General features: G+C 69.3%; 48 protein-coding genes (1 of these 48 running past the window's edge). 29 read left to right on the top strand and 19 right to left on the bottom strand.

Annotated features, from left to right (window positions below):
• From EJO66_RS10770 to EJO66_RS10760, 3 genes are all read left to right on the top strand, one after another.
• Window positions 1-345: the 3' portion of a YraN family protein gene (locus EJO66_RS10770; protein WP_125965259.1), read on the top strand. 27 nt of this gene lie to the left of the window's left edge; the window shows 345 of its 372 coding nt (coding positions 28-372); the start codon falls outside the window, past its left edge; it ends in the stop codon at window positions 343-345.
• A gap of 87 nt (window positions 346-432) precedes the next feature.
• Window positions 433-1,077 carry an SIS domain-containing protein gene (locus EJO66_RS10765; protein WP_124958860.1) on the top strand — a complete coding sequence of 215 codons (645 nt, stop codon included), beginning with the start codon at window positions 433-435 and terminating at the stop codon, window positions 1,075-1,077.
• Window positions 1,074-1,838, top strand: a complete 765-nt coding sequence (locus tag EJO66_RS10760) for a BON domain-containing protein (RefSeq protein ID WP_125965258.1) — start codon at window positions 1,074-1,076, stop codon at window positions 1,836-1,838. Before EJO66_RS10765 ends, EJO66_RS10760 begins: the two co-directional genes overlap by 4 nt.
• Before the next feature lie 39 nt (window positions 1,839-1,877).
• Here the strand turns inward: EJO66_RS10760 and EJO66_RS10755 are convergent, their stop codons facing one another.
• From EJO66_RS10755 to EJO66_RS10745, 3 genes are all read right to left on the bottom strand, one after another.
• Window positions 1,878-2,786 carry an NAD(P)-dependent oxidoreductase gene (locus tag EJO66_RS10755; protein WP_124958858.1) on the bottom strand — a complete coding sequence of 303 codons (909 nt, stop codon included), beginning with the start codon at window positions 2,784-2,786 and terminating at the stop codon, window positions 1,878-1,880.
• Window positions 2,787-2,829: 43 nt separating this feature from the next.
• Window positions 2,830-3,966: a PilT/PilU family type 4a pilus ATPase gene (locus tag EJO66_RS10750; protein ID WP_124958857.1), complete on the bottom strand. Its 1,137-nt coding sequence runs from the start codon at window positions 3,964-3,966 to the stop codon at window positions 2,830-2,832.
• 171 nt (window positions 3,967-4,137) lie between these two features.
• The gene (locus EJO66_RS10745) at window positions 4,138-5,181 is read right to left on the bottom strand and encodes a type IV pilus twitching motility protein PilT (protein ID WP_021012685.1); all 1,044 of its coding nucleotides are present in this window, start codon (window positions 5,179-5,181) and stop codon (window positions 4,138-4,140) included.
• 51 nt (window positions 5,182-5,232) lie between these two features.
• On the opposite strand from EJO66_RS10745, the gene EJO66_RS10740 reads away from it, so the two are divergent.
• Window positions 5,233-5,919, top strand: a complete 687-nt coding sequence (locus EJO66_RS10740; protein WP_124958856.1) for a YggS family pyridoxal phosphate-dependent enzyme — start codon at window positions 5,233-5,235, stop codon at window positions 5,917-5,919.
• On the opposite strand, the gene EJO66_RS10735 is transcribed toward EJO66_RS10740, so the two are convergent.
• On the bottom strand, window positions 5,916-6,389 hold the full coding sequence (locus EJO66_RS10735; RefSeq protein WP_124958855.1) for an Lrp/AsnC ligand binding domain-containing protein: 474 nt from the start codon (window positions 6,387-6,389) through the stop codon (window positions 5,916-5,918). The genes EJO66_RS10740 and EJO66_RS10735 overlap by 4 nt on opposite strands.
• Window positions 6,390-6,477: 88 nt before the next feature.
• On the opposite strand from EJO66_RS10735, the gene EJO66_RS10730 reads away from it, so the two are divergent.
• The gene (locus EJO66_RS10730) at window positions 6,478-9,453 is read left to right on the top strand and encodes an L-glutamate gamma-semialdehyde dehydrogenase (RefSeq protein ID WP_125965257.1); all 2,976 of its coding nucleotides are present in this window, start codon (window positions 6,478-6,480) and stop codon (window positions 9,451-9,453) included.
• A 15-nt stretch (window positions 9,454-9,468) separates the two neighbouring features.
• Here the strand turns inward: EJO66_RS10730 and EJO66_RS10725 are convergent, their stop codons facing one another.
• Window positions 9,469-9,930, bottom strand: coding sequence for a hypothetical protein (locus EJO66_RS10725; protein ID WP_125965256.1), 462 nt, complete (start codon window positions 9,928-9,930; stop codon window positions 9,469-9,471).
• A 200-nt stretch (window positions 9,931-10,130) separates the two neighbouring features.
• Between EJO66_RS10725 and EJO66_RS10720 the strand changes: the two genes are divergently transcribed.
• The 5 genes from EJO66_RS10720 (at window position 10,131) to EJO66_RS10700 (ending at window position 14,536) form a co-directional block, all read left to right on the top strand.
• The gene (locus tag EJO66_RS10720; RefSeq protein WP_125965255.1) at window positions 10,131-11,402 is read left to right on the top strand and encodes a Glu/Leu/Phe/Val family dehydrogenase; all 1,272 of its coding nucleotides are present in this window, start codon (window positions 10,131-10,133) and stop codon (window positions 11,400-11,402) included.
• A 119-nt stretch (window positions 11,403-11,521) separates the two neighbouring features.
• Window positions 11,522-12,178, top strand: a complete 657-nt coding sequence (locus EJO66_RS10715) for a nucleoside/nucleotide kinase family protein (protein ID WP_125965254.1) — start codon at window positions 11,522-11,524, stop codon at window positions 12,176-12,178.
• Window positions 12,179-12,261: 83 nt separating this feature from the next.
• Window positions 12,262-12,951 carry a DUF2242 domain-containing protein gene (locus tag EJO66_RS10710; RefSeq protein WP_125965253.1) on the top strand — a complete coding sequence of 230 codons (690 nt, stop codon included), beginning with the start codon at window positions 12,262-12,264 and terminating at the stop codon, window positions 12,949-12,951.
• A 50-nt stretch (window positions 12,952-13,001) separates the two neighbouring features.
• On the top strand, window positions 13,002-13,493 hold the full coding sequence (locus EJO66_RS10705) for a MarR family winged helix-turn-helix transcriptional regulator (protein WP_124958849.1): 492 nt from the start codon (window positions 13,002-13,004) through the stop codon (window positions 13,491-13,493).
• A 5-nt stretch (window positions 13,494-13,498) separates the two neighbouring features.
• Window positions 13,499-14,536, top strand: coding sequence for an FUSC family protein (locus EJO66_RS10700; protein ID WP_240648566.1), 1,038 nt, complete (start codon window positions 13,499-13,501; stop codon window positions 14,534-14,536).
• Between the two features lie 5 nt (window positions 14,537-14,541).
• Here EJO66_RS10700 and rocF read toward each other — a convergent pair whose 3' ends face one another.
• Both rocF and EJO66_RS10690 read right to left on the bottom strand, forming a co-directional pair.
• Window positions 14,542-15,465, bottom strand: coding sequence for an arginase (rocF, locus tag EJO66_RS10695; protein ID WP_047785728.1), 924 nt, complete (start codon window positions 15,463-15,465; stop codon window positions 14,542-14,544).
• Window positions 15,462-17,555, bottom strand: coding sequence for a prolyl oligopeptidase family serine peptidase (locus tag EJO66_RS10690; RefSeq protein ID WP_125965252.1), 2,094 nt, complete (start codon window positions 17,553-17,555; stop codon window positions 15,462-15,464). Before EJO66_RS10690 ends, rocF begins: the two co-directional genes overlap by 4 nt.
• 155 nt (window positions 17,556-17,710) lie before the next feature.
• On the opposite strand from EJO66_RS10690, the gene EJO66_RS10685 reads away from it, so the two are divergent.
• From EJO66_RS10685 to EJO66_RS10665, 5 genes are all read left to right on the top strand, one after another.
• Window positions 17,711-19,381: a WS/DGAT/MGAT family O-acyltransferase gene (locus tag EJO66_RS10685; protein WP_125965251.1), complete on the top strand. Its 1,671-nt coding sequence runs from the start codon at window positions 17,711-17,713 to the stop codon at window positions 19,379-19,381.
• Window positions 19,382-19,527: 146 nt separating this feature from the next.
• The gene (locus EJO66_RS10680; RefSeq protein WP_015867561.1) at window positions 19,528-20,085 is read left to right on the top strand and encodes a hypothetical protein; all 558 of its coding nucleotides are present in this window, start codon (window positions 19,528-19,530) and stop codon (window positions 20,083-20,085) included.
• Window positions 20,086-20,102: 17 nt separating this feature from the next.
• Window positions 20,103-20,630, top strand: coding sequence for a phasin family protein (locus EJO66_RS10675; protein WP_125965250.1), 528 nt, complete (start codon window positions 20,103-20,105; stop codon window positions 20,628-20,630).
• A gap of 50 nt (window positions 20,631-20,680) precedes the next feature.
• Window positions 20,681-21,316 (top strand): TetR/AcrR family transcriptional regulator, encoded by a 636-nt coding sequence (locus EJO66_RS10670; RefSeq protein WP_124958843.1) that lies wholly within the window; start codon window positions 20,681-20,683, stop codon window positions 21,314-21,316.
• A gap of 89 nt (window positions 21,317-21,405) precedes the next feature.
• Complete coding sequence (locus EJO66_RS10665; RefSeq protein ID WP_124958842.1) at window positions 21,406-22,179, top strand: esterase/lipase family protein; 774 nt, start codon at window positions 21,406-21,408, stop codon at window positions 22,177-22,179.
• Window positions 22,180-22,340: 161 nt separating this feature from the next.
• On the opposite strand, the gene EJO66_RS10660 is transcribed toward EJO66_RS10665, so the two are convergent.
• From EJO66_RS10660 to EJO66_RS10650, 3 genes are all read right to left on the bottom strand, one after another.
• Window positions 22,341-25,565, bottom strand: coding sequence for a bifunctional cytochrome P450/NADPH--P450 reductase (locus tag EJO66_RS10660; RefSeq protein ID WP_125965249.1), 3,225 nt, complete (start codon window positions 25,563-25,565; stop codon window positions 22,341-22,343).
• A 325-nt stretch (window positions 25,566-25,890) separates the two neighbouring features.
• Window positions 25,891-27,150 (bottom strand): branched-chain amino acid ABC transporter substrate-binding protein, encoded by a 1,260-nt coding sequence (locus tag EJO66_RS10655; RefSeq protein ID WP_125965248.1) that lies wholly within the window; start codon window positions 27,148-27,150, stop codon window positions 25,891-25,893.
• A gap of 28 nt (window positions 27,151-27,178) precedes the next feature.
• Window positions 27,179-27,865 (bottom strand): TetR/AcrR family transcriptional regulator, encoded by a 687-nt coding sequence (locus tag EJO66_RS10650; RefSeq protein ID WP_124958839.1) that lies wholly within the window; start codon window positions 27,863-27,865, stop codon window positions 27,179-27,181.
• Between the two features lie 86 nt (window positions 27,866-27,951).
• Here EJO66_RS10650 and EJO66_RS10645 point away from each other — a divergent pair, with 86 nt between their 5' ends.
• The 4 genes from EJO66_RS10645 to EJO66_RS10630 all read left to right on the top strand — a co-directional run bounded on the left by EJO66_RS10645 (window position 27,952) and on the right by EJO66_RS10630 (window position 34,783).
• A complete protein-coding gene (locus EJO66_RS10645) occupies window positions 27,952-29,565 on the top strand; it encodes an AMP-binding protein (protein WP_124958838.1) in 1,614 nt (537 codons plus the stop codon).
• An 11-nt stretch (window positions 29,566-29,576) separates the two neighbouring features.
• Entirely contained in the window at window positions 29,577-32,870 is a 3,294-nt protein-coding gene (locus tag EJO66_RS10640; protein ID WP_125965247.1) for a carboxyl transferase domain-containing protein, read from the top strand.
• Window positions 32,871-32,935: 65 nt separating this feature from the next.
• Window positions 32,936-34,273 (top strand): GDSL-type esterase/lipase family protein, encoded by a 1,338-nt coding sequence (locus EJO66_RS10635; RefSeq protein ID WP_240648564.1) that lies wholly within the window; start codon window positions 32,936-32,938, stop codon window positions 34,271-34,273.
• Window positions 34,274-34,405: 132 nt separating this feature from the next.
• Window positions 34,406-34,783 (top strand): YXWGXW repeat-containing protein, encoded by a 378-nt coding sequence (locus tag EJO66_RS10630; protein WP_124958835.1) that lies wholly within the window; start codon window positions 34,406-34,408, stop codon window positions 34,781-34,783.
• A 27-nt stretch (window positions 34,784-34,810) separates the two neighbouring features.
• Here EJO66_RS10630 and purU read toward each other — a convergent pair whose 3' ends face one another.
• Complete coding sequence (gene purU / locus EJO66_RS10625; protein ID WP_124958834.1) at window positions 34,811-35,668, bottom strand: formyltetrahydrofolate deformylase; 858 nt, start codon at window positions 35,666-35,668, stop codon at window positions 34,811-34,813.
• A 67-nt stretch (window positions 35,669-35,735) separates the two neighbouring features.
• On the opposite strand from purU, the gene aptA reads away from it, so the two are divergent.
• A complete protein-coding gene (gene aptA, locus EJO66_RS10620) occupies window positions 35,736-37,070 on the top strand; it encodes an omega-aminotransferase AptA (RefSeq protein WP_124958833.1) in 1,335 nt (444 codons plus the stop codon).
• A 48-nt stretch (window positions 37,071-37,118) separates the two neighbouring features.
• Here the strand turns inward: aptA and EJO66_RS10615 are convergent, their stop codons facing one another.
• Window positions 37,119-37,889 carry a ChaN family lipoprotein gene (locus EJO66_RS10615; protein WP_125965246.1) on the bottom strand — a complete coding sequence of 257 codons (771 nt, stop codon included), beginning with the start codon at window positions 37,887-37,889 and terminating at the stop codon, window positions 37,119-37,121.
• A 126-nt stretch (window positions 37,890-38,015) separates the two neighbouring features.
• Between EJO66_RS10615 and EJO66_RS10610 the strand changes: the two genes are divergently transcribed.
• The gene (locus tag EJO66_RS10610; protein WP_124958831.1) at window positions 38,016-39,077 is read left to right on the top strand and encodes an AbrB family transcriptional regulator; all 1,062 of its coding nucleotides are present in this window, start codon (window positions 38,016-38,018) and stop codon (window positions 39,075-39,077) included.
• Between the two features lie 78 nt (window positions 39,078-39,155).
• On the opposite strand, the gene EJO66_RS10605 is transcribed toward EJO66_RS10610, so the two are convergent.
• Window positions 39,156-39,467: a BTH_I0359 family protein gene (locus EJO66_RS10605; RefSeq protein WP_124958830.1), complete on the bottom strand. Its 312-nt coding sequence runs from the start codon at window positions 39,465-39,467 to the stop codon at window positions 39,156-39,158.
• A gap of 87 nt (window positions 39,468-39,554) precedes the next feature.
• Window positions 39,555-40,766, bottom strand: a complete 1,212-nt coding sequence (locus EJO66_RS10600; RefSeq protein WP_124958829.1) for a DUF3108 domain-containing protein — start codon at window positions 40,764-40,766, stop codon at window positions 39,555-39,557.
• 134 nt (window positions 40,767-40,900) lie between these two features.
• On the opposite strand from EJO66_RS10600, the gene EJO66_RS10595 reads away from it, so the two are divergent.
• Window positions 40,901-41,974, top strand: a complete 1,074-nt coding sequence (locus EJO66_RS10595; RefSeq protein WP_124958828.1) for a fumarylacetoacetate hydrolase family protein — start codon at window positions 40,901-40,903, stop codon at window positions 41,972-41,974.
• On the opposite strand, the gene EJO66_RS10590 is transcribed toward EJO66_RS10595, so the two are convergent.
• Window positions 41,975-42,754 carry a LuxR C-terminal-related transcriptional regulator gene (locus EJO66_RS10590; RefSeq protein ID WP_124958827.1) on the bottom strand — a complete coding sequence of 260 codons (780 nt, stop codon included), beginning with the start codon at window positions 42,752-42,754 and terminating at the stop codon, window positions 41,975-41,977.
• An 81-nt stretch (window positions 42,755-42,835) separates the two neighbouring features.
• On the opposite strand from EJO66_RS10590, the gene EJO66_RS10585 reads away from it, so the two are divergent.
• Genes EJO66_RS10585 through EJO66_RS10575 form a run of 3 tightly spaced genes read left to right on the top strand, consistent with a single transcriptional unit; the run spans window position 42,836 to window position 45,840 of the window.
• A complete protein-coding gene (locus EJO66_RS10585) occupies window positions 42,836-44,635 on the top strand; it encodes an FAD-dependent monooxygenase (RefSeq protein WP_125965245.1) in 1,800 nt (599 codons plus the stop codon).
• The gene (locus EJO66_RS10580) at window positions 44,632-44,862 is read left to right on the top strand and encodes a hypothetical protein (protein ID WP_124958825.1); all 231 of its coding nucleotides are present in this window, start codon (window positions 44,632-44,634) and stop codon (window positions 44,860-44,862) included. The genes EJO66_RS10585 and EJO66_RS10580 overlap by 4 nt, the downstream gene beginning before the upstream one ends.
• A gap of 3 nt (window positions 44,863-44,865) precedes the next feature.
• Window positions 44,866-45,840 (top strand): Bug family tripartite tricarboxylate transporter substrate binding protein, encoded by a 975-nt coding sequence (locus EJO66_RS10575; RefSeq protein ID WP_125965244.1) that lies wholly within the window; start codon window positions 44,866-44,868, stop codon window positions 45,838-45,840.
• Between the two features lie 30 nt (window positions 45,841-45,870).
• Here the strand turns inward: EJO66_RS10575 and EJO66_RS10570 are convergent, their stop codons facing one another.
• Both EJO66_RS10570 and EJO66_RS10565 read right to left on the bottom strand, forming a co-directional pair.
• Complete coding sequence (locus EJO66_RS10570) at window positions 45,871-47,082, bottom strand: toxin-antitoxin system YwqK family antitoxin (RefSeq protein WP_125965243.1); 1,212 nt, start codon at window positions 47,080-47,082, stop codon at window positions 45,871-45,873.
• Entirely contained in the window at window positions 47,079-47,492 is a 414-nt protein-coding gene (locus EJO66_RS10565) for a VOC family protein (protein ID WP_124958822.1), read from the bottom strand. Before EJO66_RS10565 ends, EJO66_RS10570 begins: the two co-directional genes overlap by 4 nt.
• A gap of 108 nt (window positions 47,493-47,600) precedes the next feature.
• On the opposite strand from EJO66_RS10565, the gene EJO66_RS10560 reads away from it, so the two are divergent.
• The 4 genes from EJO66_RS10560 to EJO66_RS33285 all read left to right on the top strand — a co-directional run bounded on the left by EJO66_RS10560 (window position 47,601) and on the right by EJO66_RS33285 (window position 52,482).
• A complete protein-coding gene (locus tag EJO66_RS10560) occupies window positions 47,601-48,755 on the top strand; it encodes a TraB/GumN family protein (RefSeq protein WP_223262260.1) in 1,155 nt (384 codons plus the stop codon).
• An 11-nt stretch (window positions 48,756-48,766) separates the two neighbouring features.
• On the top strand, window positions 48,767-49,138 hold the full coding sequence (locus EJO66_RS10555) for a DUF2946 family protein (RefSeq protein WP_124958820.1): 372 nt from the start codon (window positions 48,767-48,769) through the stop codon (window positions 49,136-49,138).
• 116 nt (window positions 49,139-49,254) lie between these two features.
• A complete protein-coding gene (locus tag EJO66_RS10550) occupies window positions 49,255-51,537 on the top strand; it encodes a TonB-dependent receptor (protein WP_125965242.1) in 2,283 nt (760 codons plus the stop codon).
• Between the two features lie 36 nt (window positions 51,538-51,573).
• A complete protein-coding gene (locus EJO66_RS33285; RefSeq protein WP_124958818.1) occupies window positions 51,574-52,482 on the top strand; it encodes a copper chaperone PCu(A)C domain-containing protein in 909 nt (302 codons plus the stop codon).
• Window positions 52,483-52,492: 10 nt separating this feature from the next.
• Here EJO66_RS33285 and EJO66_RS10540 read toward each other — a convergent pair whose 3' ends face one another.
• Both EJO66_RS10540 and EJO66_RS10535 read right to left on the bottom strand, forming a co-directional pair.
• The gene (locus EJO66_RS10540) at window positions 52,493-54,247 is read right to left on the bottom strand and encodes a phospholipase D family protein (RefSeq protein ID WP_125965241.1); all 1,755 of its coding nucleotides are present in this window, start codon (window positions 54,245-54,247) and stop codon (window positions 52,493-52,495) included.
• 93 nt (window positions 54,248-54,340) lie between these two features.
• The gene (locus EJO66_RS10535) at window positions 54,341-56,248 is read right to left on the bottom strand and encodes an ATP-binding cassette domain-containing protein (RefSeq protein ID WP_124958816.1); all 1,908 of its coding nucleotides are present in this window, start codon (window positions 56,246-56,248) and stop codon (window positions 54,341-54,343) included.
• Window positions 56,249-56,337 lie beyond the last annotated feature (89 nt).

Raw genomic sequence — 56,337 nt, 5'->3', positions numbered from 1 at the left:
GGCGATGCGGCGGAAGACGCCGCGCTCGACCACCTTCAATGCGCCGGCCTGGCGCTGGTAGCGCGCAATTATCGAACGCCCGGGCGCGGCGGCGGCGAGATCGACCTGATCATGCGCGATCCGCGCGACGCCACGCTGGTGTTCGTGGAGGTGCGCCAGCGCAGCAGCGGCACGCACGGCGGCGCCGGCGGCAGCATCACGGGGCTCAAGCAGCGGCGCATCGTGTTCGCGGCGCGCCACTACCTGAACGGGCTGCGAACGCTGCCGCCGTGCCGTTTCGACGTGGTGCTGGTCGAGGAGCGCATCACCTGGCTGCAGGGCGCGTTCGACGCGGGCGGGAACTGAAAGCGCGCCGCGGGCTCCACCCACACATTCATCCTCCCATCCATCGCAAACGTCTTGTTTCACCGCCCCCCGGTATCATCGCGCCCCATGCTCGAGCAACGGATTCAGCAACACTTCATCGACAGCGCCGACCTCAAGTACCAGGCCGGCCCCATCCTCAGCAAACCCATTTCGCAGGCCATGCAGGCCATCCTGGCGTGCGTGACCAGCGGCGGCAAGGTGCTGGCCTGCGGTGCGGGCGTCTCGGGCCTGCTGGCGGCGCAGTTCGCGGCGCAGTTCGTCGGCCGCTTCGAGCGCGAGCGCCCCGAGCTGGGCGCCATCGCGCTGCCCGGCGACACCACCGACCCGGCGGCCGACAGCGCCAACGCCATCGACGCCGACCGCTTCGCCCGCCAGGTGCGCGCGCTGGGCCAGGCCGGCGACGTGCTGCTGGTGCTCAGCGCCAGCGGGCAGTCGGCGGCCGTGCTGGCCGCGGTGCTGGCGGCGCACGAGCGCGACATGACGGTGGTGGCACTGCTGGGCAATGCCAGCGCCGGCCAGCCGGCATCGCCCGGCGCGGGCAGCAGCGGAACCGGCGGCGCCATCGGGCGCGCGCTGCGCGAAACGGACGTCCAGATCGGCGTGTCGCACGAACGCGCGGCACGTATCCACGAAGTCCACCTGCTCGCACTGCATTGCCTGTGCGACGGCGTGGATGCCCAGCTACTCGGAGAACAGGAAGCTTCCACATGACAACGACACCGTTCCAGCGCTTCGCCATTGCACTTGCCTCGGGAACCGTTCTGGTTGCCGGGCTTTCGGCCTGCGTGCCGCTCGTGGTCGGAGGGGCCGCGGCGGTGGGCGTGGGCATGGTGGCGACCGATCGCCGCAGTTCCGGCGCCCAGCTCGACGACCAGGGCATCGAGCTGCGCGCGGCCGCCCGCGTGCGCGAAATCGCCAACGACAACATGTACGTGAGCGTCACCAGCTACAACCGCCAGGTGCTGCTGACCGGCGCCGTGGGCAGCGAGGCCGACCGCCGCCGCGTCGAGGACGTGGTGCAGCGCGTGGACAACGTGCGCTCGGTGGTCAACGAGCTCACCATCGGCCAGCCCAGCACCTTCCAGGAACGCTCGAACGACCTGTTCATCAGCGGCAAGGTCAAGGCCTCGCTGCTCGATGCCAAGGACATCTTCGCCAATTCGTTCAAGGTGGTGACCGAACGCGGCGTGGTCTACCTGATGGGCATTGCGACGCGCCGCGAAACCGACCGCGCGACGGAAATCACGCGCGGCATCTCGGGCGTGCAGAAGGTGGTGCGCGTGGTCGAGGTGGTGAGCGAGGCCGAGCTGGCCAGCCAGGCGCAGCGCGGCGGCACGGGGGCGCCTGCCCCGGCGCCTGCGCCGTCGTCGGCGCCCGGGACTTCTTCATCGTCGTCGCGCGTGCCGCTGCCGCCGATGGAGCCGCTGCCGCCGGCCCAGCCCGGCGGCGCGACGGCCACGCCGGTGCGCTGACCCCTAAAAAAAGCCCGCTTCGCGCGGGCTTTTTTGTTTTTACTTGAGCCGGATGATCAGGCTCGACGTGTCCCAGCGCCGGCCGCCGGCTTGCTGCACGTCGGCATAGAACTGGTCGACCAGCGCCGTCACGGGCAGGCGCGCGCCGTTGCGCTTGGCCTCGTCGAGCACCAGGCCCAGGTCCTTGCGCATCCAGTCGACGGCAAAGCCGTAGTCGAACTTGCCGTCGATCATGGTCTTGCCGCGGTTGTCCATCTGCCAGCTCTGGGCGGCGCCCTTGCCGATCACCTCGAGCACCAGCTTCATGTCGAGGCCGGCGCGCTGGCCGAAGGCAATGGCTTCGGACAGGCCCTGCACCAGGCCCGCGATGGCGATCTGGTTCACCATTTTTGCCAGCTGTCCGGCGCCGCTCGCGCCCAGCAGCGTGACGGCGCGCGCGAAGGCGTCCATCACCGGCTTGACGCGCTCGAAGCTTGCCTTGTCGCCGCCGCACATCACGGTGAGTGCGCCGTTCTGCGCGCCGGCCTGGCCGCCGGACACCGGCGCGTCGATGAACTGCAGTCCGGCCGATGCCGCCGCATTCGACAGCTCGCGCGCCACGTCGGCCGAAGCGGTGGTGTGGTCGACCAGCACGCTGCCTTTCTTCATGCCGGCGAAGGCGCCGTTCGGGCCCAGCACCACCGCGCGCAGGTCGTCGTCGTTGCCCACGCAGCTGAAGACGATGTCGGCGCCCGCGGCCGCTTCGCGCGGGGTGGCGGCATGGCGGCCGGGCGCGCCGAATTCGGCGACCCAGGCCTCGGCCTTGGCCGGCGTGCGGTTGTAGACCGTGACCTTGTGGCCGGCCTTGGCCAGGTGCCCGGCCATCGGGCCGCCCATGACGCCAAGGCCCAGGAAGGCCACCGTCTGGGAGGGGGTGGATTCGTAGGTTCGGGGATTGATGCTGCTCATGGGCGAGAGCTTAAAGCCAACGCGGCGCCCGCGTCACCCGCGTCTACACAATCGCGAAATGCTCGGTGCCGGCGGAGAGGTCGGTGCTGCGCGCGCGCTGGCTGTTGAGCTTGATCTGCAGGCGCAGGTCATTGGCCGAATCGGCGTTGCGGATGGCGTCCTCGAAGGTGATCGAGTGGCTCTCGAACAGGTCGAACAGCGCCTGGTCGAAGGTCTGCATGCCCAGGTTGCGGCTCTTCTTCATGATCTCCTTGATCTCGCCCACCTCGCCCTTGAAGATCAGGTCGGAAATGAGCGGCGTGTTCAGCAGCACTTCCACCGCCGCCACGCGGCCCTGGCCGTCCTCGGTGGGGACCAGGCGCTGCGAGATCAGCGAGCGCAGGTTCAGCGACAGGTCCATCAGCAGCTGGGCGCGGCGCTCTTCGGGGAAGAAGTTGATGATCCGGTCCAGCGCCTGGTTGGCGCTGTTGGCGTGCAGCGTGGCCATGCACAGGTGGCCGGTTTCGGCAAAGGCCACCGCGTGCTCCATGGTCTCGCGGTCGCGGATTTCGCCCATCAGGATCACGTCGGGCGCCTGGCGCAGCGTGTTCTTGAGCGCGGCTTCCCAGCTGTCGGTGTCGATGCCCACTTCGCGCTGCGTGACCACGCAGTTCTTGTGCGGATGCACGAATTCGACCGGGTCTTCCACCGTCACGATGTGGCCGTAGGAGTTTTCGTTGCGCCAGTCGATCATCGCCGCCAGCGTGGTCGACTTGCCCGAGCCCGTGGCGCCCACCAGGATGGTGAGGCCGCGCTTGGTCATCGACACGTCCTTCAGCACCTGCGGCATGCCCAGGCCGTCGATGGTCGGCAGCTTGGCCGGGATCGTCCGCAGCACCATGCCGACCTTGCCCTGTTGCACGAATGCGTTCACGCGGAAGCGGCCGATGCCGGTGGGCGAGATCGCGAAGTTGCATTCCTTGGTGCGCTCGAACTCCGCCGTCTGGCGGTCGTTCATGACCGAGCGCGTGAGCGCCAGCGTGTGCTGCGCCCCCAGTGCCTGCTGCGACACCTTGGTGACCTTGCCGTCGACCTTGATCGCGGGCGGGAAGTCGGCGGTGATGAACAAGTCGCTGCCGTTGCGGCTCACCATGAGCTTGAGCAGGTCGTTGATGAACTGGCTGGCTTGATCGCGTTCCATGTTGCGACTCCTGATTCAGTGTGCCGTCATCGTTCGACGAACGCGGCGTTCAAAAGGGTATTCCTTTTCGGGGAACACCGCGGAACCGGCTTTGCCGGGCCGCAGGTGTTGCCCCCGGTAGGGGGTTGGCGTAGCGGCACGAAGTGCGCGCAGACTGGGGGCGAGCCGCATTCAGCCGGGGAAATTCTCGGGGATCTTGGCCTTGCCGCGCGCCTCGGCCGCCGAGATGGCATTGCGGCGCACGAGGTCGGTCAGGTTCTGGTCCAGCGTCTGCATGCCCGAGCCCTGGCCGGTCTGGATGGCCGAATACATCTGCGCCACCTTGGCTTCGCGGATCAGGTTGCGGATGGCCGGCGTGCCCAGCATGATCTCGTGCGCCGCCACGCGGCCCTGGCCGTCCTTGGTCTTGCACAGCGTCTGCGAGATCACGGCCTGCAGCGACTCCGACAGCATGGCGCGGATCATTTCCTTTTCCTCGCCCGGGAACACGTCGATGATCCGGTCGATGGTCTTGGCGGCCGACGAGGTGTGCAGCGTGCCGAACACCAGGTGGCCCGTTTCGGCCGCGGTCATGGCCAGGCGAATGGTTTCCAGGTCGCGCAGCTCGCCCACCAGGATGGCGTCCGGGTCTTCGCGCAGCGCCGAGCGCAGCGCGTTGGAGAACGACAGCGTCATCGGCCCGACCTCGCGCTGGTTGATCAGGCACTTCTTGGATTCGTGCACGAACTCGATCGGGTCTTCCACCGTGAGGATGTGGCCGTACTCGTTTTCGTTCAGGTAGTTGACCATCGCGGCCAGGGTGGTGGACTTGCCCGAGCCGGTGGGCCCGGTCACCAGCACCAGCCCGCGCGGCTTGAGCGCCAGTTCCGCGAAAATCTTGGGCGCGTTGAGCTGCTCCAGCGTGAGGATCTTCGAAGGAATGGTCCGGAACACCGCCGCCGCGCCGCGCGCCTGGTTGAAGGCATTCACGCGGAAGCGCGCGAGGCCGTCGATCTCGAACGAGAAGTCGACCTCCAGGAACTCTTCATAGTGCTTGCGGTGCGTGTCGCTCATGATGTCGTACACCATGGCGTGCACCGACTTGTGGTCGAGCGCATCGACGTTGATGCGCCGCACGTCGCCGTGGACGCGGATCATCGGCGGCAGGCCGGCCGACAGATGCAGGTCGGAGGCTTTGTTCTTGACGCTGAATGCCAGCAGCTGGGTAATGTCCACGGGGGTCCTCGGCTCGAGTTCGGTGACGTTTTGATACGATTTTGGAAGATTATGACGATGATTGGCGACGACCTCCAGCAAGTAAAGAGCCGGATCGCAAAGGCCTGCGCCGAACATGGGCGCAACCCGGCCGAGGTCCGGCTGCTGGCGGTGTCCAAGACCTTCGGGCCCGAGGCCGTGCGCGAGGCCCATGCGGCGGGCCAGCGGGCCTTCGGCGAGAACTACGTGCAGGAGGGGCTGGACAAGATCGCCGCGCTTTCAGACCTGCGCGCGGAACTCGAATGGCACTGCATCGGCCCTCTGCAGAGCAACAAGACGCGGCCCGTGGCCGAGCATTTCGACTGGGTGCACGGCATCGACCGGATCAAGATCGCCGAGCGTCTTTCGGCGCAGCGGCCGGCGCATCTGCCGCCGCTGCAGGTGTGCCTGCAGGTCAACGTGGACGGCGGCGCCAACAAGTCCGGCGTGCCGCCCGAAGAGGCGCTGCCGCTCGCGCGCGCTGTGGCGGCTTTGCCACATCTGCGGCTGCGCGGGCTCATGGCCATTCCCGAACCGGCGCCCGATTTCGCTGCGCAGCGCGAACTGTGCCTGCGCGCCCGCGCCGTGTACGACGCCATCCGCGCCGCCGGCATCGCGCTCGACACGCTCTCGCTGGGCATGAGCGCCGACCTCGAGGCGGCCGTCAGCGCCGGCAGCACGATGGTGCGCGTCGGCACCGCGATCTTCGGCCGCCGCTAGCTGCCCAGCGGGAGCCGCGCGCTGCTCTTGATTTCTTCCATCACCGCGTAGGTCCGCGTCTCCCGCACGCCCGGCAGTTGCCACAGCACCGTGCCCGCGAATTCGCGGTAGGCCGCCATGTCGGCCATGCGGGTCTTGAGCAGGTAGTCGAAGCCGCCCGCGACCATGTGGCATTCCATGATCTCGTCGCGCACCTGCACGGCCGCCTTGAACTGCTCGAACACGTTGGGCGTGGTGCGGTCGAGCAGTATTTCGACGAACACCGTGAGCCCGCGGCCGAGCTTGTGCGGATCGAGCCGCGCCTCGTAGCCCTGGATGAAACCGTCGCGCGTGAGCCGCTGCACCCGGGCCAGCACGGCGGTGGGCGAGAGCGCCACCGTTTCGGCCAGCTTGAGGTTGGTGATGCGGCCGTCTTCCTGAAGAATCTTCAGCAGCCGGAGATCGATGCGATCCAGATCCAGGTCGAGCATTGGTGAATTATCCGGCTGGCCCCATATTTTTTGGCAAAAGATTCGGCCTATATCCAAAGACCATAGGGGATGGAACCAAGGAACTGCCATGCACCTGCCCATCCCTTACCGCCCTGAAGCCGATGTCGTCTCGCACCGGCTCGCCTCGCTCGAAGGCGCGCTCGACTGGCGCGCCGCGGCCGCCGCCGCCACGCCCTGGGTGGAGGCGGTGCGCCGCCATCCGCCGCCGTTCTGGGCCATGGAAAGCCTGCTGCGCGAGTACCCGATCTCCAGCGCCGAGGGCCTTGCGCTGATGCGCCTGGCCGAGGCGCTGCTTCGCGTGCCCGATGCCGCCACGGCCATCGCGCTGACGGCCGACCAGCTGGGCCGGGCCGATTTCGAGGGCACGGCCGATTCCACGCTGTCGCGGCTGTCGTCCGCCGCCATCGCGATGTCGAAGAAATTCCTGCCCGAAGGCGACCATCCGCCCGGCCTCATGGCCAAGCTCGGCGCGCGCACGGTGGTGGCCGCCACGCTGCGCGCGGTGCAGCTGCTGGGGCGCCAGTTCGTGCTGGGCCAGACCATCGCCGAAGCCATGGACGAGGCCCGCTCGGCGCACCGCCGGCAGGGCGCGCTGCGCTTCAGCTACGACATGCTCGGCGAGGGCGCGCGCACCGACGCCGATGCGCTGCGCTACCTGGCCAGCTACACGCAGGCCATCGGCGCCATCGCGGCCGGTGCCGATGCGGCGCGCGGGCCCGAGCACAACGACGGCATCTCCATCAAGCTCAGCGCACTGCATCCACGCTACGAGGATGCGCAGCGCGAGCGCGTGATGCGCGAGCTGGTGCCGCGCGTGTGGCAGCTGTGCGAACTCGCGGCCGATGCCGGCCTCAACCTCACCATCGATGCGGAAGAGGTCGACCGGCTCGAGCTTTCGCTCGACGTGTTCGAGGCGCTGGCCGCGCGCGTGGCCGCCGAACGGCCGCAATGGCGCGGCTTCGGCCTGGCGCTGCAGGCCTACCAGACGCGCGCACTCGAACTGGTGGCGCACGTCACGGCGGTGGCGCGCCGGCACAAGCTGCGGCTGATGTGCCGCCTCGTGAAGGGCGCCTACTGGGACGCCGAGATCAAGCGGGCCCAGGAACTCGGCCTGCCGCACTACCCGGTCTTCACGCACAAGCACCACAGCGATGTCAGCTACCTGGCCTGCGCGCGTGCGCTGCTGTCGGCGCCCGATGCGGTCTATCCGCAGTTCGCCACCCACAACGCGGGCACCATCGCCGCCATCCTGCAGATGGCCGAGGCGGCCCAGGCGCCCTTCGAGCTGCAGCGACTGCACGGCATGGGCGAGGGCGTCTACCGCGAAGTGATGAAGAGCACCGCCGCGCCGGTGCGCGTGTACGCCCCGGTGGGCCAGCACAAGGACCTGCTCGCCTACCTCGTGCGGCGCCTGCTCGAAAACGGCGCCAACTCGTCCTTCGTGAACCAGCTCGGCGACGAGGACGTGGACATCGGCGAGCTGCTGATGTCGCCGCTCTGGCTCGAGGAGGCGAACCCCGCCTTGCCGCTGCCACCCGCGCTCTTCGGCCCGGCGCCGGCGCGGCGCAACAGCGAAGGCATCGACCTTGCCGTCGAGCCGATGCGCGCGCCGCTGCTCGCGGCGCTGGAGACCACCGCGGTGCCCGTTGTCGAACTGTTCGATGCTGCAAGCGCGGCCAAGGCCGTTGCCGCCAGCGCCGCCGCCTTCCGCAGCTGGCGCAAGACGCCGGTCGAGGCGCGCGCCGCCATGCTGCGCCAGGCCGCCGACGCGCTCCAGCGCGAGCTGCCGCGCTTCTGCGCGCTGCTGGTCAAGGAGGCCTTCAAGACCTGGGGCGACGCGGTGGCCGAAGTGCGCGAGGCCGTCGATTTCCTGCGCTACTACGCCGACGAGGCCGAGCGCATCATGCAGCCGGTGGCGCTGCCCGGCCCCACGGGCGAGAGCAACGAACTGCGGCTCACGGCGCGCGGCCCCTGGGTGTGCATCAGCCCGTGGAATTTTCCGCTCGCGATCTTCGCGGGCCAGGTGGCGGCCGCGCTTGCCACCGGCAACACGGTGCTGGCCAAGCCGGCCGAGCAGACCCCGGCCGTCGCGCTCGAAGCCGTGAAGCTGCTGCACGCCGCGGGCGTGCCGGCCGATGCGCTGCAGCTGCTGCACGGCCCCGGCGAAACGGTGGGCGCCGCGCTGGTGGCGGCGCCGGGCGTGGCGGGCGTGGTGTTCACCGGCTCGACCCAGGTGGCGCGCATCATCCACCGCGCGCTCGCTGCCAAGGACGGCCCGATCGTGCCGCTGATCGCCGAGACCGGCGGCATCAACGCGATGCTGGTCGATTCGAGCGCGCTGCCCGAGCAGGTGGTCGACGCCGTGGTGCAGAGCGCATTCCGTTCGGCCGGCCAGCGCTGCTCGGCCCTGCGGCTGCTGGTGCTGCACGACGGCATCGCCGATGCGGTGATCGAGATGATCCGCGGCGCGGCCGGGGAGCTGGCCGCCGGCGACCCGGCGCTGCTCGCGACCGACGTGGGGCCGGTCATCGATGGCGAGGCGGCCGGCAACATCCGGCGCCATCTGGAGCGCCTGGATTCGGAAGCGAAGCGCCTGCTCGCGCCGGCTTCTTATTCTTCAACCGAGGGCAACCTGATCGCCCCGCAGGCCTACGAGGTGCCCTCCATCGACAGCGTGACCAGCGAGATCTTCGGACCGGTGCTGCAGATCGCGCGCTGGGGCCAGGGCGACCTGCGCGACCCCGCGGAGGTGATCGATCGCATCAACGCGCTCGGCTACGGCCTCACGCTCGGCATCCAGACCCGCATCGATTCGCGTGCGCAGGCTCTCGCGGCGCGGGCGCACGTGGGCAACATCTACGTGAACCGCAACATCATCGGCGCGGTGGTCGGCGTGCAGCCCTTCGGCGGCGAGGGCCTGAGCGGCACCGGGCCCAAGGCCGGCGGGCCGCACTACCTGTACCGTTTCTGTGCCGAGCAGACGGTCACGGTCAACACCACGGCGGCCGGCGGCAATGCGGCGCTGCTGAGCGCGGTGGCCTGAAGCCGCCGTTCGTCTTCAGCGCAGGGAATTGCCGTCTTCTTCCGCGCGTGCGGACGATGACCGGCTGTCGAGCTCGTCGATCAGCGCGCCGTAGGCCGGGCTGGTGCGCAGCCGCGCATATTCGGCGGCGGCCTGCCGGTAGGCGGGGCTCGACGGATCGGCGCCCGCTTCGCCGTTTTGCTGCGCGGCCAGGCCGGAGCGGATCCACAGTCGCGTGTCCGCGGCCACGGCCGCGCGGCTGTTCGCCGACACCCGCGGCCCGGGCTGCGGCGAGCCCTCGGCATAGCCTTGCGTGGGAGCGCTCGCGAGCCACTGCCGGGCCTCGGCCGAGACGGCGGCCCGCGTGGTGGAGGAGGCGAACGGCACGGGCCGCGGATCGCCCTCCGCATAGTTGCCGGCAAGGCTCGGCGCGGCGGCCAGGCCCAGCAGCGACGAGACGGCGGCCGTGGCCAGGAGGCGGGTGCAAGAGCGGGTCATGGGATGGTTCCTTTCGATCGGTGGTTGGCCAGCCCACTCTAGAAACCGCAGTTCCCCGATCGATGACCCGGCGATGACCGTTTTGTCATGTTCGGCCAAACCTCTCTTGCATAACCGCCATCGCGGCGCGCATAAGACATGGCGCGGCGGGCGCGAGAGGTCTATCGTTGCGGCCATCCATTCAAACCAAGGGATCTCCCATGAGTGAAAAGCTCTCCTTCGTCAATCCGACCGCCAACAGCCCCTGGGGCACCTACCTTTCGCAGGTCGACCGCGTGGTGCCGTACCTCGGCCCGCTGGCCCGCTGGGTGGAGACGCTCAAGCGGCCCAAGCGCGCGCTGATCGTGGACGTGCCGATCGAGATGGACGACGGCACCATCGCCCACTTCGAGGGCTACCGCGTGCAGCACAACATGAGCCGCGGCCCGGGCAAGGGCGGCGTGCGCTTCCACCCCGACGTCACGCTGGAAGAAGTGATGGCGCTGTCGGCCTGGATGACCATCAAGACGGCCGCCGTCAACCTGCCGTACGGCGGCGCCAAGGGCGGCATCCGCGTCGATCCGAAGAAGCTGTCGCTGCAGGAACTGGAGAAGGTCACGCGCCGCTACACCAGCGAAATCGGCATCATCATCGGCCCGCACACCGACATTCCCGCGCCCGACGTCAACACCAACGCGCAGATCATGGCGTGGATGATGGACACCTACTCGATGAACGTCGGCGGCACCGCCACCGGCGTGGTCACCGGCAAGCCGCTGCACCTGGGCGGCTCGCTGGGCCGCGTCAAGGCCACCGGCCGCGGCGTGTTCGTCACGGGCCGCGAAGCGGCGCGCCGCCTCGGCATGGACCTGCGCGGCGCGCGCATCGCGGTGCAGGGTTTCGGCAACGTGGGCTCGGTCGCGGCCGAGCTCTTTGCCGAAGCGGGCGCCAAGATCGTCGCGGTACAGGACCACACCGGCACCATCGTCAACACCAACGGCCTGGACCTCGCGACGCTGATCCCGGTGGCCAACAAGGAAGGCGTCGTCGCCTTCAAGGGCGGCGAGGTGGTGCCCAACGAAGCCTTCTGGGAAGTGGCCTGCGACATCCTGATTCCCGCGGCGCTCGAAGGCCAGATCACCGCCGAGCGCGCACAGAAGACGAGCGCCAAGCTGGTGCTCGAAGGCGCCAACGGTCCCACGGTGCCCACGGCCGACGACATCCTGGCCGAGCGCGGCGTGCTGGTGGTGCCCGACGTGATCTGCAACGCCGGCGGCGTGACGGTCTCGTACTTCGAATGGGTGCAGGACTTCTCGTCCTTCTTCTGGGACGAGGACGAGATCAACGTGCGCCTGGACCGCATCATGATGAAGGCGCTCAACCAGATCTGGGACACGGCCGACAGGCACAAGATCACGCTGCGCACGGCGACCTATGCCGTCGCCTGCGAGCGCATCCTGATGGCCCGCCAGGAACGCGGCCTGTATCCCTGACCCACCCCCGAAGCGGCTCACTTCGTGTAGCCGCCTCCCCCTCAAGGGGGCAACACCAGCGGCCCGGCAAAGCCGGTTCCGCGGTGTTCCTGGAGCCGGCCTTTGATACCCTTGGCGGCATGACAGCTGCTCTTTCGCCAAGCGACCTTCCCGCTCTTCCCGCGGACGCTCTCGCCCGCCTGCAGGCGCTGATGGCCGACGGGCGGCGCAAGCTGCTGGGTCTCGTTGGCGCACCCGGCGCGGGCAAGTCCACGCTGGCGCTGGCGCTGCTGCGGGCCGTCGGCGCCGGGCGCGCGCAGGTCGTGCCGATGGACGGCTTTCACCTGGCCAACGTCGAGCTGCAACGGCTCGGCCGCGCCGGCCGCAAGGGCGCCCCGGACACCTTCGACAGCGCCGGCTATGTGGCGCTGCTGCAGCGGCTTCGCACGCAGGGGCCGGACGACCCCATCGTCTACGCGCCCGAATTCCGCCGCGAGATCGAGGAGCCGATCGCCGGCGCCATCGCGGTGCTGCCCTCGACGCAATTGGTCATCACCGAGGGCAACTACCTGCTGCACGACGCCGGCCCCTGGGCCGGCGCGGCGGCCATGCTCGACGAAGCCTGGTACGTCGACATCGACGACGCCGTGCGCGAGGAGCGCCTGCTGAAGCGCCACCAGCAGTTCGGCCGCAGCGCCGAGGCCGCGCGCGACTGGGTGGCCGGCACCGATGCGCCCAACGCGCGCCTGATTGCCGCCACGCGCAGGCGTGCGCACCACGTGCTGCACTGGTCCTGAAAATTCTCTGCGGCGGGGAACACCGGCGCCAGGCCATGCTCGAAGCTTCGCCGGCGGACACGCCGGTTAGGATTCGCCGCTCCATGACCCTGCCTTCCCTCTCTTCTTCCGCCTTTTCCGTCCTTCGCACACCGGTCCTGGTCCTCGGCCTCGCGTCCATCCTGGTGCTCGCCGGCTGCGGCAGCAGCGGCACGCGCCGCGTGTCGTACGAGACCGAGGAGTTCGATTCCACCACCACCCACACGCGCAGCTACGCCGCCACGGAAGCCCAGACCTGCGAAGCCGCGCGCCGCGCGCTGCTGAGCCAGGGCTACATGATCAGCGCGGCCAACGCCGACCTGGTGACCGGGCGCAAGAGCTTCCAGCCGGCGTCCGAGGTGCACGTGGAGGTCGAGTTCCGCGTGGTGTGCGCGCGCGAGGGCGGCAAGGCCGGCAAGCGCAGCACCGTGGCCTTCGCGACCGCGCTGCAGGACCGCTACGGCATCAAGAAGGTCAACAACTCGGCCAGCGTGGGCGTGGGTGCCTTCGGCTCGCTCTCGCTGCCCTTTGCCGGCAGCGACGACGCGATGGTCAAGGTGGCCAGCGAAACGCTCACCGACGAGCTGTTCTACGACCGCTTCTTCGCGCTGCTGGACCGCTTCCTCGAAGGCCAGGGCGGCGAAGAGCCCGAGGCACCCAGCGTGGCGCCCGAGGCGCCGCGGCCCGCCGCGCCGCTGAACCCTGCGGCGCCGGCCACCACCTTTCCCGTGAAGCCGGTGCCGAATCCGGGCTGAACGGCCCGCCGCCGTCTCGCCAGATAGCAAGATGCGTCTTACAATCTGGCATGGCTTCCAATCTCGACTCCGCCGACGCGCTGCAGTGTGCCGTGCGCCTGCGCACCGCGGTGTCGCAGTTCTCGCGCCAGCTGCGCAGCGGCGCGGCCGCGCCCGACGGCCCGAGCGTGGCCAAGCTCAGCGTGCTGGGCCAGCTGCACCGGCATGGGCCGTGCACGCCCACCGCGCTCGCGGGGCATGAACGCGTCAAGCTCCAGTCGCTGACGCGGCTGCTGGCCGAACTGGAAGCCGAAGGCTGGATCGGCCGTGCGCCGCATGCCACCGACGGGCGCCAGTGGCTGCTGTCGCTCACGCCCGAGGGCCTGCGCCGGCTCAAGGCGCTGATGCGCTCGCGCGAGGCCGCCTTGGCCCGCGCCATCGGCGCCACGCTGAGCGGCGAACAGCGTGCGCTGCTGTTGCAGGCCTGCGGGCTGCTCGACCGCATTGCCGGCGCACTCGAAGACGGTGGCGAGCCCTCGCCGGGCGCGGCGCGGCCGCGATGATGCGGATGGCGCCGGCCCTGCAGCGCATCGGCGGCTTCTGGCGCGAGGGCCGCTGGCGCGCGGGCGCACAGCTGGCGGCCGCGGTCGCGCTGGCATGGGTGGTGGCCGTGGCGATGCGGCTGCCCGAAAGCTTCTGGGCCGTGATGAGCGTGCTGATCGTCATGCGGCCGAGCGCCGGCGGCACCCTCGGCGCCGGCTGGGAGCGCTTGCGCGGCACGGCCGCCGGTGCGCTCTGCGGACTCGCGGGGGTCTACCTGCAGCACCTGGGCGCGCCTGTGCACGCGACCACGCTGGCCACCGTGATCCTGCTGGCCTTTGCCGGCGACGCGCTGCCGGGTTTTCGCAGCGCGCCGGTGGCCGCGCTGCTCATCCTTTCGGCCAGCGCAATCCCCGGCCACTCGGCGCTCGATGTGGCGCTGCTGCGCATGCTGCAGATCGGCATCGGGGTGGGCGTGGCGCTGGCGGTGGCGCTCGTCGCGTCGGAGTACCGCGCGGGTCCGCGTTTCGATGCGGGTTGCGCCGCATTGCTGCGCGGCATGGCCAGGCGCCTGACCGCGCTAGACAGTGGCGGCGCTGCCGGGCTGCCTGCCGAGTCCGAGGCCGAGCGCGTCAATGCCGCCGCGCGCGCGGCGCTCGCCCGGCTGGCGGTGCTCGCGGGCAGTGCAGACCTGGAAGCCCGCTGGCGGCGCCGCGGCGCTGCGGTGCCAGCGGCGCAGTCCTGCCGCAGCAAGGCGCGGCTCGCGGCGCGGATCTTCCAGGACGCCGCCATGCTCGAACGCATGCTGCGCCGCACGCCGGCTGGCGACGCCGCGTGGCAGGACACTGCCCGGGCCGCGGCCGCCGCGCTCGCCGCCATGGCCGATGCGCTCGATGGCCAGGGCACGCCCGATCTCGCCAAGCTTGCGCAGCTCGCACGGCGGCATGAGGCGCCGGGCGCCTCGCCCGCCTTGCTGCTGGCGGCGCCGGTGTGCCTGCTGTTCGAGGACCTGCAGCGCATGCAGCGCTGCGTGGCGGCAGCGGCATCCGCGGCGTCCGCAGCCTGAGGCCCTCAGCGCACCAGCGTCGACTTTCCGAACAGGCTCTCGATCAGCTCCACCGCCACCTCGGCGGTCTGGTTGCGCACGTCGAGCGCGGGGTTGAGCTCCACCACGTCGACCGAGCCGAGGCGGCGGGTGTCGGCCACCATTTCCATGCACAGCTGCATCTCGCGGTAGGTCGGGCCGCCGCGCACGCCGGTGCCCACGCCGGGCGCGATGTTGGGGTCGAGGCAGTCGAGGTCGAAGCTCACGTGCAGGTGGGTGTCCTCGTCCACGTCCTGCAGCGCCTCGGTCATGGTGGTGCGCATGCCGTGCTCGTCGATGTGGCGCATGTCGAACACATGCAGGCCGAGCGTGCGGATGGCGTCCTTCTCGTCGGTGTCGACGCTGCGGATGCCGATGAAGCGGATGGCGTCGTGCTCCAGCGCGGCGCGCTCGCCGCTCCAGCCGGTGAGCGCCGCCGGCCCGTGGCCCAGCAGGCAGGACACGGGCATGCCGTGCAGGTTGCCGCTCGGGCTGGTGGTTTCGGTGTTGACGTCGGAGTGCGCGTCCAGCCACAGCACGCGCAGCTTCTTGCCCCGCTTGCGTGCATGCCAGGCCACGGCGCTGATCGAGCCGATGGCCAGGCAGTGGTCGCCGCCCATCATGAGCGGCACGTGGCCGGTGCCCAGGGCCGTGTCGACGGCGGCGTAGACGGAGCGGTTCCAGGCAATCACCTCGTCGAGGTGGCGCAGGCCGTTGGCCGGCGCGGTCCATGGGGTGGCGGGGCCCGCGAGGTTGCCGCGGTCGATCACGGTGAAGCCCTGCCGCGCGAGCGCCTCCGGCAGCCCGGCCACGCGCAGCGCATCGGGGCCCATGCCGGCGCCGCGCACGCTGGCGCCGATGTCGGTGGGCGCGCCGATCAGTTCGAGGGTGGTGCCGTTGTCGTTGCTCATGCCGATGTTCGTCCGATGTGCTTCCACAGGTAGGCGTAGCCCAGCGCGTCCATGAAGGCCGCCTCCTTGTTGTCGGTGGCCGCGCTGTGGCCGCCTTCCATGTTCTCGTAGAAGCTGCTGTCGTAGCCCATGGCGGCCAGCTTCGCATGCATCTTGCGCGCATGCACCGGGCCCACGCGGTCGTCGCGGGTCGAGGTGGTGAAGAGCGCCGGCGGATAGGGCTGGCCGGGCCTCGCGTTCTCGTAGGGCGAGAAGGCCCGGATCCAGGCCCATTCTTCCGGATCGTCCGGGTCGCCGTATTCGGCAATCCACGAGGCGCCGGCCGACAGGTGGGTGTAGCGCTTCATGTCGAGCAGCGCCACCTCGCTCACGATGGCGCCGTAGAGCTCGGGGTAGAGCGTGAGCATGTTGCCCATCAGCAGGCCGCCGTTGCTGCCGCCCATGGCGCCCAGGTGCCGCGGCGAGGTGATGTTGCGCGCGATGAGGTGCTCGGAAACCGCGGCGAAGTCTTCGCAGGTGCGCAGGCGGTCGCGCTGCAGCGCGGCCTGGTGCCAGCGCGGGCCGTACTCGCCGCCGCCGCGGATGTTGGCGACCACGTAGACGCCGCCCCGCTCGAGCCATGCGCGGCCGATGGCGCCGCTGTAGCTGGGCTGCAGCGAGATCTCGAAGCCGCCGTAGGCGTACTGCAGCGTGGGGTTCTTGCCGTCGGCCTGCAGGTTCCTGGGCGCGATCTCGAAGTAGGGCACGCGCGTGCCGTCCTTCGAGGTGGCGAAATGCTGGCTCACGCGCAAGCCGGAGGCATCGAAGAAGGCGGGGCTGTCCTTCAGCGGCTCGGGCTCGCCCCGGCCGATGGTGCCGATGTAGAGCGTGGTCGGCTGCAGGAAGCCGCTCACGGTCAGGAAATAGTCGTCGTTCTCGTCCTCGTCGATGCCGCCGGCCGCGATGGTCGAGAGCTCGGGCGCGCCGCCCAGGCTCTCGCGCTTCCATGGCTGCGAGCCGGCCTGCGGCGTGAGCACTTCGAGCCGGTTCACCACGTCGTGCATCACGTTGAGGATCAGGTGGCGGCGGGTCCACGAATAGTCGTCGAGCGCGGTGGTGTCGTCGGGCTCGAACAGCACGGTGATCTCGCGCTTGCCGGCCATGTAGTCGTCGAATCTCGCAGCCAGCAGCGAGCCCGGCGGGTAGGTGGTGCCGCCCACGGTCCAGGGGCTGCGCGGCTCGACCAGCATCCACTCGCGCGTGACCTCGGCGCTGGCGTCGTCGGGCACGTCGATCTTCACCAGCCGGCCGTCGCCCGCGCGCAGCCAGGTCTCGCTGTCGTAGAAGTCCATCTGGCGCGAGACGAAGTCGCGCTCGAAGCCCGGCGTGTTGTCGCGCCAGGCGCTGACCGTCATGTCGTCCTCGCCGCCTTCGTAGACCGTGGCCGCGCTCTCAAGCGGCGTGCCGCGCTTCCACTCCTTCACGATGCGCGGGTAGCTCGAACTGGTCATCGAGCCGGGGCCGAAGTCGGTGGCCACGTAGAGGTGGTCGATGTCCTTCCAGGCCACGTTGCTCTTGGCCTCGGGCAGCGCGAAGCCGCTGGCGACGAACTCCTTGAGCTCGAGGTCGAACTCGCGCACCACGTTCGCGTCGGCGCCGCCGCGCGAGAGCGAGACCAGGCAGCGCTTGTAGCCGGGCTGCAGGCAGTCGGCGCCATGCCAGACCCAGTTCTCCTTGTCGGCCTCGGCCAGCGCGTCGAGGTCGAGCACGGTTTCCCAGTCGGGCTGGGGCTTGCGGTATTCGGCCAGCGTGGTGCGCCGCCACAGGCCCTTGGGGTTCTTCCTGTCGCGCCAGAAGTTGTAGAAGAGGGGGCCGATCTTGCGCACCATCGGAATGCGGGCCTCCGAGTCGAGCACTTCGAGGATGCCCTGCTTCATCCGCTCGAAGCCGGGCGACTGCGCATAGCGCTGCACGGTCTTCGCGTTGTGCTGCCGGGCCCATTCGAGCTGTTCGGCGCCGTCGATGTCTTCGAGCCACTGGTGCTCGTCGGTCTGCGTGGAAGCGGTGGATGTCATGGGCCCAGTGTACGAATCCGCCATGAAGAAAGGCATGCCTGCCGACAGGGTCGGCCGAAGCTATTGAATTCATAGCGTACTGCGCAGCGCTCTAGTGAAAAACCCGCGTTCCACCGTTTGGCCGCGATGCGCGGGGCTGCCCACGGGTATCCTGCCGGACGGCGCCTGGCGAACACAAGGAGACACGACACATGAAACACCTGAGCGGTCTTGATGCCACCTTCCTGCACCTGGAAACCCCCGAGATGCCGATGCACGTGGGCTCGCTCAACGTGCTCGACCTGCCCAAGGGCTACAAGGGCGATTTCTACGAGGACGCCAAGCAGTTCATGGCCAGCCGCATCCACCTGGCCGACGTGTTCACGCGCAAGCTCGCGCTGATGCCCTTCGACATGACCAACCCGGTGTGGGTGGCCGACGACGACATCGACCTTGACTACCACGTGCGCCACATCACGCTGCCCAGGCCCGGCACCAACCGGCAGCTGCAGCAGTACGTGGCCCGGCTGCATTCCACCTTGCTCGACCGCAGCCGGCCGATGTGGGAGTTCTTCATCATCGACGGCCTGAAGAGCGGCCAGGTGGCGCTCTACACCAAGGTGCACCATGCGGGCATCGACGGGCAGGCCGGCGTGGCGCTCGGCAAGGCCATCTTCGACCTCGAGCCCACGGGCCGCGTGGTCAAGCCGCCGCGCGCGCGTCCGCGCAGCAGCGGCTACCAGCTGGGCATGGCCGAACTCGCGACCGCGGCGCTGCGCAACACGGCGCAGCAGTACGTCAAGCTGTTCAAGATGGCGCCGGCCATCGCGCGCGCGCTCGGCGGCCTCGCCAAGCCCGACGAAAAAGCGGCCGAGAAGGACGCCGCCACCGCGCCGAAGAAGTTCAACCTGTTTGCGCCGCGCACCTCGCTGAACGTGTCGATCACCAACCAGCGCACCTTCGCGGGCCGCACCATCTCGCTGGCCGAGACCAAGCACATCGCCAAGCATTTCGGCGTGTCGCTCAACGACGTGGTGATGGCCACCGTGGCCGGCGCGCTGCGCCACTACCTGGCCGACAACAACGAGCTGCCGGCCAAGCCGCTGGTGGCCGGCGTGCCCGTGAGCCTGCGCGAAGCGGGCGACGACACGGCCAACAACCAGGCCAGCATGATCCTCGTGAGCCTGGCCACCGACATCACCGACCCGGTGCAGCGGCTGAAGGCGATCAATGCGTCGTCGACCAGCTCGAAGTCGGCCATGAACCGCTTCAAGGCGGTGATCCTGGACGACTTTCCCACCTTTGCCGCGCCCTGGCTGGTGTCGGGCATCGCCTCGATGGTGGGCCGCTCGGGCCTCGTGAACCTGCTGCCGCCGGCCGCCAACGTGGCCATTTCCAATGTGGCGGGCGCGCCGTTCCCGATGTACTTTGCGGGCGCGCTGGTCACCAGCTACTACCCGGTATCGATCGCGAGCCACGGCACCGCCCTCAACGTCACGGTGCAGAGCTACAACGGGCGCATGGACTACGGCCTCATCGCCTGCCGCCGCGCGGTGCCCGACATCACCGAGATCGGCGACTACATGCTGGCCGAGCACCAGCTGCTGCTGGGGCTGACGCAGACGCACCCCGCAGCGGCGGGTGCGGCGCCCGCGAAGGCAGCGGCCGCTCCCGAGCCGGCGCCCGCCGTGAAGGCGGCGCCCAGGCCGGTTGCAAAAAAGGCGGCAGCGAAGAAGCCGCCGGCAGCCAAAGCCCCCGCGGCCAAGGCACCGGCTGCCAAGACCGCCGCCAGGAAAGCACCGGCCAGGGCGGCCGCTCCCAAGCCCGCGCCGCGCAAGCCCGCGGCGCCCGCCAAGCGCGCCAGGGTGGCCGCTGCGGCATGATCGCCAAATGCGGGGGCCGGAAAATTGGGGCAGTTGGACTAGTTTTCCAACCGTTCTAGTTTTCCAGGCCTAGGCACTCTGGAAGAAGATCACTCCATCGCGATTCCCGTGAATCCCGCTATTCGATCAACTTCCAGGAAATCCACATGACCACCACGCAAGCTTCCTTCTCTTCCGCTGCCATCCACGTCATCGGCCAGTACAACGACGCAGGCAAGACCCTGGTGGGTGCCTACCGCGCCGGCGTTCATCGCCTGCTCGGCGGCGCTGCTTCGCGCTACAGCGAATTCCTCGGCAGCCGCCAGATTCCGCTGGTGAGCGAGCAGGTCAAGGCCAACCTGATCGGCGCGCAGGAAAAGATCAACGGCTTCCTGGCCAACCGCCTAGACATCGACACCGGCCGCATCGTCTCGGTGATGGACCGCGTGGCCGCAGGCACCACGAGCGGCATCGAAACCGTGGCCGGCCGCGTGGCGCGCGTCGAATCGCCCGTCGTCAGCTCGGTGGTCAAGACGCTGAATGCGCTGAACCAGCCGATCGCCAATGTGTCGGTGCAGATCGCCGACAAGGTGGCTGCCGGTGCCAAGCAGATCGAAGTGCGCGTGAGCGGCACCGAAGAAGCCAAGCCCGTGCGCAGCGTGAAGGCCAAGGCCGCCGCTGCCAAGAAGCCGGTTCGCCGCACCGCCGCCCGCAAGGCGGCCTGACCCTGGAGCAACAACGCATGGCGACCCGCCCCGATCCGACGGACGATTCCAGGAAGAAGAGGGCGGCGCCTGCGAAGCCTGCAAGGAAAACTCCTGCGGCCAGGAAGGCGCCCGCAGCCGGGAAGAGGGCTGCGGCATCGAAGAAAAGAACGGCTGCTGCCGCACCGGACACCGCGCCGGGCAAGAAGGCCGTCGGCGCCGAGGGCCTGCTGCGCGCCGGCCTCAAGGTGCTCGGCAATGTGCGCGACGACGTCGCCAAGCGCCAGGCCAACGTGATCGAGGGGCTGCTGGGCATCGGCCAGGCCAGGTTCGATCCGGCGGGTGCCAAGCCCGCGGTTCCGCGCGGCTTTCCGAGCCTCGACAGCTTCGGCCTGCGCAAGTTCGAGGACGTGTTCGACCAGCGCGTGGCCACCGCGCTGCAGCGCCTGGGCATGCCCAGCGCGGAAGAGGTGCAGGCACTGCGCGAAGAAGTCATTCGGCTGCGCGAACGCCTGGCGCAACTCGAGTCCAGGAACGCCGGCCCGCGCGGCAGCGGCAAGCGCTGAGCGCCAGCAGCCCGGCGAAGCACCGACGCACGCAGCAGCACCAGCCGGTTGTGGCCAGTTCCAACACCACGCGCGACCGGATCCTGCAGGCCAGCCTCGCGCTGTTCAATGCGCAGGGCCTGGCGGCGGTGTCCACGCACAAGATCGCGGCCGAGCTTGGCATCAGCCCGGGCAACCTGCACTACCACTTCAAGGCCAAGCAGCTGATCGTCGAGTGGCTGTTCCGGCGCTTCGAGCAGCGGCTCGAAGTGCTCGACGGGTCTTCCGGCTCGATCACCGCCATCGACGACCTCTGGCTCGCGCTGCACCTTCGCTTCGAAGCCATCGACCAGTACCGCTTCATCTACCGCGACATGGCCTTTCTGGCCAGCGAATATCCTGCGCTCGGGCAGCGCGCGCAGGCGCTCACCGCGCAGAACCTGCTGGCGGCCCAGGCGCTGTGCGAAGGGCTGGTGGCCTCGGGCGTGATCGAGACCAGCGCCGAGCAGGCGCGCATCCTTGCCCTGCAGATGGTCTTCACCACCACCTGCTGGCTCTCGTTCGAACGCCTGGTGCCGGGGCGCGACGCGCTCGCGCAGGCCGACCCGGGATTGGCGGCTTTCTACACGCTCACCTTGATTTCCCCGTATGTTTCGAGCGAATCGAGGGCTTACCTTGATTACCTGCGGGGCAAATACCTCGGATAAAGATCGTTGTTGTCCGACGGGGCGGTGAAACTTTGGTTCGCCATGCTCGTCCCACCCAGCAACCAGGCACAGAAAGGAAAGCCGCCCTCATGACCACCGCCACCCGAGACCCCATCGCGCCGCCGTCAGGCCTGCTTATGCTGGCCGAAGCGCGCGCGCTCTGGGAAACGGGCGCCGGCATCGCCATGTGGCCGCTGCTGCAACTCGCGCCGCGCGGCGACGGGCATCCGGTGCTCGTGCTGCCCGGCCTCGTGGCGGGCGACGGTTCCACGCTGGTGCTGCGCCGCTACCTGTGCAGCCGCGGCTACGACGCGCACGGCTGGGGCCTGGGCCGCAACTTCGGCCCGCGCGAAGGCGTGGAAGACGGCATGCTGGCGCTGCTGAAATCCCTCGCCGAAAAGAGCGGCCAGAAGGTCAGCGTGATCGGCTGGAGCCTGGGCGGCGTCTATGCGCGGCTGCTGGCATCGGCGCAGCCGGCGCTGGTGCGCAACGTCATCACCCTGGGCAGCCCGTTCTCCGGCAGCCCGCGCGCCACCAACGCATGGCGCGTGTACGAGGGCGTGAGCGGCCAGAGCTCGCACGACCCGCGTCGCATGAAGTTCGTGCAGCCCACGCCGCCGGTGCCCACGACCTCGATCTTCAGCCGCACCGACGGCGTGGTCGCCTGGCGCTGCAGCCTCGAGAAGCCGGGGCCGCAGGCGGAAAACATCGAGGTGGTGGCGAGCCACCTGGGGCTGGGCGCGCATCCGGCGGTGCTCTATGCGGTGGCCGACCGGCTTTCGCAGCCACAGGGCGAGTGGAAGCCCTTCAACCGCGGCCTGCTGGGGCCGCTGGTCTACCCCGATCCAGGCCGCAAGGCCTGAGCCGCCGAGTCAGCAGACTCACAAAGAAGCCGGGGATCCCGGCTTTTGCATTCCGCGGGTTCCTTCCAGAAATACCGCGGAACCGGCTTTGCCGGGCCGCTGGTATTGCCCCCGGCGAGGGGGTGGGCGGCCACACGAAGTGGGCAAGCCTGGGGGAGAGCCTATCCCCCTGCCCAGACGTCGAGCACATAGCGCTGGTCGGCAATCATCCCGTCCATCCACGCCGCGCCGTCATGGCCATGCTCGCGCGCCAGGTCGGCCAGCGTGCGCCGCACGTCGGGTTCCATGCGCGAACCGTCGCCGCACACGTAGATCACCGCGCCCGCTTCCAGCAGCTTCCACACGGCCGCGCCCTGCTCGCGGATCAGGTCCTGCACATAGACCTTGCGCTCGCCCGCGCGCGAGAAGGCCGTGTGCAGCTTCATCAGGCCGCGGTGCGACCAGGCCTCGAGCTCCTCGGCATAGATGAAATCCTGCTCGGGATGGCGGCAGCCGAAGAACAGCATCGCATCGCCCAGCGCCTGGCCGCGCTCGGCCTGCGCCGCGCGCTCCTGCAGGAAGCCGCGGAATGGCGCGAGGCCGGTGCCGGGGCCGATCATGACGAGCGGGCGCTGCGCATCCTCGGGCAGGCGGAAGCCCTCGGCCGTGGTCTCGCGGATCACGCCGTGCACCGTGTCGCCCGCCTCGGCGCGCGCCAGGTAGTTGGAGCACACGCCCTCGAAGCTGCCGTTGCCCGACAGCGCCGGCGCGCTCACCACGCCCACGGTGACGCTGCAGCGCCCCGGCGTCATCGTCGGCGACGACGAGATCGAGTAGTAGCGCGGCGAGAGCGGCGACAGCATTTCGAGGAACACCGCGAACGGCAGCTGGCAGGCGCGGTGCTCCTCGAGCAGGTCGAGCAGCGACCTGCGCCTGTGCAGCACCTGGGCCTTGTAGGCGGCCTGCGAGGCGTCGTCGCTGCCCGAGAGCGCGGCGAGCTTCGGCCTGGTGGCCGGGCACTCGGTGTATGCCGCGAGCGTGGCGATCTGCTTGCGCGTGGCCACGTCCTGCAGCTCGACATAGTCGCCGAGCAGGCGGTCGACCGCGATCACCTGGTCGACCGGCAGGGCTGTCTTGCGGCCCGGATCGGCATGCAGCCGCACATGCGCGGAGCGGTCGAATCCGAAGCGCGCCATCGCGCGCTCCACCTGGGCCGGGCTGTTGCGCGGCACCACGCTCAGGTGGTCGCCGGCGCGGTAGTTCACGCCTTCGGGCAGCGTCAGCTCGACGTGGCGCGTGGAGCGGCCCGCCTCGCCGGCGCTGCCGGGGTTCTTCTGCAGCTCGCGGTTCTCGATCACGCGCAGGGCCACCGCGCCCAGCGCGTCGACGAGCGCGTTCTTCTGCGGTGGCGGCAGTTCCTCGAGCGTGTAGAGCGGCTCGGCCTCGGCGGGCGTGTCGGCGCCGGACTGGATGCCGAAGGCTTTCACCAGTTCGGGCCAGAGCGCGTCGCTCCAGTCCTGGAAGGCGCCGTCCATGTCTTCGCGCGCATCGCCCTCGCCGCGCGGATGCACGCGCGTGGCGCCGAGCGCGCCGAGCCGCTCGTCGATGCGCCGCGGCACCGCCTGGTAGGTGGCGGCCCAGTCGGTGTTGCCGCAGCCGAAGACGCTGAAGCGCACGCCATTGAGCGAATCGTCGGCCTTGTCGAGCCAGCGGTGGAACTCGGCGGCGTTGTCGGGCGCCACGCCGTTGTACGAGGCGCAGACGATGGCGACGGCGCCATTGGCGGGCAGCCGCTCGGCGTAGTCGTCGAGCGAAGCCACCTGCGTGGAGAAGCCGCGCAGCTCGCCGGCCTCGGCCAGCTGGCGCGCCAGGTCTTCGGCCGTGCCGAGGTTGGAGCCCTGCAGCACCAGCAGCGAGGTGCCGTGCCGCGCGGCCTGTGGCTTGCGCACGGCTGCCTGCCTGGGCTGCACCGGCGCGGCGGCCGCATCGGCGGCGTGGCCGCGCGGCCGCGTGGCCGGATCGCGCAGCAGCGCCTTGATCTTCAGGCCTTCCGGCTTGATCGTGAGCGCCTCCTTGATCCGGAGCTTGTAGCCCGTGTGGTCGACGAGGTCGAAGCGCTGCAGGATCATGCCCAGCGTGAGCACCGCTTCCTGCAGCGCGAACTGGCGCCCGATGCAGGCGCGCTGCCCGTTGCCGAAGGGCTTGAAGGCATTCACCGGCCGCTCGCGCTCGGCCTCGCGGCTGAAGTGGTCGGGGTTGAACTCGTCGGCGTCCTCGCCCCAGATGCCCTTGTCGCGATGCAGCGCCAGCGCGTGCATGATGACCATGTTCTTCTTCTTGATCGTGTACTGGCCGCCGATGGTGGTGTCTTCCTTCGCGCGCATCGCGATGGCGGGGGCGGTCGGGTACAGGCGCAGCGCCTCCTTCAGCACCTGCATCACGTACTGCAGGCGGTTGACCTGCGCATAGGTCGGCTTCTGCGAGGTGTCGGGCCCGAACACGTTGTCGACCTCGGCCTGCGCCTTGGCCAGCGCCTCGGGGTTCTTCAGCAGGAAGTAGATCGCGAACGAGAGCAGGCCGCTGGTGGTCTCGTGTCCCGCGATGAGGAATTCGATGCACTCGTCGCGGATCATCTTGTCGGTGAGTTTTTCGCCGCTCTTCTTGTCGACGCCCGCGATCATGTAGCTCAGCAGGTCGGGCTTGGTGGCAATGTCGGTCCCGCCCGCGCGGCGCTCCTCGATGATGTCTTCCACCATCTTGTGCATGAAGCGGATGTCCTTGCGCTGCTGCGCAAGCTCCTTCTTGAGCATGAACTCTTCGAGCGGCAGCCCGCGGCGGTTCTGCACCGTCTCCAGCGTGCGCACCATCGCATCGACGAAGGGATGGAAGCCTTCGCGGTAGAACGAATTGAAGCGGTAGCCGAAGCCGCACAGGCCGATGGTGTCGAGCGTGAGCGCCGTCATGTCGCGCACCACGTCCACCTCTTCGTCGAAGTTCAGCCGCTCCCACTTGGTGACCAGCTGGCCCGCGATGTCCAGCATCATCGGGTGGTAGGCCTGCATCGCGCGCTGGCTGAAGTTGGCCAGCAGGATGTTGTGTGGCTTCGACCAGGTTTCCTCGTGCGTGTCCGAGGTGAAGAGCCCGTGCGACGCCGCGCGAAGCCGCCGCAGCGCGCCGCGCGTGCTCTTGTCGAAGCGCGCCTCTTCGCACAGCTCGTCGACCAGCGCGGGCGACGACACCACGATCACCGGCATGCCCGGCATGTCGAGCCAGTAGATGCCGCCGAGCTCCTGCGCGATCTTCCACATGTCGAGCACGGGAGAGTCGGAGCCGATCGACAGCAGGTTGCCGACGAAGGGCTTCTTGGCGGGATGCGGGATCGGATGGAGCGAGTTTTTGCCTGCCATGGGTGTCGTGCCTTTGGAGTGGACCCGCTTCGGAGATTCCGGCGTGTGACTCCGGAGTATCCCGAGGGCACCGGTGGGGGGCAGGACGGGGTTTCCCTTAGGCTGGTTCGGTGCCGTTGCCTTTGTTCAGTGGCGCGGCTGTTCGGGGCGCGCTCCCGCCGACGGGGTGCCTTGCTCCGCGAATGTCCCCCGGCCTGCGGCCTCCTCCTTTATTTCGCTGCGCAAGGCACCCCATCAGCGGGAGCGTGATCGGAGCAGTCGTTGATCAGCGATGCTCTGTGCACGCGCCCCGAAGGACTTCAGCCGCAACAGCAGGCAGAAGCCCTCAAGGCCGAACCATCTTGCATTCAGACCCTTGTGCCAGCTCATTGCCCGTATAGACAGCATCCGTGCGGAAGCCGTAGTTCGTCCCTTCCCAACCCACCTTCACGCTCTTGCCATCGACCGGCGCAATGGTGTTGACCACCTGCGGCAGCAGCAGCTGATGGTCCTCGGCACGCATGCGGATCGGCCCCACCACCGAGTCGTAGCTCATGTCCTCGAGCGCACGCGCCACCTTCACCGTCTCGGTGCTGCCGGCCTTGTTGATCGCGGCGGCCAAAAGGCGCGGCGTGAAGTCGATGCGCGGGGCCAGGAAGTCCCTGCCCGTCTTCGCCTTGTAGGCCTTCGCGAGCGCATCGGCGCGCGGCGTGTCGGCCTGCCCCGGATGCCATTCGGCCACCCAGGTCAGCTGCCCGAGCCTGGCCTGCGACACCGCCAGCACCGTGCCCGGCACCGAGCCCGCGCTGTGGTTGAAGTAGCGCAGGTTGTAGCCGGCATCGCCCGCGGCCTTGAGCAGCAGCGTCATGTCCTGGCCCCAGTTGCCGGTGATGACCGAGTCGGCGCCGCTTTGCTTGATGTTCGCGACGTAGGGCGAGAAGTCCTTCACGCGGCCGATCGGATGCAGCGTTTCGCCGGCGAACTGGACGTCGGGCCGTGCCAGGCCCACCAGCTGGCGCCCGTAGCTCGCCCACTGCTTGCCGTGGGCATAGTCCTGGTTCAGCAGGTAGACCTTCTTCACGTCCGGCGTCTTCTTGATGTAGTTGGCCAGCGCCTTCATCTTCATCGCCGTGTTGGCCTCGGTCTGGAAGTGCCAGAAGCTGCAGTTCTTGCCGGTCATTTCGGGGTCGATCGACGAATGGTTCAGAACGATCAGCTCCTTGCCCGGATTGCGCTGGTTCCAGCGCGCCACCGACTGCACCAGCGCTGTCACCACCGAGGAGCCCGACCCACCCGTGACGATGGTCCTGGCGCCCTGGTCGATGGCCGCCTGCAGCGCGCTCTGGCTCTCCTGCGCCGAGAGCTTGCTGTCGAACTGCAGCAGCTGCAGCTTCGTGCCGCCGAGCACGCCGCCCTTGGCGTTGATCTCCTCGATGGCGTACTGCGTGTGCGTGAGCATCAGCTCGCCCACGTTCGCGAACGGCCCCGAGAGCGGGTCGATGTAGGCGATCTTGTAGGTGGGCTGCTGTTGCGCCTGGGCGCCGCCGGCAACGGCCAGCAGGCAGGCGAGGGCGATCGGCGCCAGTGGCGCGTGCTTGGGCTTCATGGTTTGTCTCTCTCGGTTTTTTGGGGGGTCAGTCCGGGCTGCGAAGGCCGATCATGCGGCTTGCGAGCTTCGTGAGCTCGGCCACCACCTCGTCGGGCGAGAGGCGTCCGCCCGGCCGGTACCAGCTGTAGAGAAAGCCCGGCAGGCTGCAGGCCGCCAGCGCGGTGATCTTGGTTTCGGTGAAGTCCAGGTCGCCGTCGCGGCGCGCTTCTTCGAGCAGCGGACACAGCAGGTCGTAGAAGTGGTGCGCGAGCTTCTTTTGCGCCGCGATGTATTCGGGCCGGTACACCTGCGGCTCGCGGTACGGAAAAAAGGCGCAGGGATGGTGTGCAATGGTCGCGCGGATCAGCCGCTCGATGCCTTCGAGCACCTTCTCGCTCGCGCGGCGCGGATCGCCGGCCGCGAAATCGAGCGCGGTGAAGCAGTCGACCGCGGGACGCCACGACAGCGTTTCGAAGATCTCCTGCTTGTCGCGGAAGTAGTAGTACACGAAGGGCTTGGTCACGCCCAGCGCGCGCACGATCTGCGCCATGGTGGTGTTGGCATAGCCCTGCGCCGCGAAGAGCTGCGCCGCCGCCTGCAGGATGCGCTCGCGCTGCAGGTCGGTGCCCTGCGTGGCCGCGCGCTGGCGCCCGGTGCCCTGGGGCAGGTGCGGCTGTGCCGTGGCGGCGGCCTTGCCAGAGGGTTTGTGCCGTGTCGCGGAAGTTATACCCATGGGTAGGATTGTTGGTGCACCATGCACCCATTGGCAAGCGCTTGCCCCGTGCAGGCGGCTATCGATAACCCTGAGAAAGTGACGCCATGGAGACATTGCCCGACCGTCCGCAACTGCCCCTGCACGAGTACCTGCGCGCCCATGCGCGCGAGCGCGGCGAGCGCCCGGCCTGCCTCTGGTACGGCCACGCCATGAGCTGGGCGCAGCTCGACCGCGCGAGCGACGCCTTCGCGGCCCGGCTGCAGGCCATCGGCGTGAAGAAGGGCGAGCCGGTGGTGCTGTTCCTCAACAACTGCCCGCAGTACCTGGTCGCGCATTTCGGCATCCAGAAGATCGGCGCCATCGTCTGCCCCGGCAGCCCGCTCAACAAGGAGCACGAGCTGGCCTACCAGGTCAACGACCTGCAGGCGCGCGTGATCGTCGCCGCCGCGCCGCTGCTGCCGGTGGTGCGCAAGGTGCAGCCGCAGAGCGCGCTCGCGCATGTGTTCGTGGTGCACTATGCCGACCTGCTGCCTGAACGGCCCGTGCCCGAGCTGCCGGCCGAACTGCTCGCCGAGCGCAGCGCCCCGCGCAGCGTGCCCGAGGAATGCGAGGACTTCCTGGCCGTGATGCAGGGCGGCGCGGTGCCGCAGCCGGTGGCCATCGAGCTCGACGACGTGGCGCTCATGACCTACACCTCCGGCACCACAGGGCTGCCCAAGGGCGCGATGCTGAGCTACGGCAATGCGCTCTTCAAGACCCGCGCGGCGGCCGACTGCAACGGCGTGGCCGGCGACGACGTGCTGCTTTCCATTGCGCCGCTCTATCACATCGCCGGCATGCTGATGGGCGTGAACGTGCCGGTGCTCAGCGGCGCGGCCTCGGTGCTGCTGCACCGCTTCGATCCGCGCGCGGTGCTGCAGGCCATTGCGCGCTACAAGGTGAGCTGGTGGTACAGCATCGCGCCGATGAACGTGGCCTGCATGCAGGTGCCGGACATCGCCGGCTTCGACCTCTCGAGCCTGCGGCGCAATCCCGTCACGAGCTTCGGCATTGCCTTCACCGAGCCGCTTGCCGCGCAGTGGCGCGCGCATGCGCCCAACTGCACGTCGTTCGAAGCCGCCTACGGGCTCAGCGAAACCCACACCTGCGACACCTACACGCCGCACCACGCGCCGCGCTGGGGCACGCAGGGCGTCGCGGTGCCGGGCGTGAGCATCCGCATCGTCGACCCCGACACGCAGGCCGACCGGCCCGCGGGCGAGGTCGGCGAAATCGTGCTCGCGAGCCCCGGCTGCTTCAAGGGCTACTGGAACAAGCCCGAGGCCACGGCGGCCACGCTGCGCAATGGATGGGTGCACACCGGCGACATGGGCAAGCTCGATGCCGATGGCTATCTCACCTTCATCGGCCGCTTCAAGGAAATGATCAAGGTCTCGGGCTACAGCGTGTTCCCCGAGGAGGTCGAGACCATCCTCATCAAGCATCCCGCGGTGGCCCAGGCCGCGGTCATTGCGCAGCCCGATGCCGAAAAGGGCGAGGTGGTCAAGGCCTTCATCGTGCGCAAGCCCGGCGCGGCGCTCGAGGCCGATGCGCTGATCGCCTGGTCGCGCGACAACATGGCCAGCTACAAGGCGCCGCGCGCCGTGAGCTTCATCGATGCGCTGCCGACCACCGGTGCCGGCAAGGTGCTGCGGCGCCTGCTGAAAGACAAAGCCTGAAAGGTTCTCCCTTGTTCTCCAAAGTCCTGATTGCCAACCGCGGCGAGATTGCGGTGCGCCTGGTGCGTGCGCTGCGCGACCTTGGCGTTGCGAGCGTGGCGGTGCATGCGCGCGACGACGCGTCCGCATTGCATGTGCAGCTGGCCGACGCGGTTGTCGCGCTCGACGCGGCCGGGCCTTCGGCGTATCTCGACATTGCCGTGCTGATCGGCGTGGCGAAGGCGCAGGGCTGCGACGCGGTGCATCCCGGCTACGGCTTCCTGAGCGAACGCGCGGACTTCGCGCAGGCCTGCGCGGATGCCGGCCTGGTCTTCATCGGCCCCGCGCCCGAGCAGCTGGCGCTGTTCGGCGACAAGGCGCGCGCACGTGCGCTTGCCACGCAATGCGATGTGCCCGTGATGCCCGGCAGCGCCGGCGCGGTGACGCTCGCGCAGGCGCAGGCCTTCTTCGCCGAACAGCAGGCGCAGGGCGCCGCGGGCGTGATGATCAAGGCCATCGGCGGCGGTGGCGGGCGCGGCATGCGCGCTGTCATGAATGCGGACGAGCTCCCCGAAGCGCATGCGCGCTGCGTATCCGAGGCCAAGGCAGCCTTCGGCGTCGAGGGCGTGTACGTGGAGCGCCTGATGCGCAATGCGCGCCATATCGAAATCCAGGTGCTCGGCGACGGCCAGGCCGTGGCCAGCCTCGGCGAGCGCGAGTGCACCCTGCAGCGGCGCTTCCAGAAGCTGGTGGAGATCGCGCCCAGCCCCTCGCTGTCCGATGCGCTACGCGCTTCCATCACGCAGGCGGCGCTGCGCATGGCCAGGGCCGCGGGCTATCGCAGCCTGGGCACCTTCGAATTCCTCGTCGATGCCGCATCGGCCACGCTCCCTTTCGTCTTCATCGAGGCGAACCCGCGGCTGCAGGTCGAGCACACGGTGACGGAGGCGGTGACGGGCCTGGATCTCGTGCAGCTGCAGATGGCGGTGGCAGCCGGCCAGCCCTTGAAGACACTTGGCGTGGAAGCCGACCGCACGGCGGCGCAGCGCGGCTTTGCGCTGCAATGGCGCATCAACGCCGAGACGCTCGACGCCCATGGCAACGCGCGGCCCTCGGGCGGCACGCTCGCGCGCTTCGACCTGCCGAGCGGGCCCGGCGTGCGCGTCGACACGCACGGCTATGCAGGCCTCGCGCCGTCGCCGCACTACGACACGCTGCTTGCCAAGCTGATCGTGCATTCGCCGTCGCCGCGTTTTGCCGATGCGCTGCGCCGCTCGCTGCGTGCACTCGACGAATGCCGCATCGACGGCATCGCGACCAATCTTGCATTGCTGCGCGCCATCGCGGCGCGGCCCGAGTTCGCGGCGCAGGCGGTGCACACGCGCTTCGTCGAAGCGCACCTGGGCGACCTGCTGGCCGCCGCGGCGTCGCTTGAAGGGCATGCGAAGAAGATCGCACCTGCCGATGCGCAGGCGGCGGCAATCGAGGTCGATGCGGACGACCTGACGATCAAGGCCCCGATGCCCGCGAAGCTGGTGCAGTTCGAAGTGGCGGTGGGCGATGTGCTGCCTGCCGGCGCGCAGCTCGGCGTGCTCGAAGCCATGAAGATGGAGCACCTGCTGCACGCGCCCGTCGCGGGCCGCGTGGTTGCGCTGCTCGCCGAGCCGGGCGACTACCTCGTCGAAGGCCAGTCGCTGGTGCGGCTGGAGCCTGTCGATGCCGAGGCGGCTGCAGCCGAGGCGCGCACCGAGCAAGACCTCGATGCGATCCGCCCTGACCTGCAGAAGGTGATCGACCGCCATGCCTTCACGCTCGATGCCAACCGCGGCGCGGCTGTGGCCAAGCGGCATGCGCAGGGCGGGCGCACCGCGCGCGAGAACATCGCCGACCTGTGCGGCACCGCCTCCGACCCCGGCAACTTCATCGAATACGGCGCCCTTGCGGTGGCCGCACAAACGCGCCGCCGCACGCTCGAGGACCTGATCGCCAACACGCCGGCCGACGGGATGGTGACGGGCCTGGGCAGCATCAACGCGAAGCAGTTCGGCCCCGAGGCGTCGCGCTGCGCGGTGCTGGCCTACGACTACACGGTGCTGGCCGGTACGCAGGGTATGCGCAACCACCACAAGACCGACCGCATGCTGTCGATCGCGCACCAGCTGAAGCTGCCGGTGGTGCTGTTCGCCGAAGGCGGGGGCGGGCGGCCGGGCGATACCGACATGCCCATCGTCGCGGGCCTCAACAACCACACCTTCAGCCAGTTCGCGGCGCTCTCGGGCAAGGTGCCGGTGGTGGGCATCGTGCATGGCCGCTGTTTCGCGGGCAACGCCGCGCTGCTGGGCTGCGCCGACGTGATCATCGCCACGCGCGGCAGCAACATCGGCATGAGCGGCCCCGCAATGATCGAGGGCGGCGGGCTCGGCAGCTTTGCGCCCGAGCAGATCGGGCCGAGCAGCGTGCAGTCGCGCAACGGCGTGATCGACATCCTGGTGGAAGACGAGGCGGCGGCGGTGGCTGCGGCGAAGCAATACCTTTCGTATTTCCAGGGGCCGGTGAGCGACTGGCAATGCGCCGACCCGCGCGCGCTGCGCCACGTGGTGCCCGAGAACCGGCTGCGCGTGTACGACGTGCGCGCCGCGATGCGCGGCGTGGCCGACACGGGCTCGCTGCTCGAACTGCGCGCCGGCTTCGGCGCAGGCATCGTCACCGCGCTGGCGCGTATCGAAGGCAAGCCGGTGGGGCTGATGGCCAACAACCCGCATCACCTCGGCGGCGCCATCGACGTGGAAGCAGCCGACAAATCGGCGCGCTTCATGCAGCTGTGCAATGCGCACGGGCTGCCGATCGTCTCGCTGTGCGACACGCCCGGCTTCATGGTCGGTCCGGAGATCGAGGCGCAGGCGCAGGTTCGCCATGTGTGCCGCATGTTCATGGTGGCCTCGCACCTGCGCGTGCCCTTCTTCGCCGTGGTGCTGCGCAAGGGCTACGGCCTGGGCGCGCAGGCCATGACGGCCGGTGGCTTCGATGCGCCGGTGTTCACGGTGGCCTGGCCGACCGGCGAATTCGGCGCGATGGGGCTCGAAGGCGCGGTGCGCCTGGGCTATCGCAAGGAACTGGCCGCGGCGGCCGAAGGTGCCGAGCGCGACGCGCTGTTCAAGACGCTGGTGGCGCAGCAGTACGCCAACGGCGAGGCGATCCACATGGCGCAGACGCTCGAGATCGATGCGGTGATCGATCCTGCAGAAACCCGCACCTGGCTGGTGCGCGGGCTCGCATCCGCGGGGCGTTCCACGCAGGCGGCCTCACCCTACGTAGACACTTGGTAACCATGCACTAGACCTCGTCACGTGCAATGGCAAGGGGGCTCCGTAAACTGAGCCGCTTTGCGCGCATGAAACTGGGTTCGCATCGGCTTTCCGCTCTTCGCAAAGGTGCGCTGCGGCATTGGATGGCCGCAGTGGGTTGCCTGCTGTTCGCCGTTGCAGTGGCCGTGCAGGCCGTCCAGCCCGATGCCGATGGGCAGCAGCAGCCGAAGCAGTCCGTCGAGGCGCACTGGGTGGCCGGATGGGCGGCCGCCCCGGTGGATTTCCGCGAACTCAGTGCGAATCCGCTCCTCACGGCGGCGGCCCCCCGGCCCGGCGGCGATGCGTTCCGCGGACAGACGCTGCGGCAGCAGTTCGAGCCTGCATTGAGCGGCGAGCGTGTCCGCATCCGCTTTTCGAACCGCTTCGGCAAGACACCCCTGCACGTCGCCGAAGCCAGCGTGGGGCACGGCACCGGCGGCGGCGCGGTATCGCCGGCCACGCTGCGCAAGCTGCGCTTCGGCGGACGCGCCGGCACGGTCGTCGCGCCGGGCGCCGAAGCCTGGAGCGACGGTGCCGACCTGAAAGTCGAGGCCGGGCAGGCGGTGGCGGTGAGTGCCTTCTTCGATCGCGCCGTGCCCTTCGCGACCGTTCACCTGCGGTCGCCCGACACCAGCTGGGTGGCTGGCGGCAATGCGGTCGCAACGCCCAGGCTGCAGGACGCCGCGCCCTTGCCGCTGAACCACATCGTGACCGGACTCGACGTGATGACCAACCAGCCCGTGCGCACGGTGGTGGCCTTCGGCGACTCGATCACCGCGGGCGGTGGCGAGGCGGGCGACGGGTCGTATCCCGAACTGCTCGCCACGCGCCTGCGCAACAGCCCTTCGGCGGCGCAGGCGGTCTCGGTGCTGAACATGGGCATCGGCGGCAACCGCCTGCTGGTCGACGGCATCGGCCCCAACGGCCTCTCGCGCTTTGCGCGCGATGCGCTCGGGCAGAGCGGCGTGACGCACGTGATGATCCTGCTGGGCACCAACGACATCGGCCGCAGCGTGTTCGTCCTGCCGGGCCGGCCGACGCCGGAGCACGAGGTGCCGACGGCGGAGCGCATCACCGACGGCCTGCAGCAATTGATCAAGCAAGCCCGCGCCAAGGGCGTGAAGGTGCTGATCGGCACCGTGCCGCCGTTCAGGAACACGCCCTACTGGACCGAGGCCACCGAGGCCATGCGCGGCGAGGTCAACCGCTGGATCCGCAGCCGCCAGGACGTGGACGGCATGATCGATTTCGACGCCGTGCTGCGCAACCCGGCCGATCCGACGACGTTGAATCCCGCCTACGACAACGGCGACCACCTGCATCCCAACAAGGCGGGCCATGCCGCCATGGCCGCGGCCGTCGATCTTCGCGAACTGCAGGAGTAGCGGCCGCAGTGAGTGCCTACAAAGGTACTAATTTCGAGGAAACACCTCTACACAAAGTCCCGTCGAGTGCTTACAGGCGCTTCACATGGGTTGGTCAGCATGAAGGCTCCAACCACTCATGAGGGGACCCCCATGAAAAAACTCGCAATCACCCTTTCCGTCGCCGCCGCTTCGCTGCTGTCGGTGGGGGGCGCACTGATGGTGCCGACCGCCGCCCAGGCGCAGCGCGGGGTGTTCGTCGAGGTGCCGCCGCCGCCGCCTCGCCACGAGCGCATTCCGCCTCCGCGCCGCGGCTACGTATGGGCCCCGGGGCACTACGAATGGCGCGGCGGACGCCATGTGTGGATCAGGGGCATGTATGTGCGCGCCCGTCCGGGCTATGCCTACCGCCCGCCGGAATGGCGCGAGCGCGATGGCCGCTGGGAATACCGCCGTGGCGAGTGGGACCGTGACCGCGACGGCGTGCCGAACCGCTACGACCGCCGCCCGAACAATCCGAACCGGTATTGATCCGCGGTATTCCTGAGCGGGCTCCGCCTACCGGAACACGACCGTGCGGTGCCCGTTCAGCAGCACGCGGTGCTCGCTGTGCCACTTCACGGCGCGGGCCAGCACCTGGCTCTCGGTGTCGCGGCCTCGGGCCGTGAGGTCCTCGACCGTGTCGGTGTGGTCGGCGCGTGCCACGTCCTGCTCGATGATCGGGCCTTCGTCGAGGTCGGCCGTCACATAGTGGGCGGTGGCGCCGATGAGCTTCACGCCGCGGTCGTGCGCCTGGTAGTAGGGCTTGGCGCCCTTGAAGCTGGGCAGGAACGAGTGATGGATGTTGATGGCCCGGCCCGCCAGGCTCTGGCACAGGCCGTTGCTCAGGATCTGCATGTAGCGCGCAAGCACCACGAGTTCGGCGCCTTCGGCCTCGATGATCTCCAGCTGCCGGGCTTCGCCCTGCGCCTTGGTGGCGGCCGTCACGGGAATGTGATGGAAGGGCACGTTGTAGCTGGCGGCCAGCTGGTAGAAGTCGCGGTGGTTCGAGATGATGGCGCGCACGTCGATGGCCAGCAGGCCGCTCTTCCAGCGGAACAGCAGGTCGTTCAGGCAGTGGCCTTCCTTGCTGACCAGGATCACGGTCTTCATGGGCTCGGCCGCGGCATGCAGCTGCAGGCTCATGCCGAAGCCGGCGCCGAAGGTGGCGAGCTGCTCGCGCAGCGCCGCCTCGGGGTGGTCGCTGCAGGCGAAGCGCACGCGCATGAAGAACAGGCCCGTGTCGTGGTCGTTGTACTGGGCGGCTTCCTCGATGTTGCCGCCGCGTTCGAGCAGAAAGCCCGAAACGGCATGCACGATGCCCGTCCGGTCGGGGCAGGAGAGGGTCAGGATGTAAGCGGGCGTAGTGGTCGTCATGAGGGGCACGATTGTCGCAGGGGTGCCAGAATGCCGTTTTTTGGTGCGCGTTAAGCAGGAGCAATCGATGGCTTATCAGGACTTCAACATGGGCAACCAGTGGTTGCCCTTCACTCCCAACCGCCACTTCCAGAAAGACCCTCGCGTTTTCGTGGCCGCCGACGGCATGGAGTTCACCACGCACGACGGCAAGAAGGTGATCGACGGCATCTCGTCGCTGTGGTGCGTGGGCGCGGGCCACAACCGAAAGCCGATCAACGAGGCGATCAAGAAGCAGCTCGACACGCTCGACTACGCCACCGCCTTCCAGGTCAGCAACGACAAGGCCTTCAAGGCGGCCGAGATGATCGCCTCGCTGGCGCCCGGCGACCTCAACAAGGTGCTGTTCTGCAATTCGGGCTCCGAGGCGGCCGACACCTCGATGAAGGTGGCGCTGGCCTACCACCGTGCGCGCGGCGAGGGCCACCGCAACGTGTTCATCGGCCGCGAGAAGGGCTACCACGGCGTGGGCTTCGGCGGCATGTCGGTGGGCGGCATCCCGGGCAACCGCAAGGTGTTCGGCTCGGCCTTTTTGCCGCGCGTGGACCACATGCGCTTCATCCACGATCCGGTGAACCATGCCTACATCCACAACGAGGAGCCGGTGTGGGCCGAAGACCCGCTGGTCGAGCTCGAAACGCGCATCCTGCCGCTGCACGATGCGAGCAACATCGCCGCGATCATCGTCGAGCCGGTGGCCGGTTCGGCCGGCTGGTACCTGCCGCCCAAGGGCTACCTGAAGCGCCTGCGCGAGATCTGCGACAAGCACGGCATCCTGCTGATCTTCGACGAGGTCATCACCGGCTTCGGGCGCATGGGCACCAACTTCGCGTCGGACTATTTCGGCGTGGTGCCCGACATGCTCAACTTTGCCAAGTGCGTGACCAACGGCGTGATTCCGCTGGGCGGCGTGATCTGCCGCGACAAGCTCTACGACGCGATGATGAAGACCGACGCGCCCGAGCACGTGGTCGAGTTCTTCCATGGCTACACCTACTCGGGCCATCCGGTGGCCTGCGCCGCCGCCATTGCCACGCTCGACCTGTTCAAGGAAGAAAACCTGTTCGCGCGCGCCGGCGAAATGGGCAAGGTGCTGGGCGATGCGTTCCACAGCGCCTTCAAGGGCCTGCCGAACGTGGTCAGCATCCGCAGCCTCGGCCTGGCCGCCGCGGTGGAACTCGCGCCCATCGCGGGCGCGCCGGGCAAGCGCGCCTACGACGTCTTCCTGGACTGCTTCCACAAGGGTGCGCTGGTGCGGCCCGCGGGCGACGTGCTGGTGATTGCGCCGCCCTACATCGTGGAGAAGCAGCACATCGACACGCTGGTCAACACGCTGGCGGACTCGATCAGGAAGTTTGCCTGAGCCGCCGGGCCGCTCCCAAGGCGAAGACCGCAGCGCGCAGCGCGGAGGCTATCGAACGCGGATTCCTGCGCAATAGTCCTTCGGCGGCAACGGGGCCGTGCGCCAGACGGCGTCGTAGGCTTCCTTGTCCTGATCCTCGTCCGGCGATTCGCCGGCCTGCAGCCGCACGGACTTGACCGACAGGTCGGTCGGCAGGTGCTGCGGCACGCCCAGCACCTTGGTGGCATGGCCCGCGCCGCTGACCAGCAGCACCGTCTTGCCCGGCTGGCGGGCCTTGACGATGGCCTGCGCCATGGCGCGGTCGCGCCCGACCTGGATGCGCGTCATCGGCACGATCTGGGGCTCGGGCAGCAGCTTGCAGTGGCCTTCCCGCACGGCGTCCTGCTGCGCGGCGTAGGCCTCGCCGTTGAGCTGCACGTCGAGCGAGACGTCGGCCATGGTGTTCTTCATGCGCGAACGCGGCAGGTTGGCGCCGATGACGGGCACGCCGGCGCGCACCGCGGCCATCACCGCCGGGCCGTAGCTCTGCCAGGGCCAGGCTTTCTCGTTCCAGGCCAGCGCGTCGCGCACCTGCGCATCGGTGGCCGCGGCGTCGAGCCGGACGGTGCTGTGGCCTTCCTCGGCCATTTCGAGCAGCAGCGCGGCCAGCTTGCCCCGGCCGGCCAGCGCCTCGACGGTTTCGCGTTCGATCGTGTGGTGCTCCGGGGCGTCGTGCTGCTCGCCGAGGATGAGCGCGTCCGCCGGCAGCAGGGCCGCCGCGCGGCGTGCCACGGGCGCATCGGGGCCGTCGAGGAGAGCGGTGCAGCCCGCAAAGGCCATGGCAGCGAACAGGGGCAGCAGGAATCGGGAAGCCCGTACGGGAAAGGGTTGGCATCGCATCGCGCCATACTATGCGCTGGCGCTCGCACGCAGCGCCATCCAATTCCGCTTCTTCTCTTCCCGTCCGTGTCTCTCCGCTTTCCGGTTCGCGTGCTGGCCACGCTGTTGCTCGCGCTCGCCGCGGCCGAAATCTGCCTCGCCCTGCACACCCCCCTGCCGTGGATGATCGGCCCGCTGCTGGCGGTGTCGCTGGCATCGATTGCCGGCGCGCCCACGGCCAGCTTCACGCCGCTGCGCAATGCCGGGCAATGGACCATCGGCACGGTGCTGGGCCTTTATTTCACGCCGCAGGTGGTGGCGCTGGTGGCCGGCGTCTGGTGGGCCATTGCGCTGGCCATTGCCTGGGCATTGCTGCTCGGCTGGGCATTCGGGCGCTGGCTGCACGGGCTGCACGCCCGGCGAATGCCGCATGTACCGGCCAGATCCATGAGAGCCACGACTTACTTCGCTGGCGCCATCGGCGGTGCCTCCGAGATGACGCTGCTGTCCGAATCGGCCGGCGCGCGCACCGACCTTGTCGCCGCGGCGCACAGCCTGCGGCTGGTGGTGGTGACCATCGCCATTCCGTTCGCGATGCAGTGGAGCGGCCTGCACGGCCTCGAAGTCAATCCGCCCACGGTGCGCGAAGTGAATGCGGGCGGGCTCCTGCTGCTCGCGCTGGCCACCGGCGCCGGCGGGCTCGCGATGCGGGCGCTGGGCCGCACCAACCCGTGGTTCATGGGGCCGCTGGTGGTGGCGATGGGATTCACCATCGCGGGCCAGCCGCTGTCGGCCGTGCCCGGCTGGATGTCGAACACCGCGCAGCTCGTGATTGCGGTGAGCCTGGGCGTGCGCTTCAGCCGCGAATTCCTGCATACGGCGCCGCGCTGGCTGGGATCCGTGGCGCTGGGCACCGTCGGCATGCTGGTGCTGTGCGCGGGCGCCGCCTGGCTGCTGGCCTGGGCGACGGGGCTGCATCCCGCCACGATGATCCTGGGCACCTCGCCGGGCGGCATTGCCGAGATGTCGATCACCGCCAAGGTGCTGCAGCTGGGCGTGCCGGTGGTGACGGCGTTCCAGGTGTGCCGGCTGGTGGCGGTGCTGCTGCTCGTGGGGCCGATGTATCGATGGATTTACCAACGGAAATAAGCGGCGGGCGCTGAAAAGACACAAAAAAAGCGCCGCTCGGGCGCTTTTTTTGTTCGGGCGGGCGGGGAACCCGGGTTTTCAGTGCACCAGCACCGGCGTGTGCGCCAGTTCGGCATAGCCCTCGAGCGTGTCCTCGACTTCTTCCTGCGTGGGCGTGTTGAGCTGCCAGGCGGCAATCTGCTGCTGGAACAGTTCGGCCCAGGAACCGTCGAGGTAGACCTCCTTGCCCGAGCGCTTGTCGACGATCTCGAAGCCGTGGCGTTCCAGCACCGGGACGTTGGGCTGGTCCGGTGTGTCGCTTTCGTTCGGCTGCACGTGCACGACGACGAAGGACTCCGAGTCATAGAGCATGTTCATTGCGGGGCCTGTGAGGATGTCGATGGCATTCATGGGGGTTAGATAGCAATCAACGCGCCAGTTTCAAGAAGGGTTGTCGCATTGCGGTCACAACGGTGTTTCTTTACTTCGTTTGTACTATCAGCTGGCTGGCCCGGCCGGAAGGGATTCGCGCAACTGCATGTCGGCGAAGTCGCCGTTGGGCTGTGTCTGTTTCATCCGCACCGGCAGGTAGCCCAGCGCCGGCGCGAGCCAGATTTCGATCTTGTCGTCGAATTCGCGCCGCGGGCTGCGCGTGAGCTTGCGCACCGTGTAATCGCCGGCCGGCACGCTCATCTGTTCCTCGCCCTCGATGTTGAACACCCAAACGCCCGCGTCGCGCGGCCCGGCGGTCTGGATGGAAATGCGGCTGCCGGCCGGGTAGCGGCCCGGGTCGCCCGCCAGCATGCCGCCCAGCTGCATCACCACGCTGAGCCGGTCCTGCGCGCCGGGCAGCAGGGGAACGCTGGGCGCGTTGTTGCTGAACATGATCTGGCCCTGGTCGCGCAGGAAGTGCGAGGCGAGCTCGCCCTTGCGGCTCTCCGAAAAGCGCGCCGGCTCGATGCCTGTGGGCCCGATCCGGCCGGTGCTGTGCTGGCTGCGGATGGTCCGGAACAGGAATTTGAGCGAGAGCCGGGCGTCGTAGCTGCTGCCGTCCTGCAGCCAGACCAGGTCGCCGAAAACGCCCTGCATCGGCGAGGCGCCCTGCTGGCCCGTGACCGCGAAGGCAAGCTTGACCGACCCGGGGATGCGCAGCGCTTCGGGCCCGACGACATTGCCCGCCGCGGCGCTGGCGGCGCCCGCGGCCTCGCCGGGCGCACCGTTTCCGACGCCGGTGTTGGCCGTGCTGCCGGCCCCGCCCAGCATGGCGCCTGCCGGGGCGCTGGCCGCCTGCTCGGGAGGTGGTGCTCCTGAATCAATAGCGTTTTGCGCCGTGAGGTCGGGCGTTTGCGCCGGGGGCTGTTCCGAAACCTGGGGCGCCGGCTGCGGCACCGGCTCGGGTGGCGGCGCCACCGGCCTGGGCCTGGACGGCTCGCGCGGCCGGCGCGGCTTTGCGGGCGGCGGCGGCTTGGCTTCGGCCACGGGCGGCGCGGCGGCCGGCTTTTCCGCAGCCGGCGGCGCGATCACGATGGTACGGGTGATGAACTTGTTCGCGAGCGGCGAGGGGTCGGGCCCGATGGCCGTGGGCGCGAGATCCAGCAGCAGCACGTGGGCCAGCGCGACCGCCAGCGTCAGCCCGGCCAGCGCGCGCCATGACGGGCGTGCCGGCGGAGCGGCGGAGGACGGCAACGGGGAGGCGACAAGCGTCGGCATGAGGAGGTGGAGTGAGCGCCGGCGCCGAGGTTCACCGGGAGCACCTCGGTACACTGCCGCCCGTTCAACCAGTTTAGTGGGCGCGGCGCCGGCTCTCGTGTTCGCGCCGTGTCCTTCATCACGCATTTGCCATCATGAAACTCGCCACCCTGAAGGACGGCTCGCGCGACGGCCAGCTCGTCGTCGTCTCGCGCGACCTCACGCTCGCCCACTACGCCACCGGCATCGCCAGCCGGCTGCAGCAGGTGCTGGACGACTGGGGCTTCATGAGCCCGCAGCTGCAGGACCTGTACGACGCGGTCAACACCGGCCGTGCGCGCCATTCCTTCCCGTTCGACCCCGCCCAGTGCATGGCGCCGCTGCCGCGCGCCTACCAGTGGGCCGACGGTTCGGCCTACCTGAACCACGTCGAGCTGGTGCGCAAGGCGCGCAATGCCGAAGTGCCCGAGAGCTTCTACACCGACCCGCTCATGTACCAGGGCGGCAGCGACGATTTCCTCGGCCCGGTCGACGACGTGGTCGTGCCCAGCGAAGCCATGGGCATCGACTTCGAAGCCGAGATCGCGGTGATCACCGGCGATGTGAGGATGGGCGCCACGCCCGACCAGGCGCTCGACGGCATCCGCCTGGTGATGCTGGCCAACGACGTGAGCCTGCGCAACCTGATCCCGGCCGAGCTGGCCAAGGGCTTCGGCTTCTTCCAGAGCAAGCCGGCCACCGCCTTCAGCCCCGTGGCCGTGACGCTCGACGAGATCGGCGAAGCCTGGCAGGACGGCCGCGTGCACCTCACGCTGCAAAGCAGCTGGAACGGCCGCAAGGTCGGCATGTGCGACGCCGGGCCCGAGATGACCTTCCACTTCGGCCAGCTCATCGCCCACATCGCCAAGACGCGCAACGTGCGCGCCGGCAGCATCGTCGGCAGCGGCACCGTGAGCAACAAGGGCGTGGAAAAGAACGGCCAGGTGGACTGGCCCAAGGGCTATTCGTGCATTGCCGAGAAGCGCTGCATCGAGACCATCCAGGGCGGCGCGCCGGTGACCGAATTCATGAAGTTCGGCGACACCATCCGCATCGAGATGAAGGGGCTGGACGGCCGCTCGCTGTTCGGCGCGATCGACCAGGAGATCGTGTCGGCGGCGGGGCGGCCGAAGGTGGCGCCGGTGTCGCTGGTGAACCCGCAGGACGACGACAACGGCGCCGAAGACTGACTAGCGCGGTGCGGCGCGCAGCAACTCCTTCTGGCTGCGTATGCCCAGCCGCCGGAACGCCCGGTACTGGTGGGTGCGCACCGTTGTGAGTTCGATGCCGATCTCGCGCGCCGCTTCCTTGGCCGTGCGGCCGGCCATCAGCTGGCCGATGACTTCGCGCTCGCGCAGGCTCAGGGTCAGAAGGCGCGAGGCGAGGGTGGGCGCCACCGCTTCCCGGGCGGCCATGGCGCTGCGGCCGTGGGCCAGGGTGGCGTCCGCCAGGAGCGTGGCGTGGCGCTCGATGGCCGCGAAGTCGCCGGCGCCGAATTCGGGCTGCGCGAGGCTCCGGTAGAAGCTCACGGCCACGCGCTGGCCGGCGGGCGTCAGGCGCAGCACCGATGCGCGCTCGCGGATGCCCACGTCGCCGTAGCAGGCCGCGCGGTAGGCCGGGTCGGCCACCTCGTCGGCGCGCTGGTGGCCCAGCCAGAGCTGCGCGCGCCGGGGCAGCTTGCGCGCCGCCAGCCAGGTCATGTTGGGATCGAGCAGGTCGAAGCGCTGCGCCACGTAGCGCTCGGCCGTGCGTTCGGCCGTGGTGCCGTAGCTGCTGGCGGCCGACACCGCCTCGATGCGGCCGGTGGCGTCGACCGCGAACACGGTGCAGAAGGTGACGGGCATCACGCGGTGCATGGCCGCGAGGCAGCTGGCTGCCAGGTGCGGCGTGCCGATGCCCGCGAGCACGTCGCCGGCGAGGGCCGCGGAAAGCGTGGTGTCCGCGGCGGGCTGGATGCGCCAGCGTCTCATGGATAAGCAGAAGGGCAGGGTAATTACTTCGTACGAAGTTATGACAGTGATCGGCGCCGCGCATCGGGACAATCCCGCTGCATGACGACGAATCCCACCGTTGCGGCCACCGCGCCGCCGCCGCCCGGCACACGGGCCGCCGATGCCGCCAGCGGCCCCGTGCCGCCGCCGGCCAGCGCCACCGGACTGCCGCCCTCCGTCGGCGCCTTTCACTACACGCGCTACCAGGCGCGCACGCCTGCGCTCGCGCACGACGGCGTGGAGCCCGGCCGCCATCCGGTGGCGATCGCGGGCGGCGGGCCGGTCGGCCTGGCGCTTGCGCTGGGGCTCGCGAACCAGGGCGTGCGCTGCGTGATCCTCGAGGCCGACGACACGGTGTGCGTGGGCAGCCGCGCGGCCTGCATCTCGCGCCGCAGCCTGGAGATCATGGAGCGGCTGAACGTGCTGCCGGCCTTCATGGCCAAGGGCCTGCCGTGGACCGGCGGGCGCAGCTTCTACAGGACGGCCGAGGTGTTCCGCTTCGAGATGCCGCACGACGAGCGGCAGAAGCTGCCGCCGATGATCAACCTCGAGCAGTACTACATCGAGCAGTACCTGCTGGACGAAATCCTCCGCCGCGACGAAGCGTCGCCGGGGCTCGTCGACATCCGCTGGGGTACCGAGCTCACCGGCCTCGCGCAGGACGAGGAAGGCGTGACGCTGGACGTGCGCAACCCCGAAGGCGCCTACCGGCTGCGCGGCCAGTGGCTTGCCGCCTGCGACGGCGGCCAGAGCTTCGTGCGCAAGGCGCTGGGGCTCGCGCTCGAGGGCACGGGCTACGAAGGCCGCTACGTGATCATCGACATCGAGCTGCACAGCAAGCACCCGACCGAGCGCCGCGCCTGGTTCGACCCGCCGTGGAACCCGGGTTCGACCGTGCTGATGCACCGCCAGCCCGACGACATCTGGCGCATCGACTACCAGCTGCGCGCGGGCCAGAGCACCGAGGAAGCGCTGAAGCCGGCGGCCGTGGCCGAATTCGTGCAGCGCCACCTGGATGCCATCGGCGAAGGCCACCTGCCATGGAAGACGGTCTGGACTTCGGTCTACCGCGCGGGGGCGATGACGCTCGGCAGCTACCGGCATGGCCGCGTGCTGTTCGCGGGCAATGCGGCGCATGCGATGCCGATCTTCGGCGTGCGCGGCCTCAACTCGGGCTTCGACGATGCGGACAACCTGGCCTGGAAGCTGGCCTTCGTGGCGCGCGGGCTTTCGGATGCGTCGCTGCTCGATTCGTATTCGCAGGAGCGCATCGCGGCCTTTCACGTCAACGCCGAGAACGCCATGCGCAGCACCGAGTTCATGTCGCCGCCGTCGCGCGGCTTCGACCTGCTGCGCGAGGCCGCGCTCTCGCTGTCGCAGGTGCACCGCGGCATTGCGCAACTGATCAACCCGCGCCAGACCCAGGCCGTGCGCTATGCGGATTCGGCGCTGTCGAGCGAAGGCGATGCGCTGCCTGCGGGCCCGCTGCCCGGAGAGGTCATGGCCGAGCAGCAGCTCGAGCAGGGCCACCTGACCGACTGGATCGGGCCGACCTTCACGCTGCTGGTGCTCCAGCCGGGCGCCCCTGCCATGCCGCTGCCGGACGATGACGTGGCACAGGCGCTAGGCGGCGTGCTGCCGTTCGCGGTGCGCACCATTGCAGGCCCGGGCATCGAAGGCGCCGACGCGCAGGCCAGCCCCGCCGTGTTCGAGGCGCTGGGTGCGCGCAACGGCGCCGTCTACCTGCTGCGCCCCGACGGCCATGTGGCCGCGCGCTGGCGGCGCATGCCCCGCGGCACGCTGCAGGGCGCATTGGCCCGCTCCGCTGCAGCCATCCCTTCCACGGAGATTGCCCGATGACCACACCGCTTCCATCCGACGCACGCGACCGGCTCTACGCGGAGTGCGCGCGCGCCATTACCGAAGCGGGCGCCGAGCGCGAATCGCTGTTTCTCGCCCGCCTCGCGCTGCTGCTGTTCGAACAGGTCGGCGACGAGGCGCGCTGCCACGCCGCGCTGGCCGACGCCCTGCGCGCGCTGCCCGTACCATCGCTGTCCGCCACCGAACCACTACAAAAAGGAGACTGATCCATGGATCGCCGCACCCTTCTCGCCACGCTCGCCTCCGCCGCCGCCATGGCTGCCGCGCCCTTTGCCCGCGCACAGGACTATCCCGCGCAACTCATCAAGTGGGTGGTGCCCTATCCGGCCGGCGGCGGCACCGACGTGATCGCACGCGTGCTGGCCGAAGCCATGCGCCAGGCCCTGGGCCAGCAGATCGTGGTCGACAACCGCCCCGGCGCCTCGACCAACATCGGCGCCGACCTCGTCGCCAAGAGCAAGCCCGACGGCTACACGATTTTTTCGGCGGACAACGCGGTGCTGGCCTTCAACGAGCACCTGTTCGGCAAGCTGCCATTCAATCCGGAAAAGGACTTCACCTACATCGGCGCGATCGGCAAGTTCCCGCTCGCGCTGGTGGTGCACCCCGATTTCCCGGCAAAGAGTTTCAAGGAGTTCCTGGCCTACGTGAAGGCCAATCCGGGCAAGGTCAACTACGCCTCGCCGGGCAATGGGTCGCCGCACCACCTGGCCATGGAAATGTTCAAGGCCCGCACCGGCACCTTCATCACCCACATTCCCTACCGCGGCGCGGCGCCCGCCATGGCCGACGTCATGGGCGGCCAGGTGCCGTGCATGTTCCTCGACCTGGCATCGGGCCTGCCGATCATGCAGGGCAACAAGGTGCGCGTGCTGGCCATCGGCTCGGGCGCGCGCAGCAAGGCGCTGCCCAGCGTGCCGACGCTGGCCGAAGTGGGCGTGCCCAACACCGAGGTGTTCGCGTTCCAGGGCATCCTCGGCCCGGCCGGATTGCCGCCCGCGGTGGTCGCCAGGCTCAACAGCGAGCTGAACCGCGCGTTCGGCACGCCGGCCGTGCAGAAGCGCTTCGACGATTTCGGCATGGAAGCCATGCCGGGCACGCCGGCGCAGTTCGCGGCGCTGTCGCGCGCCGAGTCCAGGCGCTGGGGGCCGATCATCAAGCAGGCCGGCATCAAGCTGGACTGATGAAGCCTGCGCGGCCCGGGGCGGGCCGCGCTACGGCGTGTAGGCCTTGCGCGAGCCGTCCTCGAAAACGTGCTCGTCGTGCTGCAGTTCGCCGCCCTCGTTCCAGCTGCGCTCGCGCGTCACGCGGCCCTTGGCATCGAAGCTCGATTCCGCCAGCAGGATGCCCTTTTCGCTGAAGCGCCGATGCGTGCCCACCGGCACCTGGCGCCCACGGCCCGCCACGAGGTAGCGGCCATGGGCGGCGCGCTGCCCGCTGTCGTAGAACTCGGTGATCTCGACCGTGCGCGCATCGCCGGTCCCGCGGTAGGCCGACTTGCTGCGGGGCCGGCCATTGAGGTGGTAGCTGTCGTCGCCGATCGGTTCGCCCGCCGGGTTCCATCGCTGGTCACGGATCAGCGCTCCCTTTTCGGAGAACTCCTGCTCGCGTTGCCGCACCGCGCTGCGCTCGATCAGCAGCCACACCGTTTCGCGGCGCTTCACGCCTTCGGATGAAAACTGGCGCTCGGTGCGCTGGCTGCCGACGATCTCGTCCTGCACGGAAGGCTTGCCGTTGTCGTAGAAGCTCTGCGAACGCACCCGCTTGCCTGCCAGGTACGAAACCCGCGAGCGCAGGATGCCGCCCGCGTCGAAAAGCTCGACCTGCGACGGTCCGCCGGCGAATCCGCACAGCCTGGCGTCGTCGGCGGCCGGCGCCAGCATGGGCGCTTCGCCGCAGCGCAGCGCCGACATCTGGCCGCGCTCCGTGAACTCGACGAAGGCGCGGTCGGTTCCAACGGCTGGATAGAAGGTGACCCGGCGCAACTGGCCGCCCGGGTAGAAGCTGCGCACGAGGCCGTGCTCCTGGCCGTCGTCGTAGACCGCCTCGCGCACGACCTGCCCGTTGGGCGCGAACTCGCGGGCGGGGCCATGGATGTTGCCCTTGGCGTTGAGGGTGTGCTCCCTGGCCAGCTTGCCCTTCTCATAGAAGCGCGCCAGGCCCATGAAGACGCCGTTCTGGATCTGCTGCTCGCGCTGGAGCTCGCCGGTTTCGCGCTCCTTGCAGCGCATCAGCCCCGTCTTGCCCGCGGTGCTGCTGCCGTCGGACGGATCGACCTTGCGGCCGTTGAGCTCGCAATCGAGGACCGCGTGGGCGGTGCCCGCCGCAAAGAGCCAGAGTGCGGCGGCCGCGGTCCGCAGCACAGTTGCACCGGAGCCCGCAGAGGCTGCGAGCCGGCTGGGGACGGCTCGGGGCGGAGGGTTCATTTGTCGTAGAGCGCTGCCAGGGAGCGAAAGCCCTTGGCCTCGATCGGATTGCCGAACGGGTCGCAGAAGAACATGGTCCACTGCTCGCCCGGCTGGCCCTCGAAGCGCACCTGGGGCTCGAGCACGAACTCGATCCCGGCGGCCTTCAGCCGCTTCGCGAGCGCCTGCCAGTCAGGCAGGGCGAGCACGATGCCGAAGTGCGGCATCGGCACCATCGCGTCGCCGACGCGGCCGGTGCGCGTGGTGGCGAAGGGTTCGCCCAGGTGCAGCGAGATCTGGTGGCCGAAGAAGTCGAAATCGACCCACGTGTCGGTGCTGCGGCCTTCGGCACAGCCGAGAACCTGGCCATAGAAGCGGCGGGCCGCGTCGAGATCGCGGACGTGGAAGGCAAGATGGAAGATGCTCTGCATGTTCCGGATTATGGGCAGCGGTGCTGTGAGAATGCCGGACTTTCTTTCATCGTGGAGCAAGCCTTGCGGATACTCCGGATACTTGTTGCGCCAAGGCGCGACACCCCTTTGAAGACGCCCGCGCGCGCGTCCCTGCTTTCGCGGTTGCCGCGCCTCGCGCTGGCCGGCGCCTGCTGCGTTCTCGCACTGGCGGCGCAGGGTGCCTGCCCGCCGTCCGCCATTGCCAGCCTCGGAAAGCCCGGTGCGGCCGTCGGCCAGTGGAATGCGGCCGACCGCGGCCTGCTGTGGCGCGCCGAGCGGGACGGGCGCACCTCCTGGCTCTATGGAACCATTCATCTCGGGCGCGCCGAATGGGTGCGGCCCGGGCCCACCGTGCAGAAGGCGCTGGAGCAGAGCGATGCGCTCGCGCTGGAACTCGACTTGCGCGACCCGGTCGCGATGCAGCCCATGACGCAGCAGGCCGATCCGGCCGTGGTGGCGCGGCTGCTCAGCGGCGAGCGCGCGCAGCGGCTGGCCCGCCAGAACGAGGCGGCCTGCGTGCCGCCCGGCCAGACCGCGGGGCTGCAGCCCATCCTGCAGGTCATGTCGCTGGCGGGCCTGGTGGCGCGCGCCGATGGCCTGTACCCCGAGTTCGGTGCCGACGAGGCCCTGGCGGTTTCCGCGCGCAACAACAACAAGCCGGTGTTCGCCCTCGAAAATGCCGCCGCGCAATTGAAGGCGCTGACCGGCGGTTCCGAAGCCGAAGAGGCCGAGCAGATCGACGCGGCCCTGAACGAACTGGAATCGGGCCAGCTGCGCGCGCAGATGAAGGAGCTGGCCGACATCTGGGCGCGCGGCGATGCAGACAGGCTCGGCCGCTACCCCGAATGGTGCAACTGCCTCAACACGCCCGCCGAGCAGCGGCTCATGAAGCGCCTGCTCGACGACCGCAACTCCGGCCTGGCGGACGGCATCGAGCGCATGCACGCGAGCGGCCAGCGCGTGTTCGCCGCCGTGGGCGCGCTGCACATGGTCGGGCCGCAGGGGCTGCCGGCGCTGCTGGCGGCGCGCGGATTCCAGGTGGTGGCGGTCCCGCTGGTGGCGCAGCCGCCCGTTGCGGCGCCGACCGCGCCCGCGCCGAAGGCGAGCGCCCGCGGCGCGCAAGGGGCCAGGGGCAATCGCGGCGCCAGGGCTTCCGGCGCCAAGGCCTCGGGCACCCGGAGCACGGGCAACGCCAAGTCCGCCCGGCGCGCCCCGGCACCAAAGAGCAAACAGCGCCGATAATCGCCAACGCCATGCACCTGCTGCGAAACCACCCCCGCTTCCTCGGCCTCGTCGGCCGCTGGGTGCTGCTGTGGTTCGCGCTCTCGATCGGCGCGGCGGTGGCCTCGCCGATCGTGCATCCGCAGGCGGTCGAACTGGTGTGCTCGAGCGCCGGCTCGATCAAGGCGGTGGTCCACACCGAAGACGGCGTGCAGGAGATGGGCGCCTCGCACATGGACTGCCCGCTGTGCGTGCTCACCGGCGCGCCGCCCCCGTCGCCGGCTGCCGCCGCTTTCGATCTTCCCCTGCCGCTGGGCCGCGTGGTCCAGTCCATTCCTGCTGCGCGCCTGGCCGCGGCCACCGCCGCGCCGCTGCCGGCGCGCGGGCCTCCCGCCCTCTCCTGAAGCTGTCAAAACCGTAGCTGCGTGCGCTCGATCGACGGGTGCATGCGGCCTGTCCGGCTTGAAGTTCGTGGAGCAGGTTCCGAGTGAAAAAGCATTCCCGCGCCGTGGCGATCGCCATGGCATTTCCCCTTGGCGCGCCCGCGTGGGCGCAGGACGCGCCTGATCCATCCGGCGGCAGCGCTGCCCGCACCCTGAGCACCGTCGCGGTCAGCGACGGCCGCCCGACCTCGCTGCCGACCCAGATTCCGACCACCATCGAGGGCATGACGCACGAGCAGATCGCCGAAACCGTCAACGCCACCGACAGCGAAGACGCGCTCAAGTACCTGCCCAGCCTCGTGGTGCGCAAGCGCTACATCGGCGATTTCAACCATGCGGTGCTCGCCACGCGCGCCTCGGGCACGGGCAACAGCGCGCGCTCGATGGTGTACGCCGACGGCATCATGCTGTCGAACCCGCTGGGCAACGGCGCCACCTACGCGCCGCGCTGGGGCATGGTCTCGCCCGAAGAGATCGAGCGGGTCGACGTGCTGTACGGGCCGTTCTCGGCCGCCTACCCCGGCAACTCGGCCGGCGCCGTGGTCGACTACGTGACGCGCATGCCCACCCGGCTCGAAGCGCACGCCAAGCTCAGCGGCTTCGCCTCCAGCTTCGACCTGCACGGCAGCCATTCCTCGCCCACGGGCCAGCAGCTCGAGCTCTCGCTGGGCAGCCGCAGCGGCGACTGGTCATGGTGGCTCAGCGCCTCGCGCACCCACAGCAAGGGGCAGGCGCTGGTGTTCGGCAACCGGCTCGCGAGCGCCGGTACCCTGGGCAACGCCGGCACGCCGGTCACCGGCGCGGTGCCGGGGCTGAACCCGTCGAACCAGCCCTGGTGGCTCATGGGCGGCTCGACGATCTACGACACCACGCAGGAACAGGCCAAGCTCAAGCTGGCCTACGACTTCTCGCCCACGGTGCGCGCCACCTACTCGCTGGGCGCCTGGAACAACACCACGCACGGCGGCGTCGACACCTACCTGCGCGATGCCTTCGGCCGGCCGGTGTATTCGGGGCGCGTGAACATCGCCGGGCGAAGCTACAACCTCGATGCGCCGAGCGCCGCCCTGGCGCCGACCGAGACGGCGCTCACCCATTACATGCACGGCCTTTCGGTGAAGAGCCATGCCGGTGGCGTGTTCGACTGGGAGCTGTCCGCAAGCCTGTTCGACTACGCGCGCGACACCTCGCGCACGCCGACCACGCCCTTGCCCGGCGCCTTCAACGGCGGACCGGGCCGCACCACCGACATGGGCGGCTCCGGCTGGCACACCTTCAAGGCCGCCGGAACATGGCGGCCCACCGGCTCGGCCGAGGGCGTGGGCGCGCACGTGGTCGACTTCGGCTTCCAGCAGGACACGGCCCGCCTGCGCACCGGCGTCGGCAACACCCTCGACTGGATCGCCGGGCCGGCCGTGTCGCCGTTCTCCGCCTTCAACGGCAACACCCGATTGCAGTCGCTCTACGTGCAGGACACCTGGCGCTTCGCCAGGGACTGGAAGACCACGCTCGGCCTGCGCCACGAACGCTGGGAGGCCTACGGCGGCCAGCTCGGCAACGCGACGAAGCTGCTCGACTTCGCGCCGCGCAGGAACAGCTACGACTCGCCCAAGGCCGCCCTCGCCTGGCAGGCCACGCCGGACTGGCTGCTCAAGGCATCGACCGGCCGGGCGGTGCGCATGCCGACCGTGAGCGAGCTCTACCAGGGCTCGATCGAGGGCAGCCGCATCGTCAACACCGATCCGAGCCTGCGGCCGGAGCGCTCGTGGACCACGGAGCTCAGCGCCGAGCGCGACCTGAAAGGCTGGGGGCTCGACGGCGTGCTGCGCACCACACTCTTCTTCGAGAACACCAAGGACGCGCTCTACAGCCAGGCCCTCACCCATCTTGTGAGCACGGTGCAGAACGTCGATGCCATCCGTACGCGCGGTCTGGAGGTCGCGCTGAACGCGGTCGACGTCGGCGTGAAGGGCCTGGACCTGAGTGGCAGCCTCACGCTGACGCGCTCGAAGATCGCGGCCAACAGCGGTTTTCCCGCCAGCGTCGGCCGCGAACAGCCGCGCGTACCGAAGCTGCGGGCCACGCTCCTCGCCACCTACCGGCCCGATGCGAGATGGAGCTACACCGTCGGCGCACGCTACAGCGGCAAGCAGTACGGCACGCTCGACAACAGCGACGGCAACGGCGCGGCCTACATGGGCTTCTCGAAGTTCTTCGTGGTCGACGCGCGCATCCGCTACCGGATCGACCGCCAATGGAGCGCCGCCTTCGGCATCGACAACCTGAACAACAACAAGTACTGGGCCTTCCACCCCTATCCGCAACGCACCTATGTGGCCGAACTCAAGTTCGACCTCTGATCCTTTTCACCCCGCTTACTTCAAGGAGTTCCCGCCATGAACCACCCACGCACCACCCTCAAGACCGCCGCCGCCTGCATCCTGCTGGCAGGCACGACGGCCGCCTGCGCCCACGTCACCCTGCCGCGGGGCGGCGTCACCGTCGGCAGCGACTACGACGCGGCCTTCCGCGTCGGCCACGCCTGCGAAGGCGCCAAGGCCACCACCGGCCTGGCCGTGCGCCTGCCCAGGGGTTTCCTGCTGAGCGACGCGCAGGCGCGCAAGGGCTGGAAGCTCGACGTGCAGAAGAACGCCGGCGATGGCGAAGTGCGCTGGACCGCCGAGAGCCCGCAAGCGGCGCTGCCCGCCAGCGAGCGCGCCGAGTTCGTGCTGCGCGGCAAGGTGCCGGGCACGCCCGGCCCGCTGTGGTTCAAGGTGCTGCAGACCTGCGACGTGGGCAGCATCGACTGGGCGGAAGTGCCGGCCTCGGGCAGTTCGACCGCGGGGCTCAAGAGCCCTGCCGCCAGGCTCGATGTGGTGGCGCAGGGCGTGGCCACGGTCGACGTGCGCGATGGCTGGGTGCGCCAGTCGGTGCCGGGCCAGAGCGGCACCGGGGCCTTCATGAAGCTCACCGCGCCCACCGGCGCCAGGCTGGTCGGCATCTCGACGCCGGCTGCCGGCGTGGCCGAAGTGCACGAGATGAAGATGGAAGGCGACACCATGAAGATGCGCGAGCTGCCTGGCGGCCTCGACCTGCCCGCCGGCCAGACCGTGGAGCTCAAGCCGGGCGGCTACCACGTGATGATGATGGACCTGAAGCAGGCGCTGGCCAAGGGTTCGACCGTGCCGGTGACGCTGCGCTTCGAGGATGCCAAGGGCCAGAAGACCTCGCTCGACCTGAACCTGCCGGTGGGCGCGCCGGCAGGCGCCGAAGCGGCCGCGCCGGCCCATCAGCACAAGCACTGACGGCTGCGCCCTACAGCAGCTGGTCCGGCGCCAGCGGACCGAACAGCCGCAGCAGCAGGCGCAGGGTCAGGCTGGCGTCGGGCTCGGTGGAGGTGTCCTTCAGCCCGCTGCCTTCGGGCGCCCGCCAGACCAGCGAGCCGTCGTCCAGCTCGACCCGCCATGAGCCCTCGCGCATGCCGCGCTCGATCTGCGCGGACGCCGCGCGGGAGAGCTCGGCGCTTCGCACGAGCAGGGCGATCTCGGTGTTCTGCAGCTGCGAGCGCAGGTCCAGGTTCATCGAGCCGACCACCAGCAGCCGTCCGTCCAGCACCAGCACCTTCGAATGCAGCATCGAGCGCGATTCGCCGAGGCTGCCGCTGCCCGAGGAGCCGAATGCATTGCTGACGCTGGCCTGTTCGCTGCGCAATTCGTAGAGTTCGACGCCGATCTTGAGCAGGTCCTCGCGATGCCGGGCATAGCCGACATGCGCCACCGGCGCGTCGTTCGAAGACAGCGAGTTGGTCAGCACGCGGATGCGCACCCCTCGGCCCCGAGCCGCCGCGAAAGCCTGCTTCATGTCCGGGCCGGGCACGAAATAGGGCGAGATGACGAGCAGGTCGCTGCGCGCCTGGCCGATCAGCTGCAGCAGGCCTTCGACGACCGTATCGCTGCCCGCGGCAAGGTCGGAGCTGGCTTCGAGCGCCGCCGCGCGCCGCGACGAACTGGCGGCGTCCCCGGGCTGGCTCACCACCAGGCCCGGCGCCCTCGTCTTCTCGGCGCCCTTGTCGGCGGGAATCTTTCCGGGCTGGTCGGCGAGCATCACCGCGGGCGCCCAGACGAAACGGGCGGTTCGCAGGTCCATCGGTTTTTCGTCCCAGGCGCGGGCGAGCTGTGCCGGCGTGGGTGCGGCGCCGTCCTTCGGTTCTGTTCCGGGCGCGGGCGCGGGCGGCGGGGTGGCCGGCGGCGGCGAGTTCTGCGCCCGGGCCGACTCGTCGGCCAGCTCCCGATCGGCCTGCTGCGCGCGCTCGCGGATGGCCTCCAGCTCGCTGCGCTTGACCAGCGACTGGACCGGATAGGCGCGCTCGTTGTTCCAGTAGCTGTCGAAGCTGCGCGACAGGTCCTGCACGATCGGGCCCGCCGCCAGGATGTCGACGTCGATGTAGTTGCCCTTCAGCGCATTGCCGAAGTAGGCATCGCCCAGGTTGCGCCCGCCGGTGACGCCGAGCACGTTGTCGGCGAGGAAGAGCTTGTTGTGCATCCGCTGCTGGATGCGCGAGGCATCGCCGATCGAGTTGAGAACGCGCGCCAGCGAAGTCCCGCGCGCGCCGGCCAGCGGGTTGAACAGGCGCATCTCGATGTTGGGCACGAAAGCCAGGCCCAGCACCAGCGCATCGCGCCCGGTGCTGTGCAGATCGTCGAGCAGGATCCGCACCCGCACGCCGCGCTCGGCCGCCGCCCGGATGCCTCGCACCAGCCGGCCGGTGCTGGCATCGGCGTGGATGGCGTAGTACTGCAGGTCGAGCGTTTTCTGGGCGCCTTCGATCAGCGCGAGCCGGCTGCCGTAGGCGGCAGCCGGCCCCGCGAGCAGCAGGAAGCCGGATTCGAAGCGCGCTCCGTCGGCTTTGCGCCGCTGCTGCACCAAGGCCTCCAGCGCGGTGCCGTTGGGCGAGGCGAGCGCGGTCGATACCGGCCGGTCGACGTGCTCGGGCAGTTGTGCGCAGGCGCCCTGCAGGACGAGGACAAGAAGCGCAATGGTTCGGCCAAAGAGCGCGTAGAAGGAAGACATGCGGCGTTCCCGGAGCTTGGAAGCCGCATATATAGCCCAGTCGGCGCCGCCCCGGCGTGGGACGGCGGGACAGTCCGATGTAGAACCAATGAACTAGCGCCCGGCGGACAGCTCTTCCTGGCGTTCCAGCGCGGCCAGCAACTCGTCATCGATCTGGGCGTGGCGCTGGCTCAGCTCGGCCGCGCGCGAAGCGTCGGTGGCGTAGATCGCGCCGCCGTCGAGCTCAAGCATTTCGCCGATGCGCTTCTGCTCGGTCTCGAGCGTCTCGATCTGCGCCGGGAGCGCCTCGAGCTCGCGCTGCTCCTTGTAGCTGAGCTTCTTGCGCGCGGCGGTGGTCGGACGCGCGGCCGCCGGTTCGGCGGCGGCGGGAGCCGGTGCGGGCGGCGGGGCAGGCGGGGCGCCGGCGGCCTGTCGTTGCTCCGCGATCTCACGCGCGCGCTTCGACTGGATCAGCCAGTCCTGCACGCTGCCCTCGTACTCGCGCCAGTGGCCGTCGCCCTCGAAGGCGATCGTGCTGGTCACCACGTTGTCCAGGAAGGTGCGGTCGTGGCTGACCAGGAACACGGTGCCGTCGTAGTCCTGCAGCAGCCCTTCCAGCAGTTCCAGCGTGTCGATGTCCAGATCGTTGGTCGGTTCGTCGAGCACCAGCACGTTGGCGGGGCGCGCGAACAGGCGCGCCAGCAGCAGCCGGTTGCGCTCGCCGCCGCTCAGGGAGCGCACCGGCGAATTGGCACGCGCGGGGGAAAAGAGAAAGTCCGAAAGGTAGCTCTTCACGTGCTTGCGCTGGCTGCCGATCTCGATCCACTCGCTGCCCGGGCTGATGAAGTCCTCCAGCGTCGCGTCGAGGTCGAGCTTGTCGCGCATCTGGTCGAAATACGCCACCTGCAGGTTGGTGCCGCGGCGGATCTTGCCGCTGTCCGGCTCGAGCTCGCCCAGGATCAGCTTGAGCAGCGTGGTCTTGCCCGCCCCGTTCGGGCCCAGCAGGCCGACCTTGTCGCCGCGCAGGATGGTGCCGGTGAACTTGCGGATCACGGTCTTTTCGCCGAAGGACTTGGTCGCCTCGGTGAGCTCGGCCACGATCTTGCCGCTGCTCTGGCCCGAGGCCACGTCCATGTTGACGCTGCCTTGCACCTCCCGGCGCGCCGCGCGGCTTGCGCGCAGGGCTTCCAGGCGGCCGATTCGGCTCTGGCTGCGGGTGCGGCGCGCCTCCACGCCCTTGCGGATCCAGATCTCTTCCTGTGCGAGGAGCTTGTCCGCCTTGGCGCTGATGACTGCTTCCTGGGCGAGCTGCTCTTCCTTCTGCAGCAGGTACTGCTCGAAATTGCCTGGGTAGGAATTCAGCTTGCCCCGGTCCAGCTCCACGATGCGGGTCGCCACGCGGTTCAGGAAGCTGCGGTCATGGGTGACCGTGACGACGCTTCCCTTGAAGTCGATCAGCAATTGCTCCAGCCATTCGATGGAGTCGAGGTCCAGGTGGTTGGTGGGCTCGTCCAATAGAAGAACGTCCGGCGCGGCCACAAGCGCCTGGGCCAGCGCGACCCGCTTGCGGGTGCCGCCGGAGAGCGAGCCGATCCGGGCGTTGCGGTCCAGGTGGAGCCGATGCAGCGTCTCCTCCACGCGCTGCTCCCAGTTCCAGGCGTCGAAAGCCTCGATCTGCGACTGCAGCGCGTCCAGGTCCAGACCCTCCGCACCTGAAAGATAGAGGTCCCGTATGGCGATGACCGGGGCCAGCCCCTGGCTGGCGGCCGTAAATACGTCCGCCTCCATGTCCAGCTGGGGTTCCTGGGCAACGAACGCGATGCGCAGGTTCTGCTGCAACTGGAGGGTGCCGTCGTCCGTCTTCTCCAGACCGCCCAGTATCTTGAGCAGGGAAGACTTGCCGGCACCATTGCGGCCGATCAGGCCGATACGCTCCGATTCGAGAAGAGAGAAGTCCGCATGATCGAGCAGCGGGACGTGACCGAACGCGAGTTGGGCGTTGAGGAGTGTGATGAGTGCCATGTGGCGTGGATTATCGGAGGAGCCCCCCTTTCCCTCCCGGGGGCGGCGCGAAGCGCTGCCCCCGGGAGGGAAAGGCTCCGACGCCGATT

Source organism: Variovorax beijingensis (assembly GCF_003951285.1).
GTDB classification, from domain to species: Bacteria; Pseudomonadota; Gammaproteobacteria; order Burkholderiales; family Burkholderiaceae_C; genus Variovorax; species Variovorax beijingensis.
The sequence above is the reverse complement of the archived record's forward strand: the minus strand, read 5'-3'. Positions and strand labels throughout refer to the sequence as shown.

Coding starts and splice junctions, on each gene's coding strand:
- EJO66_RS10665 (WP_124958842.1), top strand. CDS start 21,406: ATGACCACCGCCACCCGAGACCCCATCGCGCCGCCGTCAGGCCTGCTT.
- EJO66_RS10760 (WP_125965258.1), top strand. CDS start 1,074: ATGACAACGACACCGTTCCAGCGCTTCGCCATTGCACTTGCCTCGGGA.
- EJO66_RS10660 (WP_125965249.1), bottom strand. CDS start 25,565: ATGGCAGGCAAAAACTCGCTCCATCCGATCCCGCATCCCGCCAAGAAG.
- EJO66_RS10605 (WP_124958830.1), bottom strand. CDS start 39,467: ATGAATGCCATCGACATCCTCACAGGCCCCGCAATGAACATGCTCTAT.
- EJO66_RS10570 (WP_125965243.1), bottom strand. CDS start 47,082: ATGAACCCTCCGCCCCGAGCCGTCCCCAGCCGGCTCGCAGCCTCTGCG.
- purU (WP_124958834.1), bottom strand. CDS start 35,668: ATGACGACCACTACGCCCGCTTACATCCTGACCCTCTCCTGCCCCGAC.
- EJO66_RS10645 (WP_124958838.1), top strand. CDS start 27,952: ATGGAGACATTGCCCGACCGTCCGCAACTGCCCCTGCACGAGTACCTG.
- EJO66_RS10595 (WP_124958828.1), top strand. CDS start 40,901: ATGAAACTCGCCACCCTGAAGGACGGCTCGCGCGACGGCCAGCTCGTC.
- EJO66_RS33285 (WP_124958818.1), top strand. CDS start 51,574: ATGAACCACCCACGCACCACCCTCAAGACCGCCGCCGCCTGCATCCTG.
- EJO66_RS10765 (WP_124958860.1), top strand. CDS start 433: ATGCTCGAGCAACGGATTCAGCAACACTTCATCGACAGCGCCGACCTC.
- EJO66_RS10710 (WP_125965253.1), top strand. CDS start 12,262: ATGACCCTGCCTTCCCTCTCTTCTTCCGCCTTTTCCGTCCTTCGCACA.
- EJO66_RS10725 (WP_125965256.1), bottom strand. CDS start 9,930: ATGACCCGCTCTTGCACCCGCCTCCTGGCCACGGCCGCCGTCTCGTCG.
- EJO66_RS10720 (WP_125965255.1), top strand. CDS start 10,131: ATGAGTGAAAAGCTCTCCTTCGTCAATCCGACCGCCAACAGCCCCTGG.
- EJO66_RS10690 (WP_125965252.1), bottom strand. CDS start 17,555: ATGCCTTTCTTCATGGCGGATTCGTACACTGGGCCCATGACATCCACC.
- EJO66_RS10655 (WP_125965248.1), bottom strand. CDS start 27,150: ATGAAGCCCAAGCACGCGCCACTGGCGCCGATCGCCCTCGCCTGCCTG.
- EJO66_RS10650 (WP_124958839.1), bottom strand. CDS start 27,865: ATGGGTATAACTTCCGCGACACGGCACAAACCCTCTGGCAAGGCCGCC.
- EJO66_RS10750 (WP_124958857.1), bottom strand. CDS start 3,966: ATGGAACGCGATCAAGCCAGCCAGTTCATCAACGACCTGCTCAAGCTC.
- EJO66_RS10540 (WP_125965241.1), bottom strand. CDS start 54,247: ATGTCTTCCTTCTACGCGCTCTTTGGCCGAACCATTGCGCTTCTTGTC.
- EJO66_RS10685 (WP_125965251.1), top strand. CDS start 17,711: ATGAAACACCTGAGCGGTCTTGATGCCACCTTCCTGCACCTGGAAACC.
- aptA (WP_124958833.1), top strand. CDS start 35,736: ATGGCTTATCAGGACTTCAACATGGGCAACCAGTGGTTGCCCTTCACT.
- EJO66_RS10675 (WP_125965250.1), top strand. CDS start 20,103: ATGGCGACCCGCCCCGATCCGACGGACGATTCCAGGAAGAAGAGGGCG.
- EJO66_RS10680 (WP_015867561.1), top strand. CDS start 19,528: ATGACCACCACGCAAGCTTCCTTCTCTTCCGCTGCCATCCACGTCATC.
- EJO66_RS10630 (WP_124958835.1), top strand. CDS start 34,406: ATGAAAAAACTCGCAATCACCCTTTCCGTCGCCGCCGCTTCGCTGCTG.
- EJO66_RS10740 (WP_124958856.1), top strand. CDS start 5,233: ATGACGATGATTGGCGACGACCTCCAGCAAGTAAAGAGCCGGATCGCA.
- EJO66_RS10635 (WP_240648564.1), top strand. CDS start 32,936: ATGAAACTGGGTTCGCATCGGCTTTCCGCTCTTCGCAAAGGTGCGCTG.
- EJO66_RS10735 (WP_124958855.1), bottom strand. CDS start 6,389: ATGCTCGACCTGGATCTGGATCGCATCGATCTCCGGCTGCTGAAGATT.
- EJO66_RS10590 (WP_124958827.1), bottom strand. CDS start 42,754: ATGAGACGCTGGCGCATCCAGCCCGCCGCGGACACCACGCTTTCCGCG.
- EJO66_RS10565 (WP_124958822.1), bottom strand. CDS start 47,492: ATGCAGAGCATCTTCCATCTTGCCTTCCACGTCCGCGATCTCGACGCG.
- EJO66_RS10615 (WP_125965246.1), bottom strand. CDS start 37,889: ATGGCCTTTGCGGGCTGCACCGCTCTCCTCGACGGCCCCGATGCGCCC.
- EJO66_RS10755 (WP_124958858.1), bottom strand. CDS start 2,786: ATGAGCAGCATCAATCCCCGAACCTACGAATCCACCCCCTCCCAGACG.
- EJO66_RS10730 (WP_125965257.1), top strand. CDS start 6,478: ATGCACCTGCCCATCCCTTACCGCCCTGAAGCCGATGTCGTCTCGCAC.
- EJO66_RS10580 (WP_124958825.1), top strand. CDS start 44,632: ATGACCACACCGCTTCCATCCGACGCACGCGACCGGCTCTACGCGGAG.
- EJO66_RS10555 (WP_124958820.1), top strand. CDS start 48,767: ATGCACCTGCTGCGAAACCACCCCCGCTTCCTCGGCCTCGTCGGCCGC.
- rocF (WP_047785728.1), bottom strand. CDS start 15,465: ATGAGCAACGACAACGGCACCACCCTCGAACTGATCGGCGCGCCCACC.
- EJO66_RS10705 (WP_124958849.1), top strand. CDS start 13,002: ATGGCTTCCAATCTCGACTCCGCCGACGCGCTGCAGTGTGCCGTGCGC.
- EJO66_RS10700 (WP_240648566.1), top strand. CDS start 13,499: ATGGCGCCGGCCCTGCAGCGCATCGGCGGCTTCTGGCGCGAGGGCCGC.
- EJO66_RS10715 (WP_125965254.1), top strand. CDS start 11,522: ATGACAGCTGCTCTTTCGCCAAGCGACCTTCCCGCTCTTCCCGCGGAC.
- EJO66_RS10535 (WP_124958816.1), bottom strand. CDS start 56,248: ATGGCACTCATCACACTCCTCAACGCCCAACTCGCGTTCGGTCACGTC.
- EJO66_RS10575 (WP_125965244.1), top strand. CDS start 44,866: ATGGATCGCCGCACCCTTCTCGCCACGCTCGCCTCCGCCGCCGCCATG.
- EJO66_RS10585 (WP_125965245.1), top strand. CDS start 42,836: ATGACGACGAATCCCACCGTTGCGGCCACCGCGCCGCCGCCGCCCGGC.
- EJO66_RS10600 (WP_124958829.1), bottom strand. CDS start 40,766: ATGCCGACGCTTGTCGCCTCCCCGTTGCCGTCCTCCGCCGCTCCGCCG.
- EJO66_RS10550 (WP_125965242.1), top strand. CDS start 49,255: ATGGCATTTCCCCTTGGCGCGCCCGCGTGGGCGCAGGACGCGCCTGAT.